50 protein-coding genes (2 of these 50 cut by a window edge) are annotated in these 56794 nt (G+C 70.3%); 14 read left to right on the forward strand and 36 right to left on the reverse strand.

The genetic code is table 11. The features are described 5' to 3' along the window. From ACYVF6_RS10190 to ACYVF6_RS10225, 8 genes are all read right to left on the reverse strand, one after another. On the reverse strand, positions 1 to 941 hold the 5' portion of the coding sequence (locus ACYVF6_RS10190; RefSeq protein ID WP_460519115.1) for a tetratricopeptide repeat protein. Its footprint begins 370 nt before the window's first position; only the first 941 of its 1311 coding nucleotides appear in the window; its start codon is at positions 939 to 941; the stop codon falls past the left edge of the window. A gap of 77 nt (positions 942 to 1018) precedes the next feature. Next, the gene (locus ACYVF6_RS10195) at positions 1019 to 2704 is read right to left on the reverse strand and encodes a DUF4331 domain-containing protein (RefSeq protein ID WP_460519117.1); all 1686 of its coding nucleotides are present in this window, start codon (positions 2702 to 2704) and stop codon (positions 1019 to 1021) included. Between the two features lie 177 nt (positions 2705 to 2881). Beyond that, positions 2882 to 4171, reverse strand: a complete 1290-nt coding sequence (gene eno / locus ACYVF6_RS10200; RefSeq protein ID WP_460519119.1) for a phosphopyruvate hydratase — start codon at positions 4169 to 4171, stop codon at positions 2882 to 2884. Continuing rightward, positions 4168 to 5154: a phosphotransferase gene (locus tag ACYVF6_RS10205; RefSeq protein WP_460519122.1), complete on the reverse strand. Its 987-nt coding sequence runs from the start codon at positions 5152 to 5154 to the stop codon at positions 4168 to 4170. Before ACYVF6_RS10205 ends, eno begins: the two co-directional genes overlap by 4 nt. Before the next feature lie 159 nt (positions 5155 to 5313). Beyond that, positions 5314 to 6180, reverse strand: coding sequence for a sugar phosphate isomerase/epimerase family protein (locus ACYVF6_RS10210; protein ID WP_460519125.1), 867 nt, complete (start codon positions 6178 to 6180; stop codon positions 5314 to 5316). Positions 6181 to 6192: 12 nt separating this feature from the next. Continuing rightward, a complete protein-coding gene (locus ACYVF6_RS10215; protein WP_460519128.1) occupies positions 6193 to 7293 on the reverse strand; it encodes a Gfo/Idh/MocA family protein in 1101 nt (366 codons plus the stop codon). A gap of 142 nt (positions 7294 to 7435) precedes the next feature. After that, positions 7436 to 8059, reverse strand: coding sequence for a hypothetical protein (locus ACYVF6_RS10220; protein WP_460519131.1), 624 nt, complete (start codon positions 8057 to 8059; stop codon positions 7436 to 7438). Positions 8060 to 8128: 69 nt separating this feature from the next. Further along, positions 8129 to 8500 carry a MerR family transcriptional regulator gene (locus ACYVF6_RS10225; protein ID WP_460519133.1) on the reverse strand — a complete coding sequence of 124 codons (372 nt, stop codon included), beginning with the start codon at positions 8498 to 8500 and terminating at the stop codon, positions 8129 to 8131. Between the two features lie 57 nt (positions 8501 to 8557). On the opposite strand from ACYVF6_RS10225, the gene ACYVF6_RS10230 reads away from it, so the two are divergent. Beyond that, on the forward strand, positions 8558 to 8923 hold the full coding sequence (locus tag ACYVF6_RS10230; RefSeq protein ID WP_460519136.1) for a hypothetical protein: 366 nt from the start codon (positions 8558 to 8560) through the stop codon (positions 8921 to 8923). Positions 8924 to 8926: 3 nt separating this feature from the next. Here ACYVF6_RS10230 and ACYVF6_RS10235 read toward each other — a convergent pair whose 3' ends face one another. Then, the gene (locus ACYVF6_RS10235) at positions 8927 to 10213 is read right to left on the reverse strand and encodes a hypothetical protein (protein ID WP_460519138.1); all 1287 of its coding nucleotides are present in this window, start codon (positions 10211 to 10213) and stop codon (positions 8927 to 8929) included. Positions 10214 to 10303: 90 nt separating this feature from the next. Here ACYVF6_RS10235 and ACYVF6_RS10240 point away from each other — a divergent pair, with 90 nt between their 5' ends. Both ACYVF6_RS10240 and ACYVF6_RS10245 read left to right on the forward strand, forming a co-directional pair. Beyond that, complete coding sequence (locus tag ACYVF6_RS10240) at positions 10304 to 10981, forward strand: GNAT family N-acetyltransferase (protein WP_460519140.1); 678 nt, start codon at positions 10304 to 10306, stop codon at positions 10979 to 10981. A 236-nt stretch (positions 10982 to 11217) separates the two neighbouring features. Continuing rightward, on the forward strand, positions 11218 to 12060 hold the full coding sequence (locus tag ACYVF6_RS10245; RefSeq protein WP_460519143.1) for a universal stress protein: 843 nt from the start codon (positions 11218 to 11220) through the stop codon (positions 12058 to 12060). Positions 12061 to 12073: 13 nt separating this feature from the next. Here the strand turns inward: ACYVF6_RS10245 and ACYVF6_RS10250 are convergent, their stop codons facing one another. Next, positions 12074 to 12523, reverse strand: a complete 450-nt coding sequence (locus tag ACYVF6_RS10250; protein WP_460519146.1) for a CBS domain-containing protein — start codon at positions 12521 to 12523, stop codon at positions 12074 to 12076. 118 nt (positions 12524 to 12641) lie between these two features. On the opposite strand from ACYVF6_RS10250, the gene ACYVF6_RS10255 reads away from it, so the two are divergent. From ACYVF6_RS10255 to ACYVF6_RS10275, 5 genes are all read left to right on the forward strand, one after another. Next, the gene (locus ACYVF6_RS10255) at positions 12642 to 13499 is read left to right on the forward strand and encodes an LLM class flavin-dependent oxidoreductase (RefSeq protein WP_460519149.1); all 858 of its coding nucleotides are present in this window, start codon (positions 12642 to 12644) and stop codon (positions 13497 to 13499) included. Positions 13500 to 13614: 115 nt separating this feature from the next. Continuing rightward, entirely contained in the window at positions 13615 to 14082 is a 468-nt protein-coding gene (locus tag ACYVF6_RS10260; RefSeq protein ID WP_460519151.1) for a VOC family protein, read from the forward strand. Then, entirely contained in the window at positions 14079 to 14435 is a 357-nt protein-coding gene (locus ACYVF6_RS10265; RefSeq protein WP_460519154.1) for a YciI family protein, read from the forward strand. Before ACYVF6_RS10260 ends, ACYVF6_RS10265 begins: the two co-directional genes overlap by 4 nt. Further along, entirely contained in the window at positions 14435 to 15649 is a 1215-nt protein-coding gene (locus tag ACYVF6_RS10270; RefSeq protein ID WP_460519157.1) for an RNA polymerase sigma factor, read from the forward strand. The genes ACYVF6_RS10265 and ACYVF6_RS10270 overlap by 1 nt, the downstream gene beginning before the upstream one ends. Further along, complete coding sequence (locus ACYVF6_RS10275; protein WP_460519160.1) at positions 15646 to 16497, forward strand: hypothetical protein; 852 nt, start codon at positions 15646 to 15648, stop codon at positions 16495 to 16497. Before ACYVF6_RS10270 ends, ACYVF6_RS10275 begins: the two co-directional genes overlap by 4 nt. Positions 16498 to 16504: 7 nt before the next feature. On the opposite strand, the gene ACYVF6_RS10280 is transcribed toward ACYVF6_RS10275, so the two are convergent. The 4 genes from ACYVF6_RS10280 to ACYVF6_RS10295 form a co-directional block, all read right to left on the reverse strand. Further along, positions 16505 to 19351: an AfsR/SARP family transcriptional regulator gene (locus tag ACYVF6_RS10280; protein ID WP_460519163.1), complete on the reverse strand. Its 2847-nt coding sequence runs from the start codon at positions 19349 to 19351 to the stop codon at positions 16505 to 16507. Positions 19352 to 19735: 384 nt separating this feature from the next. Next, a complete protein-coding gene (locus ACYVF6_RS10285) occupies positions 19736 to 21178 on the reverse strand; it encodes an amidase (protein WP_460519166.1) in 1443 nt (480 codons plus the stop codon). 59 nt (positions 21179 to 21237) lie between these two features. Next, positions 21238 to 21873: a DUF4389 domain-containing protein gene (locus ACYVF6_RS10290; RefSeq protein ID WP_460519169.1), complete on the reverse strand. Its 636-nt coding sequence runs from the start codon at positions 21871 to 21873 to the stop codon at positions 21238 to 21240. Positions 21874 to 21896: 23 nt separating this feature from the next. Next, on the reverse strand, positions 21897 to 22868 hold the full coding sequence (locus ACYVF6_RS10295) for a DMT family transporter (protein WP_460519172.1): 972 nt from the start codon (positions 22866 to 22868) through the stop codon (positions 21897 to 21899). 173 nt (positions 22869 to 23041) lie between these two features. Here ACYVF6_RS10295 and uidA point away from each other — a divergent pair, with 173 nt between their 5' ends. Then, positions 23042 to 24838, forward strand: a complete 1797-nt coding sequence (uidA, locus tag ACYVF6_RS10300; protein ID WP_460519175.1) for a beta-glucuronidase — start codon at positions 23042 to 23044, stop codon at positions 24836 to 24838. Positions 24839 to 24853: 15 nt separating this feature from the next. On the opposite strand, the gene ACYVF6_RS10305 is transcribed toward uidA, so the two are convergent. Genes ACYVF6_RS10305 through ACYVF6_RS10325 form a run of 5 tightly spaced genes read right to left on the reverse strand, consistent with a single transcriptional unit; the run spans position 24854 to position 28425 of the window. Next, positions 24854 to 25627: an aminoglycoside phosphotransferase/kinase family protein gene (locus tag ACYVF6_RS10305; protein ID WP_460519178.1), complete on the reverse strand. Its 774-nt coding sequence runs from the start codon at positions 25625 to 25627 to the stop codon at positions 24854 to 24856. Between the two features lie 11 nt (positions 25628 to 25638). Further along, entirely contained in the window at positions 25639 to 26016 is a 378-nt protein-coding gene (locus ACYVF6_RS10310; protein ID WP_460519182.1) for a PNPOx family protein, read from the reverse strand. Beyond that, complete coding sequence (locus ACYVF6_RS10315; RefSeq protein ID WP_460519185.1) at positions 25910 to 27220, reverse strand: serine/threonine-protein kinase; 1311 nt, start codon at positions 27218 to 27220, stop codon at positions 25910 to 25912. The genes ACYVF6_RS10310 and ACYVF6_RS10315 overlap by 107 nt, the downstream gene beginning before the upstream one ends. 9 nt (positions 27221 to 27229) lie before the next feature. Beyond that, positions 27230 to 28243: a Gfo/Idh/MocA family protein gene (locus ACYVF6_RS10320; protein WP_460519188.1), complete on the reverse strand. Its 1014-nt coding sequence runs from the start codon at positions 28241 to 28243 to the stop codon at positions 27230 to 27232. Further along, positions 28240 to 28425, reverse strand: a complete 186-nt coding sequence (locus ACYVF6_RS10325) for a hypothetical protein (RefSeq protein ID WP_460519191.1) — start codon at positions 28423 to 28425, stop codon at positions 28240 to 28242. The genes ACYVF6_RS10320 and ACYVF6_RS10325 overlap by 4 nt, the downstream gene beginning before the upstream one ends. A gap of 25 nt (positions 28426 to 28450) precedes the next feature. Here ACYVF6_RS10325 and ACYVF6_RS10330 point away from each other — a divergent pair, with 25 nt between their 5' ends. From ACYVF6_RS10330 to ACYVF6_RS10345, 4 genes are read left to right on the forward strand one after another with little or no spacing between them, the layout of a single operon-like run. Further along, positions 28451 to 29209 (forward strand): FadR/GntR family transcriptional regulator, encoded by a 759-nt coding sequence (locus ACYVF6_RS10330; protein ID WP_460519193.1) that lies wholly within the window; start codon positions 28451 to 28453, stop codon positions 29207 to 29209. Positions 29210 to 29213: 4 nt separating this feature from the next. Further along, a complete protein-coding gene (locus ACYVF6_RS10335) occupies positions 29214 to 29993 on the forward strand; it encodes a Rossmann-fold NAD(P)-binding domain-containing protein (protein ID WP_460519195.1) in 780 nt (259 codons plus the stop codon). Next, positions 29994 to 31040 carry an MDR/zinc-dependent alcohol dehydrogenase-like family protein gene (locus tag ACYVF6_RS10340; RefSeq protein ID WP_460519198.1) on the forward strand — a complete coding sequence of 349 codons (1047 nt, stop codon included), beginning with the start codon at positions 29994 to 29996 and terminating at the stop codon, positions 31038 to 31040. Next, positions 31040 to 31435, forward strand: coding sequence for a VOC family protein (locus tag ACYVF6_RS10345; protein ID WP_460519201.1), 396 nt, complete (start codon positions 31040 to 31042; stop codon positions 31433 to 31435). Before ACYVF6_RS10340 ends, ACYVF6_RS10345 begins: the two co-directional genes overlap by 1 nt. Here the strand turns inward: ACYVF6_RS10345 and ACYVF6_RS10350 are convergent. From ACYVF6_RS10350 to ACYVF6_RS10360, 3 genes are read right to left on the reverse strand one after another with little or no spacing between them, the layout of a single operon-like run. Continuing rightward, positions 31425 to 32285 (reverse strand): carbohydrate ABC transporter permease, encoded by an 861-nt coding sequence (locus ACYVF6_RS10350; RefSeq protein WP_460519204.1) that lies wholly within the window; start codon positions 32283 to 32285, stop codon positions 31425 to 31427. The genes ACYVF6_RS10345 and ACYVF6_RS10350 overlap by 11 nt on opposite strands. Then, complete coding sequence (locus ACYVF6_RS10355) at positions 32282 to 33190, reverse strand: carbohydrate ABC transporter permease (RefSeq protein WP_460519207.1); 909 nt, start codon at positions 33188 to 33190, stop codon at positions 32282 to 32284. The genes ACYVF6_RS10350 and ACYVF6_RS10355 overlap by 4 nt, the downstream gene beginning before the upstream one ends. Continuing rightward, on the reverse strand, positions 33187 to 34566 hold the full coding sequence (locus ACYVF6_RS10360; protein WP_460519210.1) for an ABC transporter substrate-binding protein: 1380 nt from the start codon (positions 34564 to 34566) through the stop codon (positions 33187 to 33189). Before ACYVF6_RS10360 ends, ACYVF6_RS10355 begins: the two co-directional genes overlap by 4 nt. 179 nt (positions 34567 to 34745) lie before the next feature. Between ACYVF6_RS10360 and ACYVF6_RS10365 the strand changes: the two genes are divergently transcribed. Beyond that, entirely contained in the window at positions 34746 to 35774 is a 1029-nt protein-coding gene (locus ACYVF6_RS10365; RefSeq protein WP_460519212.1) for a LacI family DNA-binding transcriptional regulator, read from the forward strand. A 197-nt stretch (positions 35775 to 35971) separates the two neighbouring features. Here ACYVF6_RS10365 and ACYVF6_RS10370 read toward each other — a convergent pair whose 3' ends face one another. The 14 genes from ACYVF6_RS10370 to ACYVF6_RS10435 all read right to left on the reverse strand — a co-directional run. After that, positions 35972 to 37861: a glycoside hydrolase family 127 protein gene (locus tag ACYVF6_RS10370; RefSeq protein WP_460519214.1), complete on the reverse strand. Its 1890-nt coding sequence runs from the start codon at positions 37859 to 37861 to the stop codon at positions 35972 to 35974. An 87-nt stretch (positions 37862 to 37948) separates the two neighbouring features. After that, on the reverse strand, positions 37949 to 38581 hold the full coding sequence (locus ACYVF6_RS10375) for a vWA domain-containing protein (protein ID WP_460519216.1): 633 nt from the start codon (positions 38579 to 38581) through the stop codon (positions 37949 to 37951). A 10-nt stretch (positions 38582 to 38591) separates the two neighbouring features. Further along, complete coding sequence (locus tag ACYVF6_RS10380; protein WP_460519219.1) at positions 38592 to 40190, reverse strand: Hsp70 family protein; 1599 nt, start codon at positions 40188 to 40190, stop codon at positions 38592 to 38594. Further along, positions 40169 to 40357: a hypothetical protein gene (locus ACYVF6_RS10385; RefSeq protein WP_460519221.1), complete on the reverse strand. Its 189-nt coding sequence runs from the start codon at positions 40355 to 40357 to the stop codon at positions 40169 to 40171. Before ACYVF6_RS10385 ends, ACYVF6_RS10380 begins: the two co-directional genes overlap by 22 nt. Continuing rightward, complete coding sequence (locus ACYVF6_RS10390) at positions 40354 to 41961, reverse strand: TRAFAC clade GTPase domain-containing protein (protein ID WP_460519224.1); 1608 nt, start codon at positions 41959 to 41961, stop codon at positions 40354 to 40356. The genes ACYVF6_RS10385 and ACYVF6_RS10390 overlap by 4 nt, the downstream gene beginning before the upstream one ends. Before the next feature lie 3 nt (positions 41962 to 41964). Continuing rightward, a complete protein-coding gene (locus ACYVF6_RS10395) occupies positions 41965 to 44367 on the reverse strand; it encodes a GTPase-associated protein 1-related protein (protein ID WP_460519227.1) in 2403 nt (800 codons plus the stop codon). Beyond that, on the reverse strand, positions 44364 to 45557 hold the full coding sequence (locus ACYVF6_RS10400; protein ID WP_460519230.1) for a hypothetical protein: 1194 nt from the start codon (positions 45555 to 45557) through the stop codon (positions 44364 to 44366). Before ACYVF6_RS10400 ends, ACYVF6_RS10395 begins: the two co-directional genes overlap by 4 nt. Beyond that, positions 45557 to 48241: a fibronectin type III domain-containing protein gene (locus ACYVF6_RS10405; protein WP_460519232.1), complete on the reverse strand. Its 2685-nt coding sequence runs from the start codon at positions 48239 to 48241 to the stop codon at positions 45557 to 45559. Before ACYVF6_RS10405 ends, ACYVF6_RS10400 begins: the two co-directional genes overlap by 1 nt. 3 nt (positions 48242 to 48244) lie before the next feature. Next, positions 48245 to 49918 carry an Hsp70 family protein gene (locus ACYVF6_RS10410; RefSeq protein ID WP_460519235.1) on the reverse strand — a complete coding sequence of 558 codons (1674 nt, stop codon included), beginning with the start codon at positions 49916 to 49918 and terminating at the stop codon, positions 48245 to 48247. A 22-nt stretch (positions 49919 to 49940) separates the two neighbouring features. Next, positions 49941 to 50648 (reverse strand): nucleotide exchange factor GrpE, encoded by a 708-nt coding sequence (gene grpE / locus ACYVF6_RS10415; protein ID WP_460519238.1) that lies wholly within the window; start codon positions 50646 to 50648, stop codon positions 49941 to 49943. Between the two features lie 83 nt (positions 50649 to 50731). Next, positions 50732 to 54190, reverse strand: coding sequence for a CHAT domain-containing protein (locus ACYVF6_RS10420; RefSeq protein ID WP_460519241.1), 3459 nt, complete (start codon positions 54188 to 54190; stop codon positions 50732 to 50734). Between the two features lie 181 nt (positions 54191 to 54371). Continuing rightward, positions 54372 to 55637 (reverse strand): hypothetical protein, encoded by a 1266-nt coding sequence (locus tag ACYVF6_RS10425; protein ID WP_460519244.1) that lies wholly within the window; start codon positions 55635 to 55637, stop codon positions 54372 to 54374. Beyond that, positions 55634 to 56431 carry a hypothetical protein gene (locus tag ACYVF6_RS10430; protein ID WP_460519247.1) on the reverse strand — a complete coding sequence of 266 codons (798 nt, stop codon included), beginning with the start codon at positions 56429 to 56431 and terminating at the stop codon, positions 55634 to 55636. The genes ACYVF6_RS10425 and ACYVF6_RS10430 overlap by 4 nt, the downstream gene beginning before the upstream one ends. Beyond that, positions 56428 to 56794, reverse strand: partial view of a hypothetical protein gene (locus ACYVF6_RS10435; protein ID WP_460519250.1) — the 3' portion only. Its footprint extends 308 nt past the window's final position; only the last 367 of its 675 coding nucleotides appear in the window; the start codon falls outside the window, past its right edge; the stop codon is at positions 56428 to 56430. The genes ACYVF6_RS10430 and ACYVF6_RS10435 overlap by 4 nt, the downstream gene beginning before the upstream one ends.

Raw genomic sequence — 56794 nt, forward strand, 5'->3', positions numbered from 1 at the left:
GCCAGCTCGCGCCAGGTGTCGACGATGGCGTACTGCGCGGCGGCCTGGTCCCGTTGACCGCGCGAGGCGTAGAGGTCGCCGAGCTCGACGAGATACTGCGGCTCCGGCCGCAGGTCGACCACCCTGGTGTAGTCGCGGGTCGCCGCGTCGACGTCACCGCGGATCACCCGGATCCGGGCCCGTCCGGCCAGCGCGGGCACCGACGCCGGATCGGCACGCAGGGCGAGGTCGTACTCACTCGCGGCCGTGCGGTAGTCGCCGTTGGTGCGGGCCAGCTCGCCGAGCTGGAAGTGCAGGAAAGCCTGGTCGCTGGTGGAGAAGGCGTTCTCGAGCGCGCGTCGCAGCAGCTTGCGGGCCTTGGTGGGGTTGCCGCGAAGCTCGTACTGGTAGGACAGCCGCGTGAACGTCGGCAGGCCGGGCTGCCGGGTGTCGGCCTGCTTGCCGGCGGCGAGCGCTTCGTCGTAGCTGCCGAGCTCGGTGAGCGCGTCGGTTCGCACGGCCAGCGCACGGGCGCCGTACGCGTTGATGGCCAGCGCCTTGTCGGCGTTGGCGAGCGCGGCGTCGAAGTCGTGCCGGGCCGCGGCCAGCGCGCCGAGTCCGGCGTAGGCCGCGTCGTTGTCGGCCGGCCCGACCTCGAGCGACTCGCGCAAGGCTGACTCCGCCTTCGGGTAGTAGTTCGCATCGCCGGTCAGCCGGGCCTGCTCGACGTAGGCGAGCCCGAGCGTCGCCCAGCCCGAGCTGTCCTTGGGCTGGTTGCGCAGGTGCGCTTGCAGGCTTGCGATTCCGGCCGCGAGCGTGTCGTTGGACAGTCGTTCGAGATCCGAACCCGCTGCGATAGTGGGCGATTGTGGCTGTGGAGCGGACTTCGGGCCGCCGAACGCGATCGTTGCCACCGCGATGAGCACCAGAGCCAGTCCACCGATGAGCAGTAGGCGTCGCATGATCTCCCCTCCCAGAAGGTCCGGTTGCCCGGCGGCTGGTGGTCCGCCGGGCAACCGGGGCCTGATCACCTGTGGCGTCAGGTCGTCTTGAAGAACCTGTCGCGGTTACGGTTGCGGCGGATCCACAAGGTGACGAGCACCAGTGCGGCACCACCGAGGATCAGGGCTCCGCCACCGATCCAGCCGACGGGCGAGTTCATCTTCGTCATGGCGACCGTCCACCAGCCTTGCTGGCTGCCACCGCCGCCGGGGGCGCCGTTGTTGTCGCCACCCTCCAGCTGGTTGGGGGCCTGCTGGTCATCGCCTTGCTGACCCTGGTCGTTCGGCTGACCCTGATCGTTGTTCTGGCCCTGGTCCTGCTGTCCCTGGTCCTGACCCTGGTTCTGCTGACCCTGCTGACCCTGCTGGTTCCCCGGCTGGTTCTGCTTGCCGTTGGACTGGCCGAGGCTGCCGCGTACCGCGGAGCCCGAGGCCGGCAGGGCGAGGTACGGGAACGTGTTCCGGAACGGAACGTCGTTGGCGTTCACCGCGTCACCGAGGTCGTTCGGGCTTCCGACCAGCTCGCCCTCCACGGCCTGCAGCTCGATGTCGACCACGTCGTCGGTGAGCCTGCGCCCGTTGGGGAATCCGGCCTTGTCGCCGTCCAGAACGCCGAGCCGCTTGGGCTGAGCCGTCGGCGGAATCGACGTGTTCAGCCGCAACATCTCAGACGGCTTGACGTTCTTCGGCTGGTTCAGGCCGGGTACGCCGGTGAGGAACACCTGAACGAGGTCGTTGCGCGGCGTCTTCGGCGCCTTGATCTTGTAGATCGCCTCGATCAGCGTCGGCAGCTCCGGGTTCGTGACGTACTTCAGGAACTGACCGTCGTCCCGCGGCCGGGTGCGGTTGAACTTGTCCTTGTCCTTCAGGGGAATGACGACCTCGTTGACCAGCGGGTTGCACAGGCGCGAAACCCATTGGTAGTTGTCGTCGCTGTCCCGCTTGGCCGTGGTCGAGCAGACGCCGATCACGGGGTCGCCGCCGCTCGTCAGGTTCTTCGTCGGAACCTGCAGCGCGACGGACTGGACGTTGTAGCCCTTCAGCGTGTCGTTGCCGACCTCGGACAGGTTTCCGCCGTAGAGCAGGTCGAACACCCGCAGGTCGAGGAAGAACGCGTCGTCGGACTGGCCGGCGTACGACTTCAGCTTGCCCTTGGTGAGGGTCGCCTGGTTGAACAGCGTCTCGTAGTTGGGCATCGAGGCCTGGCCGACGTTCGACGGCGCGACCGGCGCGTCGTCGAGCAGCGTCGTCCGCTTGCCCTTGTCCCACTCGATCAGGACCAGGTCGTAGGTCTGGCGGAAGTTGAGGTTCGGGTCGGTCAGCGAGTTCACCGGACCCGTGTTGTAGAGGAAGGTCTTCCTGTTCTGGTAGGAGTCCTTGAACGTCCACTCGTAGGTGATGTCACCGATCGAGTCACCGTCGTTGTCGATGTTGACGTCGTAACGCGCGTCAGTGGCGAACTTGTAGAAGTTGGGGCCACCGGCTGGATCCTCGAACGGAAGCCAGCTGGCGATCAGCGTTGTGGTGTCGGGCTTGTCCGGGCTGACGAACGCGTAGACATCGGTGGTGTCGTACTGCGGCAGGCCGGAGATCAACGGCGCTTCCCGGTGGCTGGACGCCTCGACTCGAGACGGTCCGAGCCCGGACGACACCAGCCCGCCCAGTGCGACAGCCGATACGGCGGCGAACAGCACAGCCAGCTTGAATCGCGGTTTTCGCGACATTGTTGTATCCCCCTCGGAGGATGGTTCCTTCGCCGCCTTGCGTTTGGGGCGACAGTCATCCTCTTGTTCGTGCGAGGGGATCGGATGGATTGGTTGAAGATTCGCCAGCGCTGGTTGGGCTTCTGATGCTGGGGGTGCAGACCGCCCAATACCGGCACGAACCCGTCGAGGCCGGAGCTAGGTTGCCAGCACCTGGGCTCCGGCGAACTCTCCCCCCGCGCCGAGCTCGTGCTCGATGCGCAGGAGGCGGTTCCACTTCGCCGTGCGTTCGGACCGGGTGGTGGAGCCGACCTTGAGCTGGCCGGTACGCCAGCCGACTGCCAGGTCGGCGAGCCAGCTGTCCTCGGTCTCGCCGGAACGAGCCGACAGCACGGTCGCGTAGCCGGCGGCCGACGCCCGGCCCACGACGTTGCGCGCGGACGTGAGCGTCCCGGTCTGGTTCGGTTTCACCAGGACCGCGTTGGCCACGCCCAGCGAGATGCCCCGTTCCAGCCGCGCGAGGTTGGTGGCGAACAGGTCGTCGCCCAGCAACTGACGTCCGGAGAGCGCGCCGGTCGCCGAGGTCCAGCCGGCCCAGTCGTCCTCGCCGAGCAGGTCCTCGATGCTGACGATCGGGAAGTCGGCGCACCATCCCGCCAGCTCGGCGACGAGCTCCTCGGCCGACAGCACCCGGTCCTCGACGGCCAGCCGGTACGTCCCGCCGGGCCGCAGCAGCTGGTTGGCCGCCACGTCGATCGCGATCCCGGCCTGGGAGCCGAGCGCCAGCCCGGAACGCTCGATCCCGCGGGCCAGGCACTCCAACGCCGCGCGGTTGCTGCCGAACGTCCCCGCGATGCCGCCCTCGTCGGCGACGAGCGCGGCCGGCAGCCCGGCCTCGGCGGCGACCTCGGCGGTGGCGGCGCGGACGCGAACCGACCACTCCAGCGCTTCGGCGAAACTCCGGGCACCGAGCGGGACGACCAGCAGGTCCTGCACGTCGATCAGCCCGCCCGCGTGGGCGCCGCCGGAGATGATGTTGACCATCGGCATCGGCAGCAGGGGATCGGCACCGGCCGCCGCGTAGCGCCACAACGGCATCCGCTCGCTGTCCGCCGCGGCGAGCGCCGTCGCGACCGAGACCGCCAGCACCGCGTTCGCTCCGAGCCGGGACAGGTTCGCCGTACCGTCGAGGGTACGAAGCGCCCCATCGAGCCCGGCCTGGTCGCGAGCGTCCAGCCCGACGATCGCCGACCGGATCTCGCCGCGCACTCGCGCGACCGCGCCGCGTACCCCACGCCCGTCGTATCGCGCGGGGTCCCCGTCGCGGGCCTCGTGCGCCTCGTGTCCGCCGGTCGACGCGCCGGACGGCACCGCGGCCGAGCCGGCCGCGCCGTCTCGCAGCCGGACCGAGCACGCCACCGTCGGCCGGCCTCGGCTGTCGAGCACTTCCCAGGCGTCGACGCCGGTGATCACAGAGTGCACGGTCATGCGCCCATCGCCTTCCACACCGGAGTAACGGAGTCCGGCCGGTGCCGCAGGATCCAGCTCGCGCCGGCCTCGACGCGTACGGTCTCGTCGGGGCGGAGGTACTCCGCCGGCGAGCTGCCCACCACGCGGGCCAGCAGCAAGCAGCCGACCACGCCCCACAGGTGCTCGGCGTCGGCGGCGCCCGGACCGTCCGCACCGTAGGCCGAGAGGAACGCGTCGACGCACTCCCGCAACCGCTCGGCGTGCGCCGGCAGGTGGATCGACTTCAGCAGCAGGTGCGTGAGCAGGAAGCCGACGTCGAACGCCGGGTCACCGCGATGAGCGACCTCGTGGTCGATCACCCAGCCCTTACGTTCCGGCCCGGTCAGGACGTTCTTCGGCGAGAAGTCGCCGAGCGCCAGGCAGGTCCGCCGCTCCAGCAGGTCGGCCCGGTGCCGTGCGATCTCCGGTGCCAGCGCCGGCCGCCGGGCCGCGGAGACGTCGAGATAGGGCGCGACCCGAAGCTGGTGGAACGGCGTCGTGGTGTTCAGGCTCTCGGGCAGCTCCAGGTCCGTCGTGCCCGTGTGCCACCGGGTCAGCAGCCCGCCGAGCCAGGCCGCCGTCTCCGGATGCACCTCGCCCGCCATCAGCCGCTGCTTCCACGTCACCCACTCAGGTGGTGCGGCCTCGATGGTCAGCGCGAACCGCTCCGGATCCTCGTCCAGCACGCGGGGTACGGCGCCGGGTGTCAGCTCGCCGAGCAGGCGCAGCGCCTTCGCCTCGTTCAGCGCGCGCACCGGATCGGCGTACCAGTCGTCGGCCACCCGCAGCTTGGGCAACGCCTGCTTCACCACGACGCGGGTGTCACCGGCCTCGGCGAGCAGCACGACGTTGGAGACACCGCCGGCCAGCTCGACGGCATGGTCCGGTGCGGTGCGGAGTACGCCGCGCCGCACGAGGTAGTCGCCGACCGTCGTCGCGTCGAGCAGGGCTTGTTCGCTCATCCGGTTCAACCTAACGGCGTCCCGGTGCGTACGGGCGGCTCAGGTCGGCGCTTTGGCGAGATCGGCCAACCCGACGTTGACGGCGTGTGGCCCACCTGAGCTCGACCACACCGAGCCGCCGGGCTGGTCCTGCGCCGACGACCCGTTGCGCGCCCAGCCTCAGTGCCCGAGCGAGCGCAGGTACTGCCGGCTCACCACCGCGCTCTCCAGCGGCGTCGGCAGCTGTGTGACGTCGGTCTCGACGATCAGCCAGCCGTTGAAGCCGTTGCCGTCGAGCACGTCCAGCAGGCCGGGGAAGTCGACCGCGCCCTGCCCGAGCTCGGTCCACACCGCGTTCGCCTCGAACGTGGAGTAGTCCCAGCCCGCGGCGACGCCCGCCTCGCGTACGGACGCCACGATGTCCTTCAGGTGCAGCGTCTTGATCCGCGTGCCGTGCCGCCGGGCGAACTCCACGACGTCGACGCCCGCCCACGCCAGGTGCCCGGTGTCCGGGCCGAGGAACAGTACTTCGGGATCGATGGCGGCCAGCAGCCGCTCGATCTCGTCCTCGGTCTCGACGAACGTGCCGACGTGGTTGTGGTAGCAGGACTTCACGCCTTCTGCGAGAGTCGCCCGCGCGACGCCCTCGACGCACCGCACCAGCTGCGAGAACTCCGCGTCGCTGAGAGCGTCCTCCGGCGTCGCGCGCGCGGCGACGTCGCGCCGGGTCCGGCCGGCCCTCGTCGTGGTGTTGAAGCCGCCGGCCGAGACGTACAGCTCCGTGACGCCCAGCTGGTGGGCCACGGCGGCATAGCGCCCGGCGGCCTGGACGTACTCGTCGTACTTGCTCGCGTCCCAGAAGTCGCCGCCGAAGTAGCCGGGCGCCGGCTGCAGGCCGTGCTCGGCAAGCCCCGCGCGGATTTCGTCAGCGGTCCCCTTGCCGCCGTGCGGCGCGCCTTCGTACCCGGCCTTCGCGATGTCGGCCAGCACGTCGTCGGCCGGGACGCCCCGCCAGGTGATCTGCCCGCATCCGATCCTGGTCTGCATCAGCTCTCCTCGTCAGCTTTCCTCGTTCTGACTTGCCTGGACGGCGACCATGGCCGCGCGCTCGCTCTCGGAGAACGGCGCCGCCGGCCGGCAGGTCGTGGTCAGCTCGATCCGTTCGCCCGTACGCGCCGACTCGACGAACGCGGCGATCACCTCGACGACGTGGCAGGCGATCTCACCGCTGGCCCGGGGCTGCCGGCCGTCCCGGATCGCCGACACCATCTCGCCGACGCCGATGCCGCGGAGGTTCCGCCGGATGTTCGCGGGCTGCTCGCTGCCGGGCAGCTGTTCCCAGAAGTTCTGGCCGTGCCGGTTGACCAGCGCCGCATCGCCGAAGTTGTTGGGATTGGGGAACTGCAGCTCGCCTTCGGTGCCGAGCACGTTCAGCGCGGGCACCTCGCCGGTCGGCACGGTGCCCCAGGCCATCACGAGCGTGGCGAGTCCGCCGTTCGCGAACTCGATCGTCCCGGCGACGGCGATCGACGCGCCGGCCTCGGTCTGCGCTGGCGGCGTGTCGCCCGGCCAGGTCCTGGTCGCGCCGGACACGCGCGTCGCCGGGCCGAAGATGTCGACGAGCGCGGTGACGTAGTACGGCGCCATGTCGAAGATCGGCGTCGCCGCCTTGGTGTAGAAGCTCGGTTTGGTGAGCTCGGCGCGCAGCATGCTCGCGGTCGCGGCCAGCGGGCGTCCGATCTGGCCGGCCAGCAACGCGTCGCGGGCGACCTGGAAGCCGGAACCCAGCATGGTGTCGGGCGCGCAGCCGAGCGCCAGGCCGCGCCGGGCGGCCTCCTCGACCAGCGCCTTCGCGTCCTCGACGCTGGTGGCCAGCGGTTTCTCGGAGTAGACGTGCTTGCCCGCGGCCAGCGCCGCCTTCGTCGTCTCGACATGCGCCACGATCGAGGTCAGGTTGACGACCACCTCGACGTCGGCGTCGGCGAGCAGCTCGTCGGGCGTGAGCGCCTTGGCGATGCCGTAGGTCTTCGCGATCTCGCGGGCGCGTTCGGCGTCAATGTCGGCGACCGCGACGACCTCGAGCTCGGTCATGTCGGTGAGTACGGGCAGGTACATGCGGCTGACGTTTCCGCAGCCGAGAACGCCGATTCCGGTGGGCAATTGTCCTCCGTCGAGTCCCTCGGAGACGCTGTCTGGATGTCAGAGCCTCCAGACAGCGTCTCCGATGTCGGCTCGTGATGCCCGTACTCGACCCGTTTCGGACAGGCCTGAACCGGTCAGAGCGTCAGATGGTCGATCGGGGTCAGGAAACCGACGACCAGGCCTCGTCGACCAGCTTCGCGACCTGCTCCGGCCGGTGGCCGAGGTCGCCGGTCACGTTGGTGATCTCGACGGTGAGCCCGGACTCCGTGCGCCGGCAGAGCGTGGTCGCCGTGCTGTTCTTGGCAGGCTGCTTGCCGGCGGGCGTCAGCTGGTTGTAGAGCTCGCAGCTGACGTCGCCGAAGCGCTTCTCCTCGCGCTGCGGCTTGACGATGCCGAGCGCCTTCGGGTCGGTGTACGGAACGTAGATCGGGTACGGCGCGCTCGCGCGCACCATCTGCACGCTGAACGTGGAGTCGTGCTTGTCGTCGGAGTAGACCTGGACGAGCGAAGCCGCACCGTCGTACGACTCCGACAGGCGGTCGGCGCTCCGCCCGCTCCACGTCGCGGTCCGCTCGACCGCGGCCTTCGAGTCGGCGTCCTCGTTGAACTTCGCATCGGCGAACTTGACGTAGTCGCCGAGCTTGGCAGGGGCGGCGAGCTTCTTGTCGCTGCCGTTGAAACTGCTGCTCTGGCTCGCGGTCGCCATCGAGATACCGCTTACCGCGGCCGCGCCGACGATGATGCCGATCACGCCTACAACTACTCTCGGTGCCCAGTCAGTCATGGAGAGCTATTGAACACCATGATCCTGCGTGGCGGAGCCCACCCCGGCAATCCCTTGCCGGGTTCGCTGTCAGGCTTCCGGGACCAGCCGGCAGCGGCCCGCTTCGCAGTCGGCGAGAGCGTCCTTGGTCGTACGCCGGACCCGGTGCAGGTCGGCGATCCTGGCGTCGATCCGGTCGAGAACGGCTTCCAGCCGCCAGCGTTCGCTCTCGCAGGTCGCGCCGCCCGCGTCGTGGGAGCGCAGCGCCTCGATCACCTCGTCGAGGGTGAAGCCCAGCTCCTGCAGGGACTTGGCCAGCTGAATCCGCTCGACGGTCGATGCTGCGAACGTGCGGTAGCCCGACGGCTTGCGGTCGGCGGCCGGCAGCACGCCGCGACGTTCGTAGAAGCGCACCGTGTCGACGCTGACGCCGGCGGCCTTGGCGACTTCGCCGATCTTCATGTTTCTGCTCCAACAGTCTTGACTCTGGACCTGACTCCAGACTCTACGCTCGCTGACATGGAGACACCACCAGCTGACACACCGGTCGTCTGCGATCTGCGCGGCACGACCGAGACACCCGAGGAACGCATCGCGGAGTACGGCCGGCTGTTCGAGCACGCGCTGGCCGGCCGGGAGCGTACGTCGCAAGGGATCCGCTTCCGGCTGCACGCCAAGCCTGGCGTGGAGGAGTGGGTACGCGACCTGGCCGCCCGGGAGCGGGCGTGCTGCCCGTTCTTCGCGTTCGAGATCACCGTCGACGGCGACGACGTGCTGTGGGACGCCGCCGTCGCCGACTCCGAAGAGGCGCGGGGCGCGCTCGAGGAGATGTACGCACTGCCCGACCGGCCACCGCGGATCGACCGGACCAAGATCCTGCAGTAGGGGTCAGTCCTGCCAGTAGAACAACAGGTCCGAGACGCTCAACGGCTGCCTGGCTCCGAAGTGGTAGACCGGCAGTCCTTCGAAGCGGACGTCAGCGAGATCGGCGTCGATGTACCGGAATCCGTTGGCGCGCAAGGCATCCAGGGCCCGGGCATCGGCGCCGTCCTCGGCGAGACTTTCGCGGAAGAACCGCCCGAGCGTGCTGACCACGACGGTGCCGGCGAGCGTGCCGATCATGTAGTACGTGCCGTCGCCCTGCTGGTGCAGGTCGCCTGCGGACACAGGGGTCTCCGGAGCCAGGCCGGCCTGGTCGAGGGCGTCCTTCGCCTGGCGGAGCAGCTCGGCCTCGCCGGGTTCCGGCCTGGGCGGCAGGCAGGCGGCCTCGAGCAGCCAGCGCGGATCGGTGTCGCGCTGGCCCGGTGCGTACTCCCGGAGGATCGCCTCGCGTACGTCTGCCGGGACGCCGGGCAGCTCGACCCGTGGCCTGCCGAGCGCCTCCCACTGCGGCTCGATGTCGTGGCCGCGGCGGGCGAGGATGGCCAGCGCCCACTGGTGGCCGGGCAGGCGCTGCTCGACCATGGCGTGCAGCTCGTGCTCGCGCGAGTTCTCCTCGTCGGGCTCGTAGGTGGCGAGCAGGTCGTAGGCGGCCCGGGCGACGGCGAAGGAGTCGTCGGCGAGTGCGGCGGTGAAGTCTTCGCGGTTCTCCCAGCACAGGCGGATCCCTGTGACCCGGGCGGCGGCGGTTCGGCCGTGGGTGACGAGCGCTCTTGTCGATGCGACGCCCAGTTCGCTGAGCACCGCTTCCATGCCGCAGACCTCGATCAACGTGTCGACGGCGGACGTGCCGGTCCGGCGGATGTGCGGCCAGGCGTCTCCCTCCAGTTCGACGACGGCTGCCGCGACGGTGAGGTCGCCGAGCTGGGCGCGGGCGTGCAGCAGAGCCGGCTCGAAGCGGTACGGCTGCGGGACGCCCTCCTTGGCGCGGAGCCAGCCGAGCAGGGCGTCGGCGTGCGGGCTGTCCTCGGTGGAGAGCACGTCGAGCAGCTCGATCCGGACCTCGGTCGTGACCTTGGCGTCCTGGACGCAGGCGAGGAGGTCGCCGGCGCGGCCGGCCGGCACCCGGCCCGCCAGCGCCCGTACACAAAGGCGGCGGCGCCACCACGGCTCGTCCCGGTCGAGGACGAGGTCGCAGAGGGCATCCGCCGGCATGGCGGCCAGCTCCCGCTCGGCCTCCGGCGGGATCCTCACGTCGGAGGTGAGCTGCCTCAGCTGTTCACGGTCGGACGCCATGCCCACAGGTTCTACCGGGCCGGAATGACGGAACAGACGGCAGGGTTGCGGTTGAGGGCTTTGTTTTTGTTTTGGCGGGAGGTTGCTCAGGTGGGTCGTCATCCACTGGACGGTGCGGCGTGGGCTTCGCTTGCCGGCGAGCATCGGCGGTTCGCCGAGACGTACGGGCAGGCGGCGCGCTACGACCCGGAGGTCGCGCCGTTCCACGCCATGCCTCCCGACCCGGACGCGTCGGCCTGGGCCGACCTCGCGAAGCTGGCGGGGCGGGGCGCCGAGCTGACGCTGAACGGGCCGTTGGCCGTCCCACCGGAAGGCTGGGAGGTCGTGCGCCACCTCGACGGCGTACAGCTGGTCGGCGACAACCTCTTCGGCGAACCGGATCCCGAGGCGGTGCCGCTCGGGCTGAAGGACGTTCCGGAGGTCCTCGACCTGGTGGCCCGGACCGAGCCCGGACCGTTCCGCAAGCGGACGATCGAGCTGGGAACCTACCTCGGGATCCGCCGCGACGGCTCCCTGATCGCGATGGCCGGCGAGCGCATGCACCCACCGGGCTGGACGGAGATCAGCGCCGTCTGCACCGATCCGGCCTACCGCGGCCAGGGCCTGGCCGCCCGCCTGATCCGCGCGGTCGCCGCCGGCATCCGCGCCCGCGGCGAAACCCCCTTCCTCCACGCGGCGGCGAGCAACACCAAAGCCATCCGCCTCTACGAGTCGCTGGGCTTCACCCTCCGCCGGACGACGGCCTTCCGCCTCCTGCGCGTTCCCTGACACAGCGCAGCAGCCTTTCCCGGAGCCAAACAGGTCTGGCGGCACCGGTGACTGAGGCCTTCTGTCGCTCCACGTACAGGTGGTTGGAGGCCGAGTGTGTAAGGAGACCGGTCCGCGAACCACGAGCACCGCGTGGTGACGATCACTCGGAGCCGGGGCGCCTACGTCGAGTTCTGAAAAGCGTCGGTGCTGGCCGAGCTACCGCTTCGGCCAGCACCGAGGGTGCGGAGGATGAGGTGGAAGGTCGCATAGTCGTCGGAATCGACGACACCGTGGAAGCCTGGATCGCTCTGCACTGGGCGATCCAGGAGGCGCTGGCACGGCACTGCGAGATCCGGATCGTCCACGTCTACGACAAGGACCGGCCGCGCGCGGGTGGCGGCGTTCGAGCCGAGCAGGAGATCCTCGACGCGGCCGTCGGCATCGCGCACCAACGGGTCGGGGCGAGCTCCGCGACCGGGGCGTTGGTCCTCGGCGACGCGGTGGAGGTGCTCGCCGGTGAGTCGGCGCGGGCGATGCTGGTGGTCGTCGGGTCGAGGCGGCGGGCGGAGACGTACGCCGTGCACCTGGAGTCGGTGAGCGCGGGCCTGGTGGGCAGGGCGAACTGCCCGGTCATGACCGTGCGCGAAGGTCTGGAGAATCGGCCGGTGGTCGTCGGCGTGAAGGACCTCGCCGCGCCCGACGGCATGCTGCGGTTCGCGTTCGCGGAGGCACACGAGCGCGGCCGGCGGCTCTCGGTCGTGCACTTCGACCTGACCGGCGGCGGGTCGGCCGTCGAGCGCGAGCTCGTGGAGGCGGCGCGCACGCTCGGTGGCGCGTACCCGTCTGTCGACCTCGCGGTCCACGTACTGCCAGGCGATCCGGTCGCGGGGCTGATCGGACGTTCGGGCACGGCCAGCCTGGTCGTCGTCGGCGCGCCCGCCACAGACGCGGAACTGCCGAGTGGTTCAGGGCGCACGAGTCAGCAGGTGCTGTACGGCGCGCAGAGCTCGGTCGCGGTCGTACCGGAGCCGGCGCAGGCGGTGTCACCGCGTGGCCGGCCCAGCTGGATGTTCGGGTCGAGCTATCTGAGCCGCTAGGAAGAAACGCGGCTCAGCAGGCGGCCTTGGCCCCTGGCAGAAGAGCGTCGAGTACGTCGCAGATGGAAACCATTCCGAGCAGGCCGAACTCGTTGCGTACCGGCACGTGCCGGATTCCCGCCAGCCGCATCAGTCCCGCCACGTGGGTGATGCTGTCGTCGGGGTGAGCCCACACGATGTGCTCGTTGAGGATGTCGGCGACCTGGCAGCGGTCGGGGTCGAACTTGTCGGCCAGCAGCTGTACGACATCTCGTTCGGAAACCATGCCGGCCGGCATGCCGTGCTCGACGACGACGAGCGCGCCGACCCTGGCCTCGGCCAGTGCGTGCGCCGCTTCGCGGATCGTCGCGGTGACTTCGATCGAGTACGCCGGTGTGCTCATAATGCGCTCGACAGGGCTGCTCGGGGTCAGCAGGTCGAGAGCGCCGTACTCGGAGGTGGGGCGAGGTCCTGGTCCGGTCACGGTGCCATCCTCCTCCGTGCCCGTGCCGCCGCAAGAGGCGATCGTCCCCTGTCCCGGATGCTGGTCGGCCGGACCTGTCGGTGGCCGGCCCTATCGTCGCGGGCAGGAGGTGAGGCGAATGCGATATGGCCTCGACATCACTTCTGCCGGCCCGTGGGGCTCGCCGCGGTCGATCGCCGAGCTGGCGGCGCTTGCCGAGCAGTCCGGCTGGGACGGCGTGTTCCTGGAGGACTACGTCTTCTTTCACAGTGGTGGCCCGATGTACGACCCGTGGGTCACGCTGGCGGCCGTCGCGCTCGCGACCGAACGCGTGACGATCGGCACGATGGTCACACCGCTGCCACGGCGGCGGGTGTGGAAGGTTGCGGCGGAGGTGATGACGCTCGACCACCTGTCCGGCGGGCGGATGGTGCTGGGCGTCGGCACGGGCGACCCCTCGACGCCCGACTTCCGCTCGGTGGGTGAGCCGACTGACCAGCGCACGCGCGCGGCCGCGCTCGACGAGTCGTTGGAGGTGCTGGCGGGCCTGTGGTCCGGCGAGCCGGTGACCCACCACGGCGCCCACGTCGACGTGACCGAGGTGACGCTCGAGCCGCGCCCGGTGCAGCGTCCGCGCATCCCGATCTGGGTGGGCGGCTGCCTCGCCCGGTCCGGTCCGCGCGAGCGCGCCCTGCGCTGGGACGGCGCCTGCCTCTACGGCGTCCCGCCCGACGAGTGGCGTGACCTCACCGCCACCGACGTCTGCGAGCTTCGAGCCACCGCCCGGGCCCGCCGCGGCGCCGCTGCCGGCGACGCGTTCGTGATCGCGGTCGGCGGCCGCCAGCGGCGCGACGACCTGGCCGCGGAGGCCGACTACGTCACCTCGCTCGCCGAGGCCGGCACCGACTGGTGGCACGAATACATCGAGCCGAGCACCCCGCTCGACGTCGCCCGCGCCCGCATCGCCGGAGGCCCGATCCGCGCCCAGACCGGCTGAGAAATACTCCGGCGCGATGTCGTATCCCGCCCGCCGTCGATCGTCAGAGTGGTGAGAGCGGGCCAGGATGCGGAAATACCGCACTCAACCGGCATCGCGCTCAGGAGGAACGCACATGTCCAGCAAGCCGAACCCCATACCCAGCCACTACCGGCGGATCACGCCGGCACTGGTCGTGCGTGGCTGCGCCGAGGCGCTGACGTTCTACGCCGAGGTGTTCCAGGCCAAGGAGCGCATGCGGTTCGAAGGCCCAGGCGGCACGATCGCCCACTCCGAGATCGAGATCGGCGACTCTGTGGTGATCGTCGAGGACGAGTCGCCCTACCTGGGCACCAAGGCCCCGCCCGCCGAAGGGCTCGACGGCTCGCCGCTGTTCCTGTTCATCTACGTCGACGATGTCGATACCGTCGTCGCCAGGGCCGTCGAGCTCGGGGCCACGCTCAAGCGCGAGCCGCAGAATCAGTTCTACGGTGACCGGGACGCGTTCCTGATCGACCCGTTCGGGCATGGGTGGACGGTGGCGACGCACGTGGAAGATGTCGACCCCGAAGAGGCGATGCGCAGGATGGCGGAGATGTCATGAAATACGTGCTGCTGTTCGTCGAGACCGAGGAGTTCGCCAAGCAGTTCGAGGCGATGAGCCAGGACGAACGAGAGCGGGCCTACCAACTGGTGTGGAAGTGGATGGACGACAACGCCGGCAAGATCCGCGGCGGCAACAAGCTCCAGCCGGCGCACACGGCGACGACCGTCCATCTGGACGTCACGGGTAGCGCCGAGCCGATCGTCAGCGACGGCCCGTTCGTCGAGGGCAAGGAGATCGTCAGCGGCTACACCGAGATCGAGGTCGCCGACCTCGACGAGGCGCTGGCAATGGTGCGGACCTGGCCCGGCTGCCCCACCGTCGAGATCCGTCCTGTCGAGACACCGCACTGATGCTCCAGGAGCCGCAAGCCGAGCTCGCTCGCGTCGTACGCGAACACGCGGGCCGGCTCGCGGCGTCGCTGGTCTCACTGCTGGGCGACTTCTCGGCGGCCGAAGACCTCGTCCAGGACGCGATCGAGACCGCGCTGCGCCGCTGGCCGGCCGAGGGGATCCCCGACAAGCCGGACGCCTGGCTGTTCACGGTGGCCCGCAACCGCGGTCTCGACGTGCTCCGCCGCGAGAGCAACTACCGCCGTAAGCTCGCCGAACTCGCCTGGCCGGTCCCCGCCGAGCCCGACGACCGGCTCCGGCTGGTCTTCACCTGCTGTCACCCCGCCCTGTCGCGGCCTGCCCAGATCGCGCTCACGCTGCGGGTGGTGTGCGGGCTGAGCTCCGCCCAGATCGCCGCGGCGTTCCTGGTTCCGGAGTCCACGGTCGCGCAGCGGCTGACCAGAGCCAAGCGCAAGATCGCCGACGCCGGCATCCCCTACCGCGTCCCCGCCCCCGACGAGCTGCCCGCCCGGCTGGCGGAGGTGCTGTCGGTCATCTACCTCCTGTTCAACGAGGCCTACCTCTCGAGCAGCGGCGACACCGTGCACCGCCCCGACCTCGCCGCCGACGCCGAGTGGCTGGCCGCGACGCTGGTCGACCTGATGCCGAACGAGCCCGAGGTCACCGGCCTGCTGGCGTTGATCCGTCTGCACCGCGCCCGGTCGGCGGCCCGGTTCGGCAGCCACGACGAGCTGGTGACGTTACGCGACCAGGACCGTTCCCGCTGGGACCGGGACGCGATCGCCGCCGCGACCGCGCTGCTCACCAAGGCGGCCCGGCGGCACCGGCGGCCCGGCCCGTACCAACTGCAGGCGGCGATCGTCGCCTGTCACGCCGAGGCCGAACGCTGGGACGACACCGACTGGCCGCAGATCGTCCTGCTCTACGACATGCTGCTCGCCCTCGCACCCACGCCCGTCCACCGGCTGCACCGCGTGATCGCCGCCCGCTACATCAACGGCCCGCAGGCCGCGCTGGCCGCGCTCGAGCCGCTGGCCGCCGAGCTCGACCGCTACCCCTCGTTCCACGCGGCTCGCGCGGAGTTCCTGCGCGACCTCGGCCGGCCCGGCGAGGCCGCGAGCGCCGACCACCGCGCCCGTGAGCTGACCGCGAACCCCGCACAGCAGGCGTTCCTGGACGGACGGGTGGGACGTCTGGATACATTTGCCCAATGAGCTGGCAGCCGGGGAATCAGAATCAGCCGAATCAGCCGTACGGGCAGCAGCCACAGCAGCCGTACCAGCAACAGCCGTACGGCCCGCCGCAGCAGCCCTACGGACAGCCCGGGCAACCTCCGCAGCCGTACCAGCAACACCAGCAACACCAGCATCAGCAACCACAGCCGCAGCAGCCGTACGCACAGCAGCCGCCGCAACAGCCTTACCAGCAACAGCAGCACGCGCAGTACCAGCAGCCCATGCAGTGGCAGCCCGGCTCGCCGGTGATGATCGACCTCGCGGAGGGCCAGGCCACCAAGTCCATCGCGGTCGCGGCGATCTGCGGCGTGATCGGCATCGTCTCGGTCCTCGCCGCGCTCCTCGGCGCCGTGAGCGGGGGCATCGGCGGCCGGATCGTCGTCATCGTGCTCGGGCTGTTCTTCCTGGGCATCGCCGTCCTGGTGCTCTCGAAGTACAAGATGATCACCCGCCCGCGCAAGCTGCTGATCGAACCCGGCGGCATCCGCTGGGAGGACCCGAAGGGCGCGCCCTGGGCTGTGCCGTGGAACGAGCTCGCCGGCGTGGCGATCTCCACGGCGACCAAGATCAGCCGTGGCCAGGCGATCACGACGACCAGGACTCTCGTCCGGGTCGACCTGTTCCCCGCCGATCAGGGCTTCCAGTCCCGGCACCCCCAGCTGGCCAACCTGTGGGAGCACTCCGGCGCCAAGGGGTGCTACCGCATGCCGCTCGGCGCCAAGGGCGACTCGATCACCGCGATCGACAACGGCCTGCGGATGTACGCCAAGAGCCTCTACCGCGGTGTCGTCGACGAGGGCATCGCGATGGGATTCCGCTACACGTGAGCAGCCCTCACGCCTGATCCAGTGCGCGAAGCCTGGACCGGACTCGCTCGGCGTCTCGGTGACCGAGGCTTTCGAGGATGCGCAGCGCGTTCGTCCAGGTCGAGCGCGCGGCCGCGAGGTCGCCCGTCGCCTGCTGGGTCTCCGCGAGGTTCGACGAGGTCAGCGCGGTGTGGTACTGGTCGGCCAGGCTCTCGTACAGCTCGAGCGACCGCCGGTAGCAGTCGACCGCCTCGGCGTACGACTCGAGCTGGTGGTGGATGTAGCCGAGGCTGTCCCAGGTAGCCGCCTCGTACCCCCTGTCGCCGACAGCGCGATCGGCCTCCAGCGCACGTTCGCAGTAGGCCAGCGCCCGGGAGTAGTCCCCGAGTTGTGCGTACGTCCAGCCCACTTCGTTCAGCGCGTACGCCTCGCCCCAGCGGTCACCCGCCGACTGGAACAGTGAGAGCGCCTGGAGTACGTGTTCCAGCGCCAGGTCGAGCCGCCCGTCGCGTTCGACGATGCCGGAGATGACGCCGTGGATCATCGCCTGGTCGGTCTCGTGGCCGAGTTCGGTGCTGACCGCGAGCCCTTCCGACAGGTGGTCGAGCGCCTCTTCGCGGCGGCCGATCCGGGAGTACACCCGCCCGAGCGTGCGGTGTGCGAGCGACTGCGCGCTCCGGTCGCCCAGCCGCCGGGCGGCCTCGAGCGCGGTGTTCTGCAGCGAGACCCAGGCCTGCCAGCGCCCGCTCAGGTCGAGGTACGGCGCGACGAGCCGGCCCAGGTGCCAGGCGTGGCTGTCGAACCCCGCCGCGTGGGCGGCCTGGACTGTCGCCGCCAGCACCGGCCACTCGGCGTCGAACCAGGCCTGGGCCTGTTCCAGGTCCGGGATCTCCAGCCGAACCGCACCGGCCCGGGGCGGCATCGGTTCGAACTCCAGGTCCCTCGGGTCGATCAGCTTGTACGCGAGGTTCGCGCCACGCACGTAGTGGTCGAACAACCGGTACAGCGCGGTGTCGCGGTCGGTGTCCTCGCTATTCGCGAGCTCGGCGGCGTAGGCGCGCAGCAGGTCGTGGAAGGCGTACCGGCCCGGCTCCGGCTCGGTGATCAGGCGGGCCCGGGCCAGCTCCGCCAGCAGCTCGCCGGCCACCCGCGGAGGAACGGCGGCCAGGCTCGCGGCCGCGGCAGCCGACGCGTCCGGCCCGGGATGCAGGCCGAGCAGCCGGAACAGCCGGGCTGCGGCCGGGCTCAGCGTGCGGTACGACCACGAGAACACCGACCGTACGTCGGTCGTCGCCTCGCCGGTGCTCAATGCCGACAGATGCTCCTCGGTGTGCGCGAGCTCGCGCGCGATCGCCTCGAGCGGGTGTGACGGATGCGCGACGGCCCGGGCGGCGACCACCGCCAACGCCAACGGCAGCCGGGCGCACCGCTGCACGATCTCGTCGACCGCCTGTGCCTCGGTGCCCGTACGTTCCGACCCGAGCCGCTGGGCCAGCAGCTCCCTGCCGTCCTCCGGGCTCAGCAGGTCGAGCACGATCGAGCGCGCGCCCTCGGCGGCCACCAGGCCGGACAGCGGGTCACGGCTTGTGACCAACGTCAGGCAGCTTTGGCTGCCGGGGAGCAGCGGACGCGCATGTGCCACATCGCGCGCGTTGTCGAGCAGCACCAGCGCCCGCTTGCCGGCCAGCGTGCTCCGGTACAACGCGAGCTGGCCCTCCATGCTCGCCGGGATCCGGTCCGGCGGAATGGCGAACGCCTCCAGGAATCCGCGGACGGCCTCGGCCGGCGACATCACCTCGCCGGCCGGATCGAAGCCGCGCAGGTTCACATACAGCTGGCCGTCTGGGAATCGGTCCGCGACGGAGTGGGACCAGCGCACGGCGAGCGTCGTCTTGCCCACGCCCGCGGTTCCGGTGAGTACGGCGAGCGGCATTCCGGCCGGCCGGTCGCCAGGCTCGCCGGTTCCCAGCAGCTCGTCCAGCTCCTTGCGTTCGCGCCGCCGTCCGGTGAACCCCGCGGTGACGAACGGCAGCTGCCGGGGTACGCCGGGCTGGGCCGGCGCCTGCCTGGCCTGGGTGGCGGCGGCCTGGGCCGGAACCGGCTCCCACGTACCGTCGAGGCTGCTGGACAGCACGTCCGTCAGCTGCGCGTCGCCGCGCAGGACGGCTTCGTGCAGGCGCTGCAACGTGGCGCCGGGCTCGAGTCCGAGCTCGTTCCGCAGCAACGACCGCGTCGCCCGGAACTCCTCCAGCGCCTCGGTCCGCCGCCCGCAGCGGTACAGCGCGAGCAGCAGCAGCGCCCGCAGCCGTTCGCGATAGGGGTTGGCCCGGACCAGCTGCTGCAGCTCGGGCAGCACCTCGGAGTGCCGCTTCAGGTCCAGCCGCAGGCCGGCGAGGTCTTCCAGTGCGAGCAGGCGTTGGTCGGTGAGCCGGCGTACCTCGTCAGCGACGGGCTCGACCTCCTCGGCGTCGGGGTACGGCTCGCCACGCCACAGCTCCAGCGCCGACTCGAGCAGGCCGTGCGCGGCCGCCAGGTCAAGCGCCCGCCGGGCGGCGTGGGCCTGCCCGACCAGGTCGGTGAAACGTACGGAGTCGAGCTCGCCCGCGTGCACCACGAGGCGGTAGCCGGCGGCCTCGTGCAGGATTCGTTCCGGTCCGAGCACCTGCCGGAGGCGATGCACGTGCACCTGCAACGTCTTGCGGGCAGCGGGTGGGGGAGCGCCGAACCAGAGCAGGTCGCACAGCTCGCCCGCCGGCACGGCACGATCCGCCCGGCACAGGAGTACGGACAACAGGCGACGCTGGACCGGCGGTCCGAGAGCGACGGGCTCGCCCTCGCGGTGGACCTTCAGTTGGCCCAGTACACGGAACTCCATCCCAGCACCCCCCTCCGAATCACCAACAGTAGCCACGCGCGCTGGGCTGCCGGTTCTGATCCGGCAAGCGAATGACAACCGTTCGGCAACCGCCGCGAGGCACGCTGTCTGGCAGAACGACGGCGGCGTTCGAAACGGGGAGGAGGGCGCTGCGATGACAGAGCCAGCTGTAGCGGGGGTTGAGAGCAGCGCCGGGCCGCCGTCGTTCGGTGTCCAGGGCAGTTTGTACAGGAGCCGATCACGCCCAGGCTCGAGCCACGGTCGGATCTGGGTCAGCTCTGAAATGCCCCTCGAGCAGCTCCGGAAACTGCCCTGACAGAGGTCGCCCCAAGTGCGCCGCGCCCGCCGGAATTCGCTAACCGGCGGGCGCGGCAATGGCCGTGGTCATTGCGGGTCCCACCGCGCCATCGCCAGCAGCGAGCGGTCGGTGCCGGGCGCACCCACCAGGCACAGGCCGGTCGGGAGCCCATCCACCGTTCCCATCGGCAGCCCGAGCGCCGGCAGCCCGGCCAGCGACGCCGGACAGGTGAGCCGCAGCGTCCCGGCGCGGTACGCCGCGACCGTCGCCGCGTCCGCGTGGTTCGGCGGCGCTCCGCTGGACGCGGACGGCATCGCGAGGACGACTCCGGGCGGCAGCAGCGCGAGCAACTCGGCCCGAGCGTCCGCGAGAACGACCCGCGCGGCCGCCTCCTGCTCGCCGCTGACCTCCGCGCCGGCGCGGAGGCGGTGCTCGACGTCGGGCTCGAACGCTCCCGGATGCGCGGTGACGAAGTCGCCATGCGTACGCCAGGCCTCGGCAGTCTGCACGGCACGGAACGCGGCGAACCAGCGTTCCACCACGGCCGCGTCCAGCTCGACAACGCGGACCGGGAGGTCCAGCCGGAGCGCCAGCGCTCGCAGCGCGGCCTCGACCGCCACTCGCGTGTCCGGCTCGGCCAGCTCCATCAGCGACGGCACGACGAGCAGCTCGCGGGCCGGCACTGTTCCCATCGGGCCCGCAGGTGGCAACAGCGCCGAGGCCGCCGCCTCCAGGATGTCCGGCGTCCGCGCGAACACACCGACGCTGTCGAACGACGGCGCCAGTCCGACCAGCCCCGACCGGTCGACGACGTCATGCGTGGTGCGCAGGCCGTAAACGCCGCAGTACGAAGCGGGTACGCGGATCGAGCCGGCGGTGTCGGTGCCGAGGCCGATCTCCACGCGACCGGCCGCCACCGCTGAGACCGGTCCGCTGCTCGACCCGCCGGTGATCCGGCCGGGCGCAGCGGGGTTGATCGGGGCGCCGTAGTGGATGTTCTCGCCCGAGAGCGAGAACGCCAGCTCGTTGGTCTGCGCGATGCCGGCCACGTCGGCTCCGGCGGCGAGCAGCGCTGCGACGGCGCCGGCGTGCTCGGTCTCGGCCGGCGCCTCCGCGAGCCACGCCGGGTTGCCGGCGCCGATCCGCTGGCCCGCGACGGCGAACAGGTCCTTCACCGCGACCCGCATGCCCCGCAACGGACCGGTGGCGGCGCCGCGTACCAACGGCTCGTCACCCGGCGGGATCCGCCAGGTGGGTGGATCGTCCGGATACGCCGCCACCGGCGGCGGCTCCGAGCTCGACGTCCGCGTTTCCGTGACGACCCAGCCGTCGGGCGAGCGCTCGGAACGCTGCCAGCGCTGGGTCCGCACGTTCGTACCGCCGTCTGGTCGTTCCGCTTCCGCGACCAGCTCGACGCTGCCGTCCGCAAGCTCGCGCAGGTGCACGCGCCGCAGACCGGACAGGTGGTCACGCTCGTGTCGCCGGTACGCGCCCAGCAGGGCTTGGTCACCAAGCGGATCAGGGGTCATGGACCATCTCTACCCGAACCCGCGAGCCCTTGTCGTCGATGCGACCGTCAACGGCCTGGTCAGGGCCGCAGGCTGAACGGTGGGTAGGCGTCGGTCACCAACAGGAGGGAGTACGCGACGACGCGGTTCTGCCACCGCAGGACGCCCTCTACGAAGTCGAACAGGCCGCGTGGGTAGCGCCCGGTGAACAGGATCGCGAACCAGGCCACGATCACCGCCACGAGCGAGCCGATCCCCAGGAACACCAGCACGACGTAGTGCGGGATCGCCAGGATCCATTTCACCAGCGGCAGCCAGCGGTTGAGGTCCTGTGCCGCGTCGGGGTAGGGGTAGTCGAAGTGGACCGACTGGTGGTCGTCCGTCGACGGGTAGCGGTCGTCCATCAGCGTGAGGTACGCGCTCACCCGGTTGGAGAACCGCACCAGCTCGAGGTTCCAGTCGAACCACCAGCGCGGGTACTTCTGCCGGAACACGATCATCAGCAGCGGCGCGAGGAACAGCAGGCCACCGCCGCCCGCGATCACGTACGTCGTGCCGCTCGCATACGACGACGCCTGCCAGGTGCCGGCGGACACCGCGCCCAGCACAATCGTGATGGGGATCGCCGTGAAGATCCGGAGCCCGGTCGTGAGCCGGTCGAGTGGACGATCGGGGTAGTCGACGGAGAACTGGACGGGGTAGCTCACCTGCTGCATCGTTCCTCCCCTGATGCTCGGGGTCAGGAACCAGCCTCGTGGCGTCCGGCCTCGGAGGGAAGGAGTCCACCGGCCGGTTCGGGCGGGCCGGATGTCATGCCTTGGTTGCGGCCTCGGCTCCGGCTCACGGCGACGCCGGCCAGGCACAGCGCACCACCGGTGAACGTGAGCCAGCCGGGCAGCTCGCCGAGGGCCGCCCACGACATCAGCACGACGAGTGCCGGCACGGCGTACGTCGTCGCGCCCTGCTTGCCGGCCGATGTGCGGGCCAGCGCGTACCCCCACGTCGTGAACGCGATCGCGGTCGGAAAGACCCCGAGATAGACGGCGTTGAGCGTCGCGGCCGCCGGTGCCGTCGCGAGTTGACCGGCCAGTTGTGGCGCGAACGGAAGGCAGGCCACCGCACCGACCAGGCAGCCGTACGTGCTCACCTGCAGCGCCGACGCGTGCCGCAACGCCGGCTTCTGTCCCACGACCACGGCGACCGCCCACCCGGCCGCGGCGACCAGGCAGAGCAGCACACCGAGCACCGGCGACCGCCCGCCGCCGGCCGACGTGGAGAGCCCGACGACGACCGCGCCGGCGAACGAGATCGCGATCCCGGCCAGCAACCGGCGGGGCAAGCCCTCCCGGAGCAACCACCCGCCGAGCAACGCGATCAGCACCGGCCCGATGTTGACGACCATCGCGGCGGTGCCGGCGTCGACCAGTTGCTCACCCCAGTTCAACGCGACCATGTAGACGCCGAACCACAGCACGCCGGACACGACGATCCCGGGCCAGGCCGGCTTGGGCGGCAGGCCTTCCCGCCGGATCAGGCAGATCGCGCCGAGCGTGATCGCGCCTGCCAGCAACCGCCCGAGCGCGAGCGCTCCGGGCGAGAACGACGCGCCCGCACTCCTGATCGAGACGAACGCCGAAGCCCACAGCACTACCGTCGTGGCGGCGGCCAGCAGCGCTCGCTGTTCCATGCTCAGGGTCCGTGTTCTGCTCACGACCCCCAAGCCTGGCTCGCGTACCACCGCCGAACTGGCGGGAATCGGACCTGGCGTTGGCCGTCCGGTCCATCCGGTCTGCCCGGCATCGGCCAGGTTCGTGCGCGGGATTTGGCAACCGGTTGCCACGAAAGCCGCCAAACTGGGGGACCACCGCGCGGAAGGAGACGCCCATGCTTCGACCCCAGGACGGACCCACTCGTGACCGCCGCTCGCTTTCCGGTCTGTGGAGGTTCCGCCTGGACGCGGCCGGCGAGGGTCGCGTCGAGGGCTGGTGGCGCGCGCCGCTCGCCGGCGGCGCCGAGGCTCCCGTACCCGCGAGCTACAACGACCTCTTCGCCGACGTGGGCGTGCGCGACCACGTGGGCGACGCGTGGTACCAGACGGACGCGCACGTACCGGCGGCCTGGGCGGGCGAGCGGATCGTGCTGCGGTTCGACGCGGCGACGCATCGCGCCGTCGTGTGGGTGAACGACGCCGAGGTCGCCTCGCACGAGGGCGGGTACACGCCGTTCGAGGCCGACGTCTCCGCGCACGTCCGTCCGGGTGCGCCGAACCGGATCACGATCGTCGTCGACAACGAGCTCACGATGGCGTCGATCCCGCCGGGCGTCGTCGAGCAGTTGCCGGACGGGCGACGGGCGCAGCGGTACTTCCACGACTTCTTCAACTACGCCGGGCTGCACCGGCCGGTCTGGCTGTACACCACTCCGCCCACGTATGTCAGCGACGTGACGGTGACGACCGAGCTCGACGGGACGACCGGCGTCGTGGGGTACCGGGTCGAGCGCACCGCCGGCGACGTCCGCGTCGCGCTGCGGGACGCGACGGGTGCCGAGGTGGCCACCGGCGCGGGCGCGGAGGGGACGTTGCGCGTCCCGGACGTTCATCCGTGGGCTCCGGGCGACGGATACCTGTACGAGCTGGAGGTCTCGCTGCTGGACGCGTCCGGGACGGTTGCCGACAGCTACCGGCTGCCTGTGGGCGTACGGACGGTCGTGGTGCGGGGCCGGCAGTTCCTCATCAACGGGGAGCCGTTCTACTTCAAGGGATTCGGCAAGCACGAGGACGCGGCCGTGCGCGGCAAGGGCCACGACGACGCGCTGATGGTGCACGACTTCGCGTTGCTCGACTGGATCGGGGCCAACTCGTTCCGCACCTCGCACTACCCGTACGCGGAGGAGGTCCTGGACTACGCCGACCGCCACGGCATCGTCGTGATCGACGAGACGGCGGCGGTCGGCCTCAACCTCGCGATCGGCGGCGGCATCCTGGGCGGAGGCCGGCCCAAGCCGACGTACTCCGCGGAGACGATCGGCGAGGCGGCGCAACGCACGCATCTGCAGGCGCTGCGCGAGCTCGTCGCGCGCGACAAGAACCATCCGAGCGTGGTGCTGTGGAGCATCGCGAACGAGCCCGACACCGTGCAGCCGGAAGCCCGCGACTACTTCGCCCCACTCGCCGCGGAGACCCGTCGCCTCGACCCGACCCGGCCGGTGGCGTACGTGAACATGATGCTGGCCACGCCCGACACGTGCGTGATCACCGACCTGTTCGACGTCGTCCTGCTCAACCGCTACTACGGCTGGTACGTCAACACCGGCGACCTCGCGTCTGCCGAGGTGGCGCTCGAGGCGGAGCTTCGGCAGTGGGCCGAGAAGTACGACAAGCCGATCGTCATGACGGAGTACGGCGCCGACACCTGTCCGGGCCTGCACAGCACTGTGCCGGCGCCGTGGAGCGAGGAGTACCAGGCCGATCTGCTCGCGATGTACCACCGCGTCTTCGACCGCGTTGAGGCGGTTGCCGGCGAGCAGGTCTGGAACTTCGCCGACTTCGCCACCGGACCGGGAATCTTCCGCGTGGACGGCAACAAGAAGGGCGTCTTCACCCGCGACCGCCGGCCGAAGGCGGCGGCGTTCGCCCTCCGCGCCCGCTGGCGCGACGACCCCTCGCAACCGGCCGGCTAGCCGGGACGCACCGCGCTAGCCCAGCAGGCGTTCGCGGTTGTCCAGGATGTACGCGATGTCCTGCCGGTAGGCGTCGCCGTGGCGCTCGTCGCGCTGGCGGTCGAACTCCGGGTTGCCGAACCGGATCTCGCGTTCGATGGTGGCGTTGATCGAGCCGAGCCGGACGACCAGCAGGTCCAGCAGCTCGGCAGGCGGGATCTCGCCGCCGTAGGCCTCCGCGAACAGCCGTAGCCGCGCGCCCTGATCGGGCACCGGGTCGAAGCCGAACGCGCGCGCCGACACCGGCGCCGACAACGGAACGAAGCGATGCGCGGCGTAGCTGAGATCCCAGGCCCGAGACGACGGCGCCGCGAAGTCCCAGTCGATGATCGCGGCGACCCGCGGGCCGTCGTAGACCAGGTTGTACGGCCCGAGGTCGTTGTGCCCGATGCAGTCGATCTCGGTCGGCACGCTGGTGCGGGCCTGCCACACCGCGTCGACCGGAAACGCGAAGCGGGCGGTCACGTCGTGCATCGCGCGGATCGTCTGCGCGACATCGACCAGGGCCTCCTCCGACCGCTGCTCCACCGTCAACGGATACGTGCCGGCCGTTCCCTCGACGTACCCCAGCGTCTCGGTCGTTCCGTCGGCGCTGAGCGAGATCGGCTCCGGCACGCGATCGAAGCCCGACTCGCGCAGGTGGTGTAGAAGAGCGTGCACGCTCGGCGTCCACGGCCCGGCCTGCCGGACCACGGTCGCGCCCTCGCGGACCGGGCTGGAGTTGTAACCACCGGAGAGAATCTCGTTCACGAGACCCCAACCTACGAGACGGCCTCCAGCCGGAAGACAGGGTGCCGCCCTGCTTCCGCGGCGATCTCCGCGTCCGAGGACGACGGCCGGACGTCGAAGTAGGGCAGCGTGATCGGTACCTCGCGCATGTACTGCCGCAGCACCGGAACGCTTTCCTCCGCCCCGAGCTCGATCGCGCGAAGCCTCTCGTCACGTCCGCCGCGGCTGACGACGACCTCGCCGGCGGCTCGCGCGTTGCGCACCCAGTTGGTCACGCCGTACGCCGCCACGAGCCAGCGCTGGTCACCGTCGCGCATGATGTCGACCGGCGTCGTGTGCGGGGTTCCCGTCTTGCGGCCCGCCACGGTCAGCAGGTGGCGGTACGGGTTGCCTCGTCCGCGCCGGATCATGGCCGCGAACACCCGGTTGGCCATGCGGTTGACGGCGTTGACTTGGTACGTTCGCGCCATTGTCGGCCTTTTCGGTCGGGTGGGCTTCCTCCGTTGCCGGCAAGCCTAGTGGAGCCACCCTCGCCGGGGTGTGGGTCCGTGATTCCGGGCGCTCGGGCTCGGCAACGGGCCTGGACCGGCTCGGCTGGTGCGTGGCGGAGCGCGACGGCGTGCTGGCCTCGGCCGGTACGGCGAGCCGTAAGCCCTGCCCGATGCCGGGCAGTGCCCACCAGACCAGCAGGCCGAGGACGACCGCGACGACCAGCCCACCGACCAGAAGGCCCGCGGTTCGCCTGGTGACTGGCGCGACCTCGTTGCGGGGTTGAGGAATCACGATGGTCTTGATCTGGCCCGATCCGGAGACGCCGAGCAGCCGGCGGCGTACCTCCCCCGCGTCCGGGGGCCGATGCTCGGGTTCCTTCGCCAGCAGGTGCAGGATCAGCGACTCCAGGTCGGCCGGGATGTCCGGACGCAGCGTGGACGGCGGATCGGGTTCGTCCTGGACATGGCCGAGGACGATCGCGGCCATCGAGCCCTGGAACGGGGGCCGGCCGCAGGCGAGCTCGTAGAGCACACATCCCAAGGAGTAAAGGTCGCTGCGCTCGTCCACCGCGCCGCCGATCGCCAGCTCGGGCGCGAGGTGGGTGACCGTGCCCATCGCCGTGTGGGCCGGAGTCAGTCGTTCGCTCGACTCGTCGAGCAGCCAGGCCAACCCGAAATCGATGAGCTTGAGCTCGCCGTCCGAGGTCAGGATCAGGTTGGCGGGCTTGAGATCCCGGTGGACGATGCCGGCCTCGTGCGCGCCTTCCAGCGCGGCCGCGACCTGTGCTCCGAGCTCGCGGACCGCCTCGATCGGGAACGGACCGTGTTCTTCGAGCTCCTCGGCGAGCGTGCGTCCCTGCAGGAACTCCATGACGAGGTAGGGCCGGCCGTCCCACTCCCCGACGTCGTGCGTGGCGACGATGTTGGGATGGGCGAGCCGGGCCGCCGCCCTGGCCTCACGGAGAAAACGTTCCCTGTCAGGCGAGGCGTCGAGGTCTTCGTAGAGCAGCTTGACAGCGACGGGACGGTCGAGTACTTCGTCTTCGGCGCGCCAGACCTCGCCCATCCCGCCACGGCTCAGTAGCTCCTGCAGCCGGTAACGGTCGATCCATCCCTCCGACACGCCGCCTACTCAACCACGGTTGACCATCACGAAGCTACCCCCAGTTGCGAGCGACTCGGCCGCGGCGACGACGACGGCCAGGTCGGCAAGGCCATCCTGACCAGTGACGAGCGGCTGCCGGCCGGCCCGGATCGCCGAGATCCAGTCGGTGACGATCGAGACGTGGCTGCCGTAGTAGTTCTCGGCGCCCTCGCGCGCCACGCCGTCCGGCGTCCACGTGACGCAACCGCCCTTGTCCTGCTCGTAGTCGACCACCACGTCCAGCCGGCCCGCGGAGCCGAAGACCGTCGCCTCGGGCTGGTCCCAGGGACCGGGACTGTGCCACGTCAGGACGGACTGCGCCACGACGCCGCTCTCGAGCCGGAACGTGAGCAGGAGCGTGTCGAGCGACTCACCGGTGGACGCGGATCGGGTCGCGGCCACGGAGGTGACGGGTCCGCCGAGTTGGCGGAGCAGGCTCACCTGGTGCGTGCCCTGGTCGAGCAGGACACCGCCGGACGGTCCACCGCTCTCCCGCCAGCCGTCGCGGACCCACACCCCGTCGACCCGGAACGCGCGCGTGCACTGGATCGCCAGCGGTTCGCCGATCCTGCCGTCAGCCAACACCTGGCGCGCCCTGTGGACAGCGCCAAGCTGTGGATAGTTCTCGGCCACCGCGAGCACGACGCCGGCCGCCGCTGCCGCGTCGACGATTCGCCGCCCGTCGGCGAACGTCGTCGCCAGCGGCTTCTCGACCAGCACGTGCAGGCCGTGGCCGATCGCCTCCAGCGCAACCGCGGCGTGCAGGTGATGCGGCACCCGGACGTCAACCGCGTCGATCCGCTCGGCAGCCGATGCGTCTCCGAGCGTCCGGTACGCCCGTGCGCCGGACGCCTCGGCAGCCGCTGCCGCCCGCGCCTCGTCGGGATCGACGACCGCGACCAGCTCGGCGGATCCGTCCGCGGTGACCGACGGGTAGACCTCGCGCGCCACGATCTCGCCCATCGCGCCGCACCCCACCAGCGCGACCCCGACCGCGTTCATCGGGCAGCTCCGAACCGCAGAGCCGTGTACGAGTACGGCTCGAACGTGTAGCTGACCGAGCCGGGTTCCACGTTCACGCGGAACGACCGCGGCGCCACATTCAGCGGATTCGTGGAGGTGTTGGTCGCGCACGGCCGCCCGCGGTTGGGCAGGGCATCCACGTGGACGCTGATTGACTGCATGATTGATATGTTTAATCATATCTTTGTGGACGTCAATGGCAGCCTGCACGCGCAGCTCGTCGACGCGCTCGGTCGCCGGATCGCCGGAGCCGAGCTGGCCGAGGGTGCCGTGGTCTCGCGGGAGCTGCTCGAGGCGGACTACGACGTCTCCCGGTCGGTCGTGCGTGAGGCGTTGCGCACGCTCGAGGAGCTGGGCATGGTCCGGTCGCGGCACAAGGTCGGAACACTCGTCCAGCCGCGGTCGGCCTGGGCGTTGCTGAACCCGCGCGTGATCGCCTGGCGGGCCGATGGGCCGGACGCCGACGTGCAGCTGGATGAGCTGCTCACGCTGCGGGAGGCCGTCGAGCCGGCGGCCGCCCGGCTCGCCGCCCAAAGGTCAGCCCAGAAGTCAGCCCAAAAATCAGCCCAAAAATCAGCACCGCGTGCCGGGCCGGCCCTCGCCGACGAGTTACGGGAGCACCTCCGCGCGATGCGGTCGGCGTACGACGCTCGCGATCGCCGGGGGTTCGTCGCGGCCGACACCGCGTTCCACCGCACGATGCTGGAGGGCTCGGCGAACGCCGTGCTGAGCCAGCTCGTGCAAACTCTGGTCGCGACGCTGCACGCCCGCTACTCCGACCGCCGTCAGCTGTTCACCGCCGACACCGGGGCATCGTTGAACCGGCACGAACGAGTGGTCCAGGCCATCGCCGCCCTGGATCCGGCGGCCGCGGAAGCGTCGGCGGCGGCGCTGGTTCGGGCCACGCGCGTGGAAGTACTCGGCTCACAAGCAGGGGAGCACTGACCGAATGTCCAACCTGGCCAACAGGTTCGATCTGACCGGAAAGCTCGCGCTGGTGACCGGCTCGGGCCGTGGCATCGGCCGGGCGATCGCCCGCGGGTACGCCCAGGCCGGCGCACACGTCGTGCTGAACGCCCGCGACCCCTCCCGGCTCGAGGCGACGGCCGAGGAGCTGCGTTCGGAGGTCGACGGCGGCACGTTCCATCCGCGGGCGTTCGACGTCAGCGACGTCGCGGCGGTCGAGCGGGCCTGCGAGGAGATCATCGCGTCGTACGGATGTCCGGACATTCTGGTCAACAACGCCGGTATCCAGCTGCGCGGACCGCTGACCGAACTGTCGGTCGACGACTGGCGGCAGGTGATCGACGTCAACCTCACCAGCTGCTTCGTGGTCGGACGGACGTTCGCGCGGCACATGCTCGAGCGCGGCAGCGGCAAGATCGTCAACGTCGCCTCGGTGATGACCGCGATCGTACGGCCGTCGATCGCGCCGTACGCGTCGGCGAAGGCCGGCCTGGCCGGGCTCACCCGGACGATGTGCGCGGAGTGGGCGCCGTCCGGGCTACAGGTCAACGCGCTGGCGCCCGGCTACGTCGCGACGGAGCTGAACGCGTCGCTGGTCGCCGATCCGGAGTTCACCGGCTGGATCACCGGGCGTACGCCGGCCAGGCGGTGGGGGAGCGTCGAGGACCTGGTCGGGCCGGCGGTCTGGCTGGCGTCGTCCGCCTCGGACTACGTCAACGGCCAGGTCATCTACGTCGACGGCGGAATGACGGCGGTGATCTGAGTGGAAACCCAGGCAGTGATCGCTTCCGGGCCGGGCGCGCTGACGATCGAGACCCGGCCGCTGCCGTCGCCGCGGCCGGACGAAGCCATCGTGCGGATCGCCTACGGCGGGATCTGCGGCTCCGACCTGCACTACTGGAAGCACGGCCAGGTGGGCGAGTCGGTCCTGCGGGCTCCGATGGTGCTCGGCCACGAGGTGGTCGGCGTCGTCGACTCGCCCGCCGCGGACGGATCCGGTCCGGCCGCCGGCACCAGGGTCGCCGTGCACCCGGCGCAGGTGTGCGGCCGCTGCGCCTACTGCCTGCACGACGAGCAGAACCTCTGTACGGAGCTGCGTTACCTCGGCAGCGCGGCCCGCGTACCGCACACCGACGGCGGTTTCGCCGAGCGGATGGTCGTTCCAGCGAGCCGGCTGGTCACGATCCCGGACGGCCTGGACCTGCGTACGGCGGCGCTGGCCGAGCCCGCCTCGATCGCGCTGCACGGGCTGAATCGCCTTGGCAGGCTGGGCTTCCGGCTCGAGGGTGCGGACGTGCTGGTGGTCGGTGCCGGGCCGATCGGCCTGGTGTCGATCGCGCTGGCGACTTCGCTGGGCGCGGCGACGGTCACCGCGACCGACCTGTTCGACCACCCGATCCAGGTCGCGCGGCGCGCGGGCGCTTCGAGGGTCGTCCGCGCCGGTGGCGACGAGCCGCTCCCGATCGTCGACGTGGCGGTCGAGTCCTCCGGCTCGGCGGCGGGCGTGAGCAGTGCGCTGGGGGCGCTGCGTCCGGGCGGTGTGCTGGTCAACGTCGGACACCTTCCGGCGACCGGTGTCACCGCGCCACTGCACCTGGAGGTCGGCCGCGAGCTGACGCTCACCGGGTCGAGTCGCTTCTTCCACGAGCTGCCGGCCGCGCTGGCGCTGATCCAGCGCGAGGCCGGCCGCTTCGCGCCGATCGTCACGTCGGTCTTCCCGTACGGCGAGGTCGTCGCGGCGTTCGAGGAAGCGGCCGATGCCGGCCGGTCGAGTAAGGTGCTGCTCGCCTTCGCAGGAGAGGACGTTTGATGGCCCACTTCATTCATCACGTCGGGATGTTCGTCTCCGACTTCGAGGCGAGCGAGCGGTTCTACACCGCCGCGCTCGCACCGCTCGGAATCATCCAGGGCCTCGACGCCGATGGAATGGCGGAGTACTGGCATCGCGACGCCGACACCCCCTCTCTGGCCTTCGATCCGGCGCCCGACGAGTCCTTCGTGACCAGGGGCGTGCACATCGCGTTCGACACCGACAGCCGCGACGAAGTAGACGCGTTCTACGCGGCCGCGGTCCAGGCGGGCGGTGTCTCGCGGCACGAGCCGCGCTTCTGGCCGGAGTACCGCGCCTACTGCGCGTTCGTCAGCGACCCCGACGGCAACAACATCGAGGCGCTGCACAAGGAGACGCGGGTAACTAGCCTTTGACGCCGGTGAGGGTGACGCCCTCGACGAAATAGCGTTGCAGGGCGAAGAACAGCACGATGATCGGCAGGATGACCACGAGCGACGCTGCCATCAGGTAGCCCCACTGCGCGGTGTAGGTGCTCTGGAACGTCGCCAGGCCCTGCGCGAGCGTGAAGTGCGACTCGTCGCTCAGATAGAGCAGTGGGCCGAGGAAGTCGTTCCACGCTCCGATGAACGTGAAGATGACGACGACCACGATCGCGGGTTTGGCGTTGGGTAACACGATCGTCCAGAAGACCTTCCACGGTGTGGCGCCGTCGATGTAGGCGGCCTCGTCGAGCTCGAACGGGATCGTGAGGAAGAACTGCCGCAGCAGGAAGATGTTGAACACGCCGCCGCCCGCGCCCGCGAACCACGCCGGCACCGTCAGGGGCACGAACGTGTCGAGGAAGCCGAGGTAGCCCCACATCACGAAGGTCGGGATCAGCGTCACGGCGTACGGCAGCATCACGCCGGTTAGCAGCAGTCCGAAGACCAGGTTGCGGCCACGCCAGCGCAGCCGCGCGAAGCTGAACGCGGCGAGCGAGCAGGTGAGCACTGTGCCGGTGACGACGAAGACCTCGATGATCATCGTGTTGGTGAAGTAGCGCAGGAACGGCTGGGCCGTCAGCGCACCGGAGAAGTTCGACCACGCGATCGGGTTGGGCAGCCACTCCGGCGGCGCGACGAAGATCTGGTTGTCGCTCATCAACGCGCTGCGTACCAGCCAGGCGAACGGAACCAGCATGAGCACGGCGCCGGCGAGCAGCACGACCCAGAGGACCGCCTGACCGACGGTCTGCCGCGTGCGGTTGGGCGTGAGGACACTCATCGCGCACCGCCCATCTCGTAGTAGACCCAGCGCCTGGCGTTCCGGAACAGCAGCACGGTGATGACCAGGACAATGCAGAACAGCACCCAGGCCAGCGTGCTGGCGTAGCTCATGTTGCTTTCGGTGAACGCCGTTCGGTACAGGTAGTAGATGTAGAACAGCGTGGCGTTGTTCGGTCCGCCCTGCGTCATCACGTAAGCCTGGTTGAAGACCTGGAACGTGCCGATCACGCCCGTGACGAGGTTGTAGAAGATGGTCGGCGTCATGAACGGCAACGTCACATGGCGAAACCGCGCCCAGGTTCCGCCGCCGTCGATCGACACCGCTTCGTACAGATGCCCTGGGATTCCCTGCAGGCCGGCCAGGAAGATGACCATCGCGTTGCCGAAGCCCCACGTGCTCATCAGCACCAGCGACGGCACCGCCATCGTCTCGCTGTAGATCCAGTTCGACGTCGGCAGTCCGGCGGCGCGGAGCACGCTGTTGAGCAGGCCGAAGTCGGGGTTGTAGATCCAGATCCACAGCACGGCGCTCGCGATCGCCGGCACGAGCGTGGGCAGGTAGTAGATCGTGCGCCAGAGTGAGCGCCCACTGAAGCCGTGGTTGACGAGCAGGGCTACGACGAAGCCGACGATCAGCACCAGCGGTACGGACGCGAGCGTGTAGTACGTCGTGACGCCGAGCGACTTCCAGAACAGCTCGTCGTGCGCGAGGTGCTGGTAGTTCCTGACGCCGACGAACTCCGGCGTGCCACCGACGATCCAGTCGGTGAGGCTGAAGAAGAACGACGCGACCATCGGGCCGACCGTGAACAGCAGGAAGCCGAGGATCGCCGGTAGCGCCAGCAGGACGCCCCACCACCGTTCGGACCGGGCCAGGCCCGACTGCTTGTTGACGACCGTCATGAGGCGTCGGACGGGTAGCTGCCCTGCAGCAGCCCTCCGTTGAGCTTCTTCGCCAAGGGCCGGAGTACGTCGGCGGCCTTCTGCTTGCCCTGCTGGACGACCTGGAGCGCCGGCGTGACGACCTTGTCGATCGCGTCGATGTTCTTCAGCCGCTGGTAACAGGTGACCTTGGAGTTCTTGAGGGTGTAGTCGACGACCGCGGTACGGAACTCCGGCGGGTGCGCGTCGTTCTTCGTCCAGCTGTCGATCGCGGCCTGGTCGGTGTAGTACTTCGTCGAAAGCGGCATCCAGAGCCCGTTGGCGAACAGGTCGACCTGCCTGGGATCGTCGTGGAAGAGATAGAGCTCGACGGCTTCCTGCTCGTGCTTGGTCGAGGCGAAGATCGCGGTCGCGCCGCCCATCGTCGTGGTCATCGGCGTTCCGTGGCTGGGCAGCACGCCGATGCCGAACTCCAGGTCGCCCTCCGACAGGTCGAGCAGCGTCCACTGGCCGTCGACGACCATCGCGATCCTGCGCGTCTTCAGCTGGACGGTGGTGCTCGGCGCGTTGTTGCCCAGCTGGGTCGGCGTGGGCGCGACCCGGTGCTCGTACATCAGGTCGGCGAGATTCTGGAAGACCTCGATCGCCTCTGGGGTGTCCAGCAGCGATTTCTTGCCGGTCTCGTCGGCGAAGTCGATGCCCTTGCTGAGCAGCAGGGGATACCACGTACCGTGCCACCAGTTCATCGACGTGCCGTACTGGCGGATCCGCTTGGGATCGAAGCCGTTCTGGTCCGGCGTCCTGCCGTTCTGGTCATGCGTGAGCTGGTGGGCGTGCTCGACGAACGTGTCCCAGCTCCAGGCCTTCGCCGCCTCGGCCGGCGGCAGGTCGATGCCGGCGTCCTTGAACGCGGCCTTGCTGTAGAACAGCTGCATCGACTCGTTGGCGCTCTGTGTACCGAACGTCTTGCCCTTGTCCCACCAGAAGTACGTGCCGGGCAGGCGATTGGCGAGGTCGGGATACTTGTCGAAGTACGGATATAGGTTGACGAGCTTTCCCTGCTCGGCAAGGCGATAGCCCATGCCGGCGTTCATGTACGTCAGGTCCGGTGCGCGGTTGCCGGCGACGAGCGCGTTCAGCTTGGTGTCGAAGTCGGCCGGTGTGAACAGCGGCTTGACGGTGATCTCGGGACGCTCGCGTTTGAACTGCGCCAGCATCTGGCTGATCGCCTTCTGTTCGGCGGTCGAGCCCCAGAACATGAACTGCATGGTCTTGTCGCCGGCACTGCCGGACTCGCCCAGCGACTTGCCGTTGCAGGCCGCCGTCAGGGCGAGGGCGGCGGAGCCGGTGGCTGCGAGGCCGCCGAGCCGGAGGAGCTCGCGTCGACTTAGTGGCATCTGTGTCTCACCGCGCTTGTTCGCTTGGGTCCGACGAAAACGGAAACACCGGAAACATGTTGCCTGAATGTATGCCCACCAGGTCGAGGGCGTCAAGACCCGCGTTCGATGTAACGGGATCGTGATCGGATGCGAGTAGGGTGTTTCCGGAAACACGTCCGAGAGTGAGAGGGCACCAGGTGGCGAAACGTCCCGCACCGTCGTCGGCCAGGCGTGCGACGGTCCGCGATGTCGCGGCCCGGGCCGGCGTCTCGCCCGGCACGGTGTCGAAGGCGCTCAACGGCACCGGCCAGATCAGCCCTGCCACCAGGGAACGGATCCTCGCCGCCGCCGCGGAGGTCGACTTCCGGCCCAACGCGCTGGCCAAGAGCGTGTTCGAGCGGCGCAGCTACACCGTGGGGCTGATCACGACCGACAGCTTCGAGCGGTTCAGCGTTCCGGTGATGCTGGGGGCGGAGGACGCGCTCGGTGCCGGGCGGATCTCGGTGTTCCTCTGTGACAGCCGCGACGACCCGGTGCGGGAGAAGCACTACGTCGACGTCCTGCTCGGGCGCCGGGTCGACGGCTTCATCGTGACGGGCCGGTCGTCGAACGAGCGGCCGCCGCTGGACCTACGCGGGGACGTGCCGGTCGTCTACGCGCTGACGCCGTCGTCCAACCCGTCGGACTGCTCCGTGGTCGTCGACGACGTGGCGGCCGGGCGGGTGGCGGGCGAGCACCTGATCCGGCTGGGCAGGCGGCGGATCGGGCACATCACCGGGCCGGAATGGTTCGACGCCGCCCGGAGGCGGGCGTCCGGGCTGACGTCGGCGTTGGCGGGCGCGGGCCTCGAGCTCGTGGCCGATCCGGTCTACGGCGAGTGGACCGAGGCGTGGGGTCGGCAGGCGACCCACATCTTGCTGCGCTCGGCCCCCGACGTCGACGCGATCTACTGCGGCAGCGATGTGCTGGCCCGCGGCGTGGGCGACAGCCTCCGCGAGCTCGGCCGCCGAGTGCCCGAGGACGTTGCGCTGATCGGCACCGACAACTGGGAGTTCATCGCGACGGGTGCCCGCCCACCGCTGACCTCGGTCGACCTCGGCCTGTCGGCGGTGGGCCGGGTGGCCGCCCAACACCTCCTCGATGCGATCGAGGGCAGCCCTCACTCCGGCCGCGAACACGTACCGTGCCGCTTGGTCGTCCGCGGCTCCACCGACGACGTCACCTGATACCGCCCGCAACGGGCTCCGCCCATGCCGCCGCCCATGCCGCCGCCCATGCCGCCGCCCATGCCGCCGCCCGCGAATGACCACGTTAACCACGGCTTTGGCTGGTTAACGTGGTCATTCGCGCTTCGCCACGTGATTCGCGCTTCGCCACGCCAGTGGGTGCTTCGCCACGTCCCGGGGCGTGGTTAACCCGCCAATTACGTGGTTAACGTGGTCATTCGCGGCGGCGGGCGGCTGGGTCGGGCGGCTGGGAGCCAGACGCGCATCGGGCCGAGGTCGCGGTTGGCCCACCTGAAGTACGGGATCGCCCGGACCGGCTGACCGTCGGGCGTGCGGGCGATCGCCACCGGTACGCCGCCGAGCAACTGGTCGTCGTACTCCTCCTGCAGCGCGGCCGGGTCGACGCGCAGGTCGTCGACCGAGACGCCGGTGGGCTGGTCGATCTGCTCGACCGCGTAGACCAGTGGCCCCCGTTCGATCGCGACACAGCCGCGGGTGGCGTCCGAACGGTGGTGGCCGACAGTGAAGCGCGGGCGCATCGGGAGGTCGAGCACCACCTGGTCGCCCGGCGACCACGCGCGCTCGACCATCGCGTAGCCGCCGGCCGCGACCCGGCCGCCGTCGATCGTGGCGCCGTCGGCCCACGCCGGGATGCGCAGGCTGAGCGACCACGGCTCGGCCGGCGACTGCCGTACGGTCACCACGATCTGGCCGTTCCACGGATAGTCCGTCTCGACCTCGAGCGAAACACCCTCCGCGCGTACGGTCGCCGAGGTGTACTGGTGCAGCTGCACGCCGCCGGCCGTCGACGTCGCCACATAGGCCTGCAGGCTCGCGAGCGTACGCATCAGGTTGGTCGGGCAGCAGGAGCAGCCGAACCACGGGTGCCGCCCGCCCGCCGCCATCCGCGAGTCGGTGGCCACCGCGCCCTCGCGCACCTGCAGGGCGTTGGCGTAGAAGTACGAGTCGCCGTCCAGCGCGACGCCGGGTAGCACGGCGTTGTAGAACTGCCGCTCCCACAGGTCGGCGTACTTCGCGTCGCCGGTCGCCAGCAGCAGTCGCCAGTTCCACTGCATGCCGGCGATCGCCGCGCAGGTCTCGGCATACGCACGGTCGGACGGCAGCTCGTACGGGTCGCCGAACGCCTCGCCCTCCCAGCGCGCTCCGAGTCCGCCGGTGACGTACATCTTCTGGTCGACCATGTTCTGCCACTGCGTCTCGAGTACGCCGAGCAGCTCGGCGTCGCCGGTCTCGACCGCGACGTCGGTGGCGCCGGCGGCGAGGTAGACCGCGCGCACGGCATGGCCTTCGGGCACCGTCGTCTCGCGTACGGGGAGGCGATCGCTGTGGTACGCGTCGCCGAACCCGTGCCGCGGGTCGATCAGATCCTGCCCGCGCACGTCGACGAAGTACGTCGCGAGCTCGAGGTAGCGGCGCTCGCCGGTCGTCCGGTAGAGCTCGACCAGCGCCATCTCGGTGAGCGGATGGCCGCAGGCGCCGTGCAGCCGGCCGTCTCCGGGGCCGAACGTACGGTGCAGGTGGTCGGCCGCCCTGGTCGCGGTCTCCAGCAGCTCGGTCTGCCCGGTCGCCCGGAACTGCGCCACGGCGGACTGGATCAGCGCGCCGATGTTGAAGATCTCGTGGTCCCAGGCGAGCCGCTCGTACCGCTGCGCTCGCTTGCCGGCCTGGACGAACGTGTTGAGGTAGCCGTCATCGGCCTGTGCGGCGCCGATGCGCTTGGAGTAGCCGGTGAGCCAGTCGCGCAACTGCTGGTCCTGCGTACGGCCGGCCTCCCAGGCCACCGCCTCCAGCCACTTGTACGCCTCTCCGTCCTCGAAGCACGGCCCGTGGTAGTCCGCGCCGACGGTTCCGGCGGCCACGTTGTCGAAGTTCGGCCAGGCGCGCTCATGCTCCAGGTGCTCGGCACCGCGAGGAATGGAGACGGTGCCGTTGGCATGCTGGAGGCGAGCGAGAAAGCCCGCGGTGAGCTCGACGGCCGAGAGCGGCAACGGCACGACGTGACTGCCGGCGGCTGTCGTCGGATCGACCGGCCCTCGGTCACGGCGGTCGGGTGTGGGTGTGGGCACGGGTAGCACTCCTCGAAGCTGTACGGCACCAGACGGAAACATGTTTCCTGTCGCCGATGGTAGCTCGCGCGGAGCTGTCCGGGATGGTCAACCCGGCCGTCGCCTGGAGACGACGGACGTGGCCATCCCGGCGATCCCTCGCTGGATCTCGTCGGTCCGGTCGATGACCGCGTTGTCGGTCGCGTCGGTGGCGAGCCTGCTCAGGCTGCGTGCGGAGGCCTCGCCGAGACCTCGTACGACGATGCGGATTCCCTGCGCGGCGGCGTCCCGGGCCGCGGCGAGCGCGGGCTCGACCGGGCCGAGGTCGCCGTCGCCGAAGATGGCGAGGACGCGGTCGCCGGTGAGCGACCCGAGCTCGTGAGTGCCCTTCCGCAAGGCCGGCGTCACGTTGGTGCCGCCGCCGATGTCGGCTGCGTCCAGCGCGTCCAGCACTGGTTCGGGTGTGCTGGACAGCGGTACGAAACGATGGATGCCGGTGTCCCAGAGGATCAGGCCGACGTCGTAGCCGGCGCCGTGCGCCTCCTGGACGAACTGCCGCGCACCCGCGACCGCGTGGTCCAGCCGGGAGCGACCGGCATCGGTCGTCGACATCGAGCCGCTGACGTCGATGCAGAGGAACACCTTGCCGACATGGGGTTCCTGGACGGCGTGTAGGTGCGGGCCCGGAGGATACTGCGTCGGCCCGATGCCGTCGTAGTTACGTCGGATCCAGTTCGTCACAGCTCACCTGTCAGTGTCGTATCGTCAAGCCGGACAAGGTGGCCGCCACCCGGTCCCGGGTGCCGGTGTCGAGAACGCCTTCTATGCAAGCCTCCAGCGTCAGTCGCGCGCCGCTGTGCGGCTCGACGGCGGTCAGCGCCAGCCGGCCGTCCAGCCCCAGCGAGAGCACGACGCGGATCGGCGAGCCGGCGGGCAGCGCCGGCGGCAGGCCGGTCAGCTCGCCGTCGAGGACGCGGCGATTGTGTTCCACAACGGGCGACTCGACCGCGCCCGCCTGCTCGTAGACCTGGATCCGGACGCTGGGCTGGCCGTTCAGCACGGTCGCGACGACGCACTCGCGGCTCGCGATCGGCAGCGGCTCGTTCTGGTGGATGACGTGCGACACGAGCATCCCCTTGCCGCCGGCGTCGTGGTGGCTGTCGTGCAGGAGCAGGCCGAAGCCCCGCGAGACGACGGACCCGACCGATGCCGCCAAGCCCGCCGAGCCGGCTGAGCCGCCCGGCCGAACACGTTCACCCGGCCCGGACGACGTGAGCTGAGCAGCCCGCAGCGCGGCGCCCTTGGCGACCGCGAAGTCGGGATCGTGCGCCCTCGGCCGCCAGCCGAACTCCTTGCCGAGTCCCGCCGCGATCATCGGCATCCGCGTCGAACCGCCCACCAGCAAGGCGGTTTCGACCTCTCCGGCGCCCTTCGCCGCCGCGACCCCGAGCAACCGCCGGACGCAGTGGAACGTACGCTCCGACAGGTCGGCGGTCATCGCCTCGAACCGTTCCCGGGAGACGTCGAGCACGGCCGACGTGCCGTGCCGCCGCAACCGGACGCTGCGCGACTCCGACGCCGACAGGTCCTGCTTCACCCGCTCGGCCAGGTCGGTGAGCTCGGACAGGAACGACTCGTCGTCGGTGATCTCGTCCTCCAGCGCCGGGAACCGCTCGATGAAGTCCGAGCAGAGCGTGCCGGCCAGCCGCCGGTCCCAGTCGGCGCCGCCGAGCTCGGTGTCGCCGTCGGTCGCGATGACGGCCATCCCCGAAGGCGTCCGGACCAGCACCGACGCGTCGAACGTCCCGCCGCCGAGGTCGTAGACCAGCACGGTGCCCGGCGGGTCGGGATCGATCTGGCTGTAGTAGATCGCCGCGGCGACCGGCTCGCTCACCAGCTCCAGCACCTCGATGCCCGCGAGCAGGCCGGCCTGCTGCGTGGCCTCGCGCTCACGAACCCCGAAGTACGCCGGCACCGTGATGACGGCCCGTACCCGCCCGTCCGCGTCCGCGCCTGCGGCCGGAACCGTCCCCGCGACCAGTGCCCGCAGGATGAGCGCCGACACCGCCTCGGGCGTGTACTCCTCACCGTCGAAGCTCAGGAGGTTCTCCGCGCCCATCTGCCGTTTGATCAACGCCACCGTACGATCCGGCAGGGCCGCGGCCACGTTGCGAGCGGCGCTGCCGACCAGCACCGACCCCGGCGACTCGAAACAGACCACGGACGGCGTCTTGGTCTCTCCGACAGCGTTCGGCAGGACGACCGACCGGCCGGCGTCGTCGACGGTCGCCACCACGGAGTACGTCGTCCCGAGGTCGATGCCGAGCGTCAGGTCAGGTCTTCCCACCACGTCCGTACTCCCTGCGAGAGATGGCCGATCGATGTGATCACGTCCGCCAGAAAGAAGATGGCGGCCAGCGCCGCCACCGTCACGAACACGACCATCACCACGATGGCCAGGAACGTCCGGCTGCGGGTGTAGCCCCGCGGCGGTGCCGGGCTGGGCGGCGATGTCATGACTTCCCCCTGCTGCCCAGCGCCATCCCATCCGTGGCCAGCAGCCACTGGAACGGCGCGAGCGCGCTCGTCTGCTGTTCCGGGTCGGCGTCCATCGCCGCGACCAGGAAGTACCGGACTTGGTCGAAGTCGCGTTCGGCCGAGAGCAGGAGATTGTCCAGCTGGGCAACGGACTTCAGCCATTGCTGGATCGCCGCGGAGTCGCTGCCGAGCCCGTCGGCGACCGGCAGGCCGAGCAGCCGGTCCGCCTTCGACACCACGAACGCGAGCTTCTGCCGGTGGGTCTTCGTGCCGTACTTCCGCAGCCGCTGCACGGTGACCTGGTACGAGTCCTCCGGGTCGTGCACCGCGCCGGCCGCGGCGAGCTCGTCGTCGAAGCCGCCGGCCAGCTGGTCGCGTAGCTCCGGGACCGAGAACGGGTCGAGCACGAACACCAGCGTCCTCGAGTGGTCGAGGTACGACAGCTCCTCGTTGAGGTACTGGTCGACGAACTGCTCGCCGGCCGCGTCGAAGAGGTGGACCAGAGCTTCCCGGCTGCCGGTCTTCAGCCGTACGGTGACCGCCGCCGGCGGTTCCTGCGCGGTCTTCGCGGTCGCGGTGCCGCTGTCGATCGTCGACTCGAAGTGCGCGTACGCCTGCTTGCTGTGCTCGTCCGGCAGTTCGGTGTGGAGGGCGCTGCCGTCGGACGCGGCCAGCCTGCGCAGCGAAACCGCGCCCGCCATGATCAGCCTGGTCTTGCCGGCCATCGGCGCACCGAACACCGGGATGCGTACGTCCGTGGCCACCGCCGCCCCACTGTGCAAGGGCGCGCCGCACTTCTGGCAGATCGCCTGCAGCCGGTGGCCCGCACGCAGGACCGTGGTCGGCAATCTCGTACCGCAGGCGCAGTAGCGGGACAGGACGCCGAGCACGCCTGGCCGGAGGTCGCGGTGCAGCTCGCCGCAGGTGAAGCACTTGTACGCGGGCAACCTGGTGACGTGGTAGCAGCCCTTGGTGGGACAGCTCGCGTGCGCCCGCCGGGCGAGTTGCCAGCCGAGGTCGAAGCTGCGCAACGTGGCCGCGACCAGGAATCCGAGCACCCACGCGAGGGTGACGATCGGCCCGAGCACGGCGCCGACCAGCAGGATGCCGAACACGGCGGCGACCGCGAAACTGACGAGGAACGCGAGCGGGATCAGCGTCAGCGGCCAGCAGATCAACAGATACATGGCCGCCTCGCCGGTTGCCGCGTCGACAGCAGCCGACCAGAGCGCACCCGTCAACCGCATGGTCATGCCCGCCGCGGCCACCCAGTCGTTGCGGATCTGGATGACGAAGTAGCCGGGCCACGCCCTGTCCCTGGGCGGCAGGCCCTTGCGGGTCCGGCCCGGGAGCACACCGCTCGCCACGGCGTCCGGGGTGACGACGCGGAGCGTTCCGGACAGCTGCGGGTCGAGCAGGAGCCGGATGGTCTGCACGACGCACAGCCCGATGCCACCCAACGCGCCGAGCAGCAGCGCGGCGAGCAGGATCGGGAAGACGACGTAGACGAGGAGCACCGCGCACAGCGCGAGGTACAGGAAGACCCCGATCAGGATCGCGATGCCGGCCGCCACATATCCCATGGCTCACCGCCCGTCGTCCTGCCGCGGCGGCCGTTTGGGAAGCCGGATCCGCGGCAGCTTGCCCAGGAGCCGGCCCTTGTCGTCGGCCAGGCGGTTCCACTGCTGCCTGGCGCTCTTGCCGGCCAGGCGTTCGACCCGGCCGGCGGCGGAGCCCACGTCTGGCTTGGAAGCCTTCCGCAGCCACTGCACGAGCCCTGCGTAGAACTGCTCGGAACCGTCCAGCTTCGCCGTGTAGAGGTAGGTGGTGAACGCGAAGGCCGCGCCCTCGGGTGTGGTCTTGGGCACCTCGGCGGCCAGTGCCTCCGTCGCCGGCCTGGCGACCTCCTTGCGCGCGCTGAGCAATGCGGTGGCGACTACTTCAGGATGCGACGAACGCAAGGCAGCGACGAAGTCCTCGAGCCTCAGCCGGAGCACGGCCGGGGAGATCTCGCGTACTTGTTCCGAGACCTCCTCCCACTGATCGGGGTACCGATGCGGGAGCTGGCGGCACAGTTCGACCACCTGTTGTTCCTCTGCCAGCAGGCCGGCGACCTCCATACCCGGTGCCTGCAGCACCGAGTCGGTGAGCTCGTGGCAGAGCGCGAGCAACTCGGTCGTCACCCGGCCCCTTTCGTGCTCGACCGAGACGTAACGCTCCACCGGCCGAGGGTCGATCGACGTTCCCGGCGGTGCCGCCCGTCGCAGCAGGCGAAGCTCCTCGGCGGTCGGCCGTGCCCGTTCCCACAACGCGTAGGAGAGCTTCTGCACCGCGAGGGGATCCGGCGATCTGCGTGCCTGGTCCAGCAGGTTGGCGATGCGGTCCTTGCGTTCCTCGCCCGTGCTCTCCGCGACCGCAGCGGCCACCAGCACGCGATCCAGCCGGCTGTCCGGGTCGATGACGTCGGGCAGCAGCCGCCTCCACCACTGCTTGCCGATCTGGAGCCTCGTGGCCGGCTGTTCCTGGACCTGCCGTTCGAGGTGGTCGCGCAGCCGGTCGTTCCACTGCTCGGCGTCCGGCCACTTCGTGTTGTCGTACGAGCGTTCCGGATGCAGCGCCCAGTCGGCGACGAACGTCTGCGCCGCCGCGGCGTACTCCTGTGGCGACGGCCGGATCCCGAACCGGCCGGCGATCCGCAGCACGGCGTCGAACGCCGGCCCGCGCGCCTTGGCCAGGCCCCCGACGACAAGCTCGGCCGCGCGCGCCGCGTGCTCCTCGGTCCAGACCCGCCCCATCAACGGCGGTACGCGTTCGTCCGGCTCGGCGGCGGAATCCCTGCCCTGCAAGGCGGACTCGATCTCCCGGATCAGCAGCGCCGTGCGCACCCCGGCCGCCTGGTCCTGGAACCGGCCGGTACGCGTCACCTGGTCGAGCTCCCGCAGGATCGGAAGCGACCACGCCCGCGCGTCGGCCGCGACCACGGCGACGATCGCGCCGCCGTAGGCCGACAGCAGGTCCTCCGGTCCGTCGGCCAGCCAGGCGACCACGGCTCCGGCCTGGGCCGGCTCGGGCGTGGTCCCGAGGACGGCGGCCATCGCCAGCGCGAGCGCGGGCTCGGGTTCCAGCCCCGACGCCCCGGCCAGCTCGACCGCATCGATGACGTCGTACGGATCCTCCGAGCAGAACAACCGGGCCCAGGCCGCGGCCACCGGGTCGACCGGAAACTCGCTCCAGTCGTCGTTCACCAGATCGGCGACGAGATAGCCGCTGTCGGGCGCGACCCTGTACCAGTCCGGATGCACTGCCAGCACAGGCTGCGCGGCGTACGCCGGATTGGTGCTGAAGATCTTGAATCCCACGCCGAGCGCACGCGGCTGAGGCAGCAGCAGCGTGCCGGCGACCAGCCAGCGCAGCACGGGTTCGGGCTGCGCGGCGACGAACTGCACGCGCTGCGCCTGGGCGTCGTTGATGACCGACAGCGCCGTCACCAGACCGGCCAGCCGGCGCTCACCGTCGGGTGAGTCGCGGACGAACTCCTGAATGGTCTCGGCATCCAGCGGTCCGGGCTGCCAACCGGCCTCCACAGCAGGGCATTCGGTGCCGTCGGCCGGCCGGTCCGTCCAGAACGAGGCACCGAACAGCTGCGCGGGCCGCACCAGTCCGTAGGTTCCGGGGTCCTTGGTGACGATGCTGTGTGTCAACTGGTTGCCTTCGCGGCTGCCGTTGGCCTCGCGGCCGAGATAGACACCGGCCGCGGTGGCGAGGTAGCCGTCCCAGATGTGCGCGAACGACGGTGGATAGTCGGCGACCGGACGCCGCTCGTGCATCCAGGCCGAGGGCGGCTCGTACAGCAACGCCCGCTGGACGACGGCCATCGCCTCCTGTCCGGCGCCTGCCGAACGAGCCTGGAACTGCAGGCCGGCCGATCCGCGCAAGCCCTGTCCCGGCACGCAGTCGGTGTAGATCAGCGTCTCGAACCGATCGGTCATCGCGCCCCCTGCGTCGGTACGACACCGAACCGGCTCAGCAGCCAGACCAGCGGCTCGTCGACCCGGAACGGGTGCACGCCGTTGCGGTCGACCTCGGCGGCGGCGTAGTTCGGCTGCGCGCCCAGCGCCGACACCGCGAAGTAGCGGAAGTCCTTGTAGTTGAGCCGGAGATGGGCGTCGACGTCGCCTGCGCCGAAGTCCTCGAGCAGCGCGCGGATGTGCTCGTGGGTCTCCTGGCCGGCGCTCTCGTCGTAGGTGTCGGCCGTGGGAGGCAGCCGCAGCAACGGGTGGTCGTCGTCGAGCACGGTGTCGAACGCGTCCATCTTCGCGAACGCAACCGAGACCGGGATCGGGATCCTGCTCCGCCCACCGATGCCGTGGCTGGATCGCAGCATCTCGGTCACCCGGCCGAGGACGTCGATCGTCGCCTCGTTGGCGACCATGGCCGACTCCGGCAGGTGCAGCCGGTCCTGCGCCTGCGGGAGCATGAACGGGTCGAGCAGCAGGATGAGCGCGTTGGCGGCACCGAGGTAGACCTGGTCGTGGGCGGTGCCCTGAGCGGTCAGGTCCTCACCGGCGGTGTCGTAGAACGAGAGATAGGACGTTCGCAGCCGGCTCAGCAGGAATCGCCTGCGCTCCTGTCGCCACTCGAAGACGAGAGGTTCCCGGCGGCCGTTGGTCGCCTGCTCGGTGTGTGCGAACAGCTTGTGATCGGTGAAGACCGCGTTGACGTTTCGGTCGAGCCACTGCTTCGGCGAGTCGAGCCCGCCCTGCCGGTCACCGGTGAGCCGGACGTCGGCGCCGAAGCGCTTGCGCAGGTTGGTCCGCAGCTCGTGAGCGAGCACGGTGAGGTAGACGGTCTTGCCCGTTCCCTTCGCACCGACCATCGCGATCAGCGGGCTCGCCGATTCACCGAAGTTCGCGGACAGCGGCGTGTGGCAGACCGGGCAGACCCGGATGCCGGACAGGCCGTGACACCTGGGGCAGGCGGCTCGTCTGGGAGACGGTCCCGGCCGTGCCGGTGGGTACGAGGGCCGGCTGTCGACCGCGTAACCGGTCTGCTCCTGCCGGGACTTGTCGCGCTCGGGTTTGCAGCCGGGAGTGCCAGGGACGCCGCGACCGGTGCATTGGTACCACAGGCGATGGCCGGAGATGCTGTGATAGCAGTACGGGCAGGAGATCTTGGCCATCAGGACACCTTCATCGTCGCTACGGGCGGGTCGGCAACGCTGACTCCTGCGGGCTGCTCGACGAAGCAGCGCATCCAGTACGGCTTGCGCAGCCGTTCCGGCAGCTCGATCTCGAAGACCTGCTCGGTGGAGCCGGGCTCGAACTCGTGCCGGTGCAGCACGTCGCCCTGCTCCGGCCGCATCGGGAGCACGCTTCCGGGCGCGACGACGAACACGACGACCAGGCCCGGGCACGCCCGGTCGACGGTCAGCGTGATCACCCGAAGCCTCGAGAACCAGCCACGCCTCCCCGGCGGCCGCGCGATGGTGTAGGTCAGCCGGGCCGGCAGCCCTTCGACGGTGGCGGTCACCTCCGGCGAGACGGCCGTGCCGTGCGGTCCGACCGCGATCGCGCGTACCTGTGCGGCGCCCCCGCCCGGGCCGACGTCCAGCTTGCAGCCGGACTCCTCGTACTTCGCGCGGCTGATCCGCCGGCTGGTCCGGCCGTGCTCGGGCGTCGTCCAGACCACCTCGGCCATGCCGACGCCGTCGGGCCAGGCCCAGGTGAGCGTCACCCGGTCCGCGGCCCGGCGCGCGCGGAGATCGGTGACCGGGCTGGTGAGCCCGAGCGTGACCGGCGTGCCCAGCACGGCTCCGGTGCCGCCGATCGCGAACGGCGAGTAGACGTACTGGCCGATGGGGACATCCGCCTCGAGCGTCGTACCGCCTTCGGACACCCGGCGCATGCCCGCGACCTCCTGCCCGTAGCCCGCCAGTTCGCGTTCGGACACGGCGTCGCCGCGCTGCCACCGCGGTGGGTGCTCGGCCCGCCGGATGCGTACGTCACCGGCGCCCGACCAGGAGATCAGCACCCGTGTGGACGTGCCGGTGGAGAGGGGCTGGACCGACAGGTCGTCGACGGGCTGGGCCGCGCCGCGGGGTACCGCCGAGACCACCGTCCAGTCGGAGGTGAGCTGGCGGCCGGACGGGTCGCGATAGGTCGCCGCGATCGCGTAGAAGTGCTCGACGCCTTCGGTGACGTCGCGGTCGGTGAACGTGGCGCCGTGCACAGGCATCGGCTTGCCCTCGCCGGGCCGCTTCGGTGGACTGCCGGTGCCGCGGCGGACCAGGACCTCCGTCGCCCGCGAGTGCGCCTGCCAGGTGCCCGTCACCTGGTCGAGCCGGGCGCGGATGTCGATCGCGGTCACCGGCGGCAGCAGGACCAGAGCCGGCGACGTGGCGGGACGAGAGGCGATCCGCCCCGTCACCCGGGCGAACACGGCGTACCTGAGGTTGCGGGCGACCGGCGCTCTGGTGTCCTCGGCGTGCGTACTGGACGTCTCGGCGACCAGGTCGCCGTCCTGGTCGTGTACCGGAGCCCGGCCTTCGGCGCGGACCACTCGGTAGCGCACCTCGGCCGCCCGGGACAGCGGCGCCTGCCAGGCCAGGCGTACGACGGATCCGGCGGCGGCAGCGCTGACGTCTCGCGGCGGTGCTGGTGGCACGCGTTGCCGCAACCGGTCGAGGCCCTCGTCGTCGGAGTCGATCCGTGCGGCCTGGTCGAGCAGTCGTTCGGCCTCCTCCTCGCGGCGTTGTTCGACTGCCCTGGCGGCACCTGCGAGCAGCCTGTCGAGCTCGGCTTGCGCGGTGTCGACGAGCGACTTGGCCTTGGCGTAGTCCGGGTCGTCGGTGGGCATGGCGGCCAGCACGGCCCGGGCGTCGCCGAGGCTGCCGGCGTTCAGCAGGTCCTGGATCTGGGGGAGGCCGCGAGCCGGTGCCGCGGTGTCGTCGCCGCCGGCCGGAAGGCTCGCCACCAGCAGCGCTGCCTCGTCGCGCAGGACGCCGAGCGCGGTGGCCTTGCTGACCAGCAGCGCCTCACCAAGACCTTGCCGGCGTTCTGCTCGCAGCTGGTCGACGATGTGGCACAACGCGATCACTCGTAGGTCGGCGCCCGCGCGCACGCCGGTACGCAGGATGCCCAGCGCGCTCTTGGTGGCGCGGGCGGCCGGCGAGTCGGCGACCGCCTCGGCCCGCTGGGTCCTGTCCTGCAAGGTGGACGGATCCAGCCGGCGACCGGGCTCATCGTCGACCGAGAAACCCTTGGCGATCGCGAACGGTTTGGTCAGATCCGGATGCAGGAGCTCGACGACTGTCCGCGAGCCCGCCTTGGCGAGCTCCTGCTGGAGCGTTCGGTAGGCGGTTCGGTCGAGGCCGCTGTCGGTGGGCAGCTCAACGGCGTCGATCACCCGCAGCCCGACCTCGCCGGCCGCGCGCGACACGCGTTCGGCACCGAGCTCGGGCAGGCTCTCGGCGATCCGGTTCAGCTGGTCGCGGGTGATCAGCGTGGCGTGCCCGTAGGTGGAGCGCAGGTCGGCGACCAGTCGTTCGTAGACCGGCTTGAGCTGCTGGTCGCGGCTTCGTACCTGCGCCTGCCACCAGGCCGGGTCGGCGAGGTCGAAGCCCGGCCTGCGTCTGAGCTCCTCGTCGGCGCTCAGCAGGAGCTGGCAGACCTGGGCGAGCCCGGTGCGGCCGCCGGCCTTCTGGTTCCACAGCTGCCGGATCCTGCGCAGGTGTGCGTTCAGTTCGTCGCGGGACATGCCGGGTTCGATCGCGTACCTCACCAGCAGGTCGTCGGGCAACTTGCCCTGCCGCCTGCGCAACGGCTTGAGCACGTCCTGCTCGTAACGGACGGGATCGAACGCCATGGGTCACGACCGCACTGAGATGGCCGAGACGTTGGCCCGGGCCTGGTCGACCTCTTCCTGCGACAGCACGCTGACGCGAACCTCGATGGTGAGGTCCTTGCCCGAGGTCGGCTCGACGGCGTGGACCGACAGCAGGCCTTCGTGGTCGACGTTCATCGTGATCGAAAGCGGCGAGCGGACGGGAAGCGGTGGCAGGCCCGAGATGATGCCGTTGCCGTGGTCGACTGCCTTGTTGTCGGCGAGGTCGGGGCTCTCCGTCGATCCGGCCTGCTCGTAGATCGCGATCTCGATCTCCGTCTGGTTCTGCACGACGGTGCGGGCTTCGAGCTCGTGCGGACCGCTCGGCAACTGTTCGTCGGCGTGCACGAGATGCTGGACGTACGAAGCCGCCAGCTGGTCTGCCTCCCAGTTCGGCTGGTCGGTGTCGACGAGCCGCACACCGAACGCCTTGGGCAGCACGCCGGTGATCTTCTTCTGGGCGATGTTGCCGAGGACCGCCTTCGTGATGCCGATCTGTTTCGACAGCGCGTCGATGCGCTCGTCGATCTGGGCCTGCGTGGGCTCCTGGCTCTCGTCGCCGCCGGACTCGCCCTGCCAGTGCCACACCGCGCGGCCGAGTGCGTACCTCGCTGCTCCCTTGGCCACGGCCAGGTCGGGGTCGTGCAGCCTCGGCTCCCAGCCGAACTCTTCCTTCAGGCGCTGGCTGACGGCGGGCATCCGGGTCGCGCCGCCGACGAGCAGCACGTCGTCGATGGTGGCGCCAGGTTCCTTGTCCTGAAGCTTCTCCAGCGTGCGCCTGGTGTACTCGATCGTCCGGTCCAGCAGGTCGCGGGTGCGTTCGTTGAACGTCTCGCGGCTGACCTCGACCAACGCGGCGGCGCCGGCGAACCGGATCGCCACCGGCCGCGACTCGACCTGCGACAGCTGGCGTTTGGTGTCCTCGGCGGTGATCGCGAGCTCCTGCATGAACTGCTCGTCGTCACGCGGATCGCTGTCTGGGCTCGCCTGGGCGACGAACGAGTCGAGCAGGTAGGAGATGAGCCGCTCGTCCCAGTCGGCGCCGCCGAGCTTCTGGTCGCCGTCGGTGCAGAGCACCTCGATGGCGTCCGAGGTCACCCGGATCACGGTGGTGTCGAACGTTCCGCCGCCCAGGTCGTAGACCAGGATGGTGCGGCCTTCCTGGTCCGCGACTTCGTACTGCAGTGCGGCGGCGACCGGCTCGGGAACGATGCCGATGACGTCGAGCCCGGCGATCTCGCCGGCCTTGCGGGTGGCGTCACGTTCGAGCATGCCGAAGTACGCAGGGACCGTGATCACGACCTGCTTCACCTCGCGCCCGGCGTAAGCCTCGGCGTCCTGGACGAGTTGCTTGAGGATCAGCGCGGAGATCGACTCCGGGGTGTAGGTGGCTCCGTGGAACTCCCACTGCCGCTCGCGCCCCATCTCGCGTTTCACCAGCGAGACCACGCGGTCGGGGTAGAGCTTCGCGACGTCCTTCGCCGTCCGCCCGACGACGACGTTGTGCTCGTTCTCGAAGAACACGACCGACGGCGTGGTCTCCTCATTGGTCAACGGACTGCGAACCACAGTCGGTCGTCCGGTGTCGTCGACGAACGCGATCGCGGAGTACGTCGTGCCGAGGTCGATACCGAAATAGCTGACGGGTTGGTCGGACATCCTGCCTCCGTGCGAAGAGATCTCAGTCGGTTTCCGGTGCCGGTGCCGGTTCGGGTTCCGGCGCTTCCGGCTCGGGTTGGGTGGGCGCGGTCCAGCGGGCCACCTGCACGACGGCAGTGGCCAGCATGCGTTCGGCGACGGTGTCGAGGTAGCCCGCGGACACCACGCCGGTGACCTGCCCGTCCTGCTCGGGCGCGTCGGCGGCCGTCACGTCGGCAACGCGGTGGGCATGCGGGTCGAACGCGTCCCCGACGTTGGGACGCACGACCCGGACACCGCAGCGTTCCAGCGCGAACTCCACACTGTGCGCGAACGAGTCGAGCAGCGAGACCACCTGCTCGCGGGTGGCCTGCTCGGGCATGGCGGTGGCCTGGCGAAGCAGGTCGAGGTGCAGGCGGTAGAGGTCGGTCAGGACCGGGCGGAGCAGCAGCTGCCGCTCGCCGGTGCGCAACCGCTGGTTCTCCTCGTGCAGCCGGTCGATCACCTTCTGCCTGCCCACGGCCAGCTCGTTGGCGTCCCGCAGCGCCACCTCCACGCCGGCGATCGCCTCCTCGATCCGTTGCAACCGCTCGTCCGCCGGATCCGGCTCCTCCGCTGCCTCGGACTCCTCCGCGGCCTCGGGTGTCTCCGTGCCCTCGAGAGTCTCCGGCGCCTCCGGGGCCGGGACGAGGTCCTCGTCGGCGGCTTCGACCGGTGGCTGCGTGTCGTCGAGTTCGGGCGGCTCGGTCACAGTTGCTCCCTGTTGTCCGCGATGCCGGAAAAGCGATGGCGATCGGCGGGCGATATCCATCTCTGAAAAGAGCCTGACAGGCTTCATCGGTCAACAGGTCTGGTTTGACCCTGAAAGCCGAAGCCGGCCCAGTTTTCGATATCGGAGGGTCGGAAGTTCTGATCATGCAGGGCCTCCGCGAGCCGAGGCGTCATCCGGTCCGGCTTTGTCCGCTTGGGGTCGAGCATCCACAGCTGCGCTGCGTGCAGTGCGAGCGCCGGTGCTGGGTGTGACGTGGTGAGGTAGTGATGGAAGACCGTCATCATCAGTGCGGTGGCGCGATCCCAGACCAGCCAGCGGGTTCCCGCCACGCCGGCCGCGCCTGCCGCCAGGAACGCGGTCGCGACGGTGAGGGCCTCGTCGTGGTCGGATCGGCTGACGTTGCTTGTGCAGTTGGGCAGGACGACCAGGCCGCCCGGTGCGTTCGGTGGCCGGCCGCGGGCCTGCCGGAGGACGCGGTCGACCTGGAGTCGACTGCCACCGCGCAGGTCCAGGGCCGAGTGCAGCGGTAGGTCCGCGGCACCGGCATGGCAGCCGAGATGCAGCACGGACGCGCCACTGCTGTGCTCGCCCGGCACGTGCGTCAGGACGGTTTCCGGATCGGCGCTGCCTTCGGCTCCACGAGGATCGCCGGTCAGCACGGTGGCGTTCGGATAGCAGTTCCGGATCGAGTCGGTCGCGTGTCGCTCCCACCTCAGTCCGAAATCGATCATGCCGACCACAACCGGGTCGGACTCGAACGGGAGGTACTCACGGTGTGCTGTCTCGATGAACTGACGACCGGAGGCCGCGTAGGTGAAAACGGCGTCCTGGCAGGCGTACCGGACCTCACCCGCGCCCGTCGAGCGCCGGGCGGCGTGCCACGGAACGGCGTCGAGCCGGCCGAGGGGTACGAGAACCACGTGCGGTGTGCCGGCCGATCGCACCTCGGCAAGGAGAGGTGACACGGCCGCCGGCCAGGCCCAGTCGCAGAGCCGCTCGAGCGCGCGCCGCCAGCGTTCGCGGTTCGTCCGCCCTTCGGCCGTTCGAATGTCGTGCACGACGTCGACGAAGTCGGCGTATCCGTCGGCCACATCCACGTCGAGCCCCGGCAGCGGGAGGGTCGTGACGCCGTCCTGCGCGGAGATGACGACGGCACGTCCACTCGTGTGCTCTGACTTCGGCAGCAGGTAGACCAGCGCGTCGGCTCCAGCCTTACGCAGCGCCGCCCCGATCTCGGCCACGTCCGGCGGGTGCAGCAGCAGTTGCTCCGCACGGGACCCGGCCAGCACGTCCAGCACCCGTTGCCGGAGTGCGTCGGGCAGCTCGGGCAGACCTGCTGCGAGCCCGCCGAGCCCGGTCGGCTCGGCGTCCCACGGCGTCGTCCGGTCGGAAGCCGCCTTCCACCCGGCCGCGAGGTCGGCATGCCCCTTCTCCGCAAGTAAATCCGGCACCACAGCACTGCTCGTCGACGAGTGCAGGACCAGCGCGCGTCCCAGCTCCAGCGCTCCAACCGCCGAACCGAGGTCACCGGCCGCCACACACCATTCGGCGACCCGCTTCGCCTCGGCGGCCGCAGATCTCGCGACGACCAGGCCGCGCTCGGCACCGGTCTGCAACAGCACCCGATAGGCGAACTGGCGCAGCCCCGCGTGCGCCGCCTCCCGCCAGCGAGCGTCGTCTCCCGCGGCCCCGCGCGTACGGTAGGCGCCCGCCAGCGTGATCAGCATGCCCGGGAGCTCGTCGAACCCGCTGGGGACTCCTTCGCGAGCCACCTCCAGCCAGCGGATCCCCTTGTGGAGTTGACCGGAGAGCGGATGGACGAGCCCGAGTCCGAGCATGCCGGCGAAGCGGGAGCGGAACGGGCTCCCGGACGCCATCGTTTCGATGTGCCGCTCGAGCTCGGCGAGGACGTCGCGGTATTCCTCCCGGTCACCGCGATGCAGTGCGACGACGAGCCGGAGGCCCGCCTGCCGGATGACCGCCTGGTCACGCAGCACGCCGGAAGCGGGAGTTTCCGCAAGCTCGGCGAACGAAGTGGTGCCGGACAGCGAGTCCAGGTTCCCGGACTTCACCGCGCCGTAGGCCCGCAGGACGGTCAGGTCGCTGGTCACCCGAGACCGGATCGGGTGGCCCACTGGCAGCTCCTCGAGCGCTGCCTGGATCTCGTTCAGCGTGCTCTCCAGCTCCTCCCGCCGCTGCCGGGCGCCCTGCCGCATCGCCCGGATCTGCAGCCGGCGGACGCGGAACAGGACGAGCTCGGCCGGCGGGAACCAGGCGGCGAACCCGCTCTGATCCTGGAGCTCGGCGTAGTGGTGATCCGCGGCGTCGAGGTCGACGAGCGCGCCACGGTGCTGATAGCGCATCAGCAGAGCCTCCGCCAGTGCGGCGACAGCGCTGGCCTGAATGCCGCTGACGGCGTTCTCCGCGCTCAGCGTCAGTTGCTCGATGGCGGGATCGAGGTTCGTCCAGTCCTGCAGGAACAACGCCATGCCGAGCGTGAGGTGCAGAGAGCCGCGCAGTGTTGCGTCCGCCGGCGGGTCGGCCAGGGCCTGCCGGAGCGATCGGATGATCCGCTCCGCCCGATCAGGCGGAGTCGGGAGTCCCCAATTCGTGCCGAGGACGAACGCGGAGGCGAGCCCGCCGACGGCGTGTCCGCGAAGCAGGTCGCCCTGGGGGAGCTCCTCCAGCGCGAGCGTGAAGAACTCTATGGCGCGATCGAGATCGCCGGTGAGCTGATCGGCCGGCAGCCGCCCGAGTTGTGCCCGCGAGCTCAGCGCCAACCCCAGGAACACGGTGACGAGCGAGGGGATCTCGCCTGCTCGCGCGCAGCTCTCGTACACCGCCGTCCAGGTTTCGACCGCGCCCTCGGTGTCGCGGACGGTCGGCGCGCACTGCTCGAGCCGTTCGGAGTACGCCCGGGCGAGTCTCCATGCGACGTCGGCGTAGACGCCCTCGTCCTCCACAGGGTGGAGCGTCGGCCAGACCTCGCCGTAGTACTGGATCACCTTGTCGGCGACCGGGAGCGGAAGGCGTTGCGCCTCGTTCTGGCAGAGACTGTAGGCGTGGCCGAGCCGGAGGAGCGCCTGGTCGCGTTCGCCGGACCCTGCCTCCAGCTGCGGCAGGACGGCTTCCAGACACTCGATCGCGGCGTCCACGTCGGGCCGGGCGGCGGGCGTGGATTCCTCCGCGCGTTCGATCAGCAGCTCGCCGAGCTGCCCGTGTGCGAGGGGCTGTACGGCATCGCGTTCGGCGTCGGACAGGACAGAGGACGCGACGATTGCCGAACGGAACGCGTGCACGGCCCGGTCTCGCAGCGCGGCACCGTCGAGGGCACCGGCACCGAGCGTGTACGCGTTGCCCGCCGCGAGCAGTGCCCAGGCCCGGTCCCGCGGGCACCGGTCACAGCCGACGATCCGGTCCGCCAAGCCGACGGCCTCGTGGATGAGCTCGTCGCCGGGCAGATGCCCGAGCTCCTCGAACAGCTCGTCGAGCCGGCGTGTCCGGGCGTCGCAGTCGTTCATCGCGCGATCCAGTGCCGATCGTGAACGGGACAACGGAAGCCCAGCCCGCACTGGCGGCAGGCCGCCCGGGGCGATCGCCAACGACCCCGGCAGGCGGGACAGACGATCAGCCGCTCCGGGCAGTAGTCACAGGTCCCCGGCGCCTGGGCGTACCCCTGGTCGACCCGCCAGTAGCGCGTGATCATGGCGCGGGCTCGGGTGTAACCGGATGCGGCTCGTCGGTGTGACTGGCGGCTTCGGTGAACGCGGGCTGCCCCATCGCCCGGGCCGCACCCTGCCGGTACGCCGCGCGCCCACCGCTGTAGGTCTCCCGCGTACGTTGGTCCGCGGCCGCGTGTGCCTCGTCCAGTGCCTGCTCGAGCTCCTCCTCCTCGACCGCTTCCAGCCGGGCGATCTCCTTGCGCACCTCGTTGAGGTGCTGCTGCGCCCGGACCCGGACCGCGACGGCGTTCCGGTAGTTGGCGATCGCCGGGTGCTCGCGCATCAGGCCGTAGGCGAAGCCGAACAACCCGGTGAGCAGGATCAGCCCGGCGAAGAGAAGGACGGCGGCGGAGTAGCCCATTCCGAGCGCGTCGAGCGCCGGCGCGACTCCGCCGGGGCCGTCGAAATCTCTGGTCAGGATGCCCGCGCGCAGGCGAGCCAGCCCGAACGCGGTCGGCAGCCACACCACGCCGATCCCGATCGCCGCCGCGAGCTCGACACCTGCCGCCGCACCGGGTGCGCTCCGGCTGCGCAGCAAGCGGCCGGCGAGGTGCGGAAGCAGGACCATCACCAGCGTGACACCGCCTGCGAGGAGAACGCGGACCGGCAAGGAAGGCGAGAAGTCGAGGAAGCTGTCGAGCTGCAGTGCGAAGTCGAGCAGCACCAGCAGCCCACCTAGGAAGAGGAACAGCAGATCTCGCCGGCGCCGGCGCTGCTCGGGCTCGCCGACACCGCCCGCCCACGTGCCGGCTCCGCGCGGTCCACGCGACTTCTGCTGGATGACGTCGAGCTCCTCGCGGCAGGCGGTCTCGTGCTCCTGGAACGTTTCGGCGTCGGACGCGAGCTGCGCTTCCTGCGCTCTGGCGGCGGCGAGCTGCCCGGCCCGGTTCGCCTTCAGGTCGTGCTGGATCTGCTCGGCGGTGGCCCGGCGGATGCGGTTCGCGGCCAGCGCGCCGCGCTCCTCGGTGTCGAGGCATCCGTCGTAGGGGAGCCGATTGCCCGCAGGAAAGCTGAACTCGTCGAGCGCACCCGCCTGAGCGTCGCCCAACCCGGTCTGCTCGGCGCTCAGCCGCACCATCGCCGGATCGGGTTCGGGGCCGACGGACGGCAGCTGTGCCAAGCCGAGCATGAGCTCCGTGGTCGGCTCGCCGATGGGCACCGGCTGGGTGCGAACCGGTGGCTCCTGCCCGGACGAGGCGTCGTTGTCCGAGGCCGGCCGGCGCGTCCGGAATCGAAGGTTCATCATGCCTCGCAGAACGTGACGTCGTTGGCCCCGGACTGCTCGAGCAGGTCTCGCCAGAAGGTCTTGAACTCCTCCAGGCGCTTGGTCGCCTGAGTGATGCCGACGCCGATACCGCAGAACGTCACGGTGGTGCCTTCGAGCTGGGGAAGCCGGCCCTTCGCCTCGAGATCGGCGATCGTGTCCCGGCGCCAGCCGGGCTCGACCACCTTGTCCGGTGTGAGCTTGAACGCCTTGTTCTCGTCGAAGTCGCTGAGGACCACGAGCATCGACAACTGGCGCTTGTCCGGGTCGGTGATTTCGCGCAGTGTGTCGACCACGGCCGAGCCGTTGTTGTCGTCGGTCTGATCCTGCGCGCAGGCCGGCTTGCCGCTCACTCCCGCCATCTCGAGCGCCTCGCGGATCGCCAGCTTGCTCTGCTTCTCCTTGTGCTGCTTCTTCTGCGTGGGCGAGTAGCTGTCCGGTGCCACGAAGGAGATTTCCTTGGTCAGGCAGGGAATCGAGGGTGAACCGTGAACTACGCCGAACCGGACCTGTTCGCAGCCGGCGGACTCGATCGCGCTCGGGAGGTTGTCCTCGATCAGCCCGCGTTCGACGTTCTCTCCGTTGACTTCGAGCGTGCTGAACGAGGTGGAGTCGACGACCACCCCGCACGCCACCGTGGCCTCGGGCTCGCGCGGCCAGGCGAACGCCGCGATCAGTGCGATGATCACGAGTCCGACCACCGCGCCGCCGATGATCAGTGGCGTACGCGATGGGCGGCCGGCCGTCGGTGTGGACCAGGGGTCGAACGTGGTCATGGGGTGCCCCCGTTGGACTTCTTGGCAGGGTTGAGCAGGCGGATGGCGTAGTCGATGGTGATGCCGGCGTCCTTGACCCGGGCGACCGCGATGAGCTTGGTCGGCTCTTCGACAACCAGGTCGACGATGACCTCGGCCTGCGGCCGGGCCTCCGTCTCCGTGCCGGCCGAAGACCGGCCGCCCCGAGGCGACGCCTTCTTGGAGTAGACGTCGTTGTGGTAGGCGATCAGCGTGTTGGCGCGGTTGACGACCTGCTCCGCCTGGCCGTAGGTGCGCTTGACCTCGGCCGCCCAACCAGCCAGCAGGCCGGCGAACCGCTCCGCGACCTTGCGCCGGGCGACGTCGGCCCGGGCGGACTTGGTG

The sequence above is a fragment of the Flindersiella endophytica genome (assembly GCF_054779015.1).

What these genes read in the sequence shown, in the direction of transcription:
- ACYVF6_RS10210 (WP_460519125.1), bottom strand. Translation starts at nt 6,180, where the DNA reads ATGCAGACCAGGATCGGATGCGGGCAGATCACCTGGCGGGGCGTCCCG.
- ACYVF6_RS10420 (WP_460519241.1), bottom strand. Translation starts at nt 54,190, where the DNA reads ATGAACGACTGCGACGCCCGGACACGCCGGCTCGACGAGCTGTTCGAG.
- ACYVF6_RS10395 (WP_460519227.1), bottom strand. Translation starts at nt 44,367, where the DNA reads ATGACCGATCGGTTCGAGACGCTGATCTACACCGACTGCGTGCCGGGA.
- eno (WP_460519119.1), bottom strand. Translation starts at nt 4,171, where the DNA reads ATGACCGTGCACTCTGTGATCACCGGCGTCGACGCCTGGGAAGTGCTC.
- ACYVF6_RS10335 (WP_460519195.1), top strand. Translation starts at nt 29,214, where the DNA reads ATGTCCAACCTGGCCAACAGGTTCGATCTGACCGGAAAGCTCGCGCTG.
- ACYVF6_RS10390 (WP_460519224.1), bottom strand. Translation starts at nt 41,961, where the DNA reads ATGGGATATGTGGCGGCCGGCATCGCGATCCTGATCGGGGTCTTCCTG.
- ACYVF6_RS10410 (WP_460519235.1), bottom strand. Translation starts at nt 49,918, where the DNA reads ATGTCCGACCAACCCGTCAGCTATTTCGGTATCGACCTCGGCACGACG.
- ACYVF6_RS10345 (WP_460519201.1), top strand. Translation starts at nt 31,040, where the DNA reads ATGGCCCACTTCATTCATCACGTCGGGATGTTCGTCTCCGACTTCGAG.
- ACYVF6_RS10195 (WP_460519117.1), bottom strand. Translation starts at nt 2,704, where the DNA reads ATGTCGCGAAAACCGCGATTCAAGCTGGCTGTGCTGTTCGCCGCCGTA.
- ACYVF6_RS10275 (WP_460519160.1), top strand. Translation starts at nt 15,646, where the DNA reads ATGAGCTGGCAGCCGGGGAATCAGAATCAGCCGAATCAGCCGTACGGG.
- ACYVF6_RS10400 (WP_460519230.1), bottom strand. Translation starts at nt 45,557, where the DNA reads ATGGCCAAGATCTCCTGCCCGTACTGCTATCACAGCATCTCCGGCCAT.
- ACYVF6_RS10360 (WP_460519210.1), bottom strand. Translation starts at nt 34,566, where the DNA reads ATGCCACTAAGTCGACGCGAGCTCCTCCGGCTCGGCGGCCTCGCAGCC.
- ACYVF6_RS10285 (WP_460519166.1), bottom strand. Translation starts at nt 21,178, where the DNA reads ATGACCCCTGATCCGCTTGGTGACCAAGCCCTGCTGGGCGCGTACCGG.
- ACYVF6_RS10235 (WP_460519138.1), bottom strand. Translation starts at nt 10,213, where the DNA reads ATGGCGTCCGACCGTGAACAGCTGAGGCAGCTCACCTCCGACGTGAGG.
- ACYVF6_RS10430 (WP_460519247.1), bottom strand. Translation starts at nt 56,431, where the DNA reads ATGACCACGTTCGACCCCTGGTCCACACCGACGGCCGGCCGCCCATCG.
- ACYVF6_RS10270 (WP_460519157.1), top strand. Translation starts at nt 14,435, where the DNA reads ATGCTCCAGGAGCCGCAAGCCGAGCTCGCTCGCGTCGTACGCGAACAC.
- ACYVF6_RS10320 (WP_460519188.1), bottom strand. Translation starts at nt 28,243, where the DNA reads ATGAACGCGGTCGGGGTCGCGCTGGTGGGGTGCGGCGCGATGGGCGAG.
- ACYVF6_RS10265 (WP_460519154.1), top strand. Translation starts at nt 14,079, where the DNA reads ATGAAATACGTGCTGCTGTTCGTCGAGACCGAGGAGTTCGCCAAGCAG.
- ACYVF6_RS10325 (WP_460519191.1), bottom strand. Translation starts at nt 28,425, where the DNA reads ATGCAGTCAATCAGCGTCCACGTGGATGCCCTGCCCAACCGCGGGCGG.
- ACYVF6_RS10290 (WP_460519169.1), bottom strand. Translation starts at nt 21,873, where the DNA reads ATGCAGCAGGTGAGCTACCCCGTCCAGTTCTCCGTCGACTACCCCGAT.
- ACYVF6_RS10225 (WP_460519133.1), bottom strand. Translation starts at nt 8,500, where the DNA reads ATGAAGATCGGCGAAGTCGCCAAGGCCGCCGGCGTCAGCGTCGACACG.
- uidA (WP_460519175.1), top strand. Translation starts at nt 23,042, where the DNA reads ATGCTTCGACCCCAGGACGGACCCACTCGTGACCGCCGCTCGCTTTCC.
- ACYVF6_RS10385 (WP_460519221.1), bottom strand. Translation starts at nt 40,357, where the DNA reads ATGACATCGCCGCCCAGCCCGGCACCGCCGCGGGGCTACACCCGCAGC.
- ACYVF6_RS10350 (WP_460519204.1), bottom strand. Translation starts at nt 32,285, where the DNA reads ATGAGTGTCCTCACGCCCAACCGCACGCGGCAGACCGTCGGTCAGGCG.
- ACYVF6_RS10425 (WP_460519244.1), bottom strand. Translation starts at nt 55,637, where the DNA reads ATGATGAACCTTCGATTCCGGACGCGCCGGCCGGCCTCGGACAACGAC.
- ACYVF6_RS10260 (WP_460519151.1), top strand. Translation starts at nt 13,615, where the DNA reads ATGTCCAGCAAGCCGAACCCCATACCCAGCCACTACCGGCGGATCACG.
- ACYVF6_RS10220 (WP_460519131.1), bottom strand. Translation starts at nt 8,059, where the DNA reads ATGACTGACTGGGCACCGAGAGTAGTTGTAGGCGTGATCGGCATCATC.
- ACYVF6_RS10405 (WP_460519232.1), bottom strand. Translation starts at nt 48,241, where the DNA reads ATGGCGTTCGATCCCGTCCGTTACGAGCAGGACGTGCTCAAGCCGTTG.
- ACYVF6_RS10355 (WP_460519207.1), bottom strand. Translation starts at nt 33,190, where the DNA reads ATGACGGTCGTCAACAAGCAGTCGGGCCTGGCCCGGTCCGAACGGTGG.
- ACYVF6_RS10255 (WP_460519149.1), top strand. Translation starts at nt 12,642, where the DNA reads ATGCGATATGGCCTCGACATCACTTCTGCCGGCCCGTGGGGCTCGCCG.
- ACYVF6_RS10230 (WP_460519136.1), top strand. Translation starts at nt 8,558, where the DNA reads ATGGAGACACCACCAGCTGACACACCGGTCGTCTGCGATCTGCGCGGC.
- ACYVF6_RS10310 (WP_460519182.1), bottom strand. Translation starts at nt 26,016, where the DNA reads ATGATCCGGCGCGGACGAGGCAACCCGTACCGCCACCTGCTGACCGTG.
- ACYVF6_RS10205 (WP_460519122.1), bottom strand. Translation starts at nt 5,154, where the DNA reads ATGAGCGAACAAGCCCTGCTCGACGCGACGACGGTCGGCGACTACCTC.
- ACYVF6_RS10280 (WP_460519163.1), bottom strand. Translation starts at nt 19,351, where the DNA reads ATGGAGTTCCGTGTACTGGGCCAACTGAAGGTCCACCGCGAGGGCGAG.